Source organism: Streptomyces sp. NPDC004051 (genome assembly GCF_053604275.1).
Genome location: NZ_JBSGHG010000008.1, coordinates 56,255 through 110,749, shown reverse-complemented (window position 1 = coordinate 110,749; position 54,495 = coordinate 56,255). Strand labels below are relative to the sequence as shown.

The 54,495-nt window shown below is 72.4% G+C and carries 57 protein-coding genes, 1 pseudogene and 1 riboswitch (2 of these 59 only partly in view); of the genes and pseudogenes, 18 read left to right on the top strand and 40 right to left on the bottom strand.

The window, feature by feature from the left end; genetic code table 11:
• The 8 genes from ACWEQO_RS11990 to ACWEQO_RS11955 form a co-directional block, all read right to left on the bottom strand.
• A protein-coding gene (locus ACWEQO_RS11990; RefSeq protein ID WP_452981788.1) for a 4Fe-4S dicluster domain-containing protein crosses the window boundary here: on the bottom strand, positions 1-962 show its 5' portion. Its footprint begins 97 nt before the window's first position; the window shows 962 of its 1,059 coding nt (coding positions 1-962); it begins with the start codon at positions 960-962; its stop codon lies off the left edge, out of view.
• A gap of 16 nt (positions 963-978) precedes the next feature.
• On the bottom strand, positions 979-1,668 hold the full coding sequence (locus ACWEQO_RS11985; RefSeq protein WP_452981785.1) for a hypothetical protein: 690 nt from the start codon (positions 1,666-1,668) through the stop codon (positions 979-981).
• Between the two features lie 71 nt (positions 1,669-1,739).
• Complete coding sequence (locus ACWEQO_RS11980) at positions 1,740-2,516, bottom strand: SGNH/GDSL hydrolase family protein (protein WP_361462003.1); 777 nt, start codon at positions 2,514-2,516, stop codon at positions 1,740-1,742.
• Positions 2,517-2,628: 112 nt separating this feature from the next.
• Positions 2,629-3,642 carry a hemolysin family protein gene (locus ACWEQO_RS11975; protein WP_361462006.1) on the bottom strand — a complete coding sequence of 338 codons (1,014 nt, stop codon included), beginning with the start codon at positions 3,640-3,642 and terminating at the stop codon, positions 2,629-2,631.
• Positions 3,639-5,033 carry a hemolysin family protein gene (locus tag ACWEQO_RS11970; RefSeq protein ID WP_361462008.1) on the bottom strand — a complete coding sequence of 465 codons (1,395 nt, stop codon included), beginning with the start codon at positions 5,031-5,033 and terminating at the stop codon, positions 3,639-3,641. The genes ACWEQO_RS11975 and ACWEQO_RS11970 overlap by 4 nt, the downstream gene beginning before the upstream one ends.
• Positions 5,034-5,235: 202 nt before the next feature.
• Positions 5,236-5,685 (bottom strand): GNAT family N-acetyltransferase, encoded by a 450-nt coding sequence (locus ACWEQO_RS11965; protein ID WP_452981780.1) that lies wholly within the window; start codon positions 5,683-5,685, stop codon positions 5,236-5,238.
• A gap of 81 nt (positions 5,686-5,766) precedes the next feature.
• A complete protein-coding gene (locus tag ACWEQO_RS11960) occupies positions 5,767-8,334 on the bottom strand; it encodes an ABC transporter permease (RefSeq protein WP_452981777.1) in 2,568 nt (855 codons plus the stop codon).
• A gap of 4 nt (positions 8,335-8,338) precedes the next feature.
• Positions 8,339-9,211 carry an ABC transporter ATP-binding protein gene (locus ACWEQO_RS11955; protein WP_361462644.1) on the bottom strand — a complete coding sequence of 291 codons (873 nt, stop codon included), beginning with the start codon at positions 9,209-9,211 and terminating at the stop codon, positions 8,339-8,341.
• A 266-nt stretch (positions 9,212-9,477) separates the two neighbouring features.
• Between ACWEQO_RS11955 and ACWEQO_RS11950 the strand changes: the two genes are divergently transcribed.
• Both ACWEQO_RS11950 and ACWEQO_RS11945 read left to right on the top strand, forming a co-directional pair.
• A complete protein-coding gene (locus ACWEQO_RS11950) occupies positions 9,478-9,756 on the top strand; it encodes a toxin-antitoxin system HicB family antitoxin (RefSeq protein WP_361462647.1) in 279 nt (92 codons plus the stop codon).
• Positions 9,757-9,760: 4 nt separating this feature from the next.
• Positions 9,761-10,135 carry a fic family toxin-antitoxin system, toxin component gene (locus ACWEQO_RS11945; protein WP_109380762.1) on the top strand — a complete coding sequence of 125 codons (375 nt, stop codon included), beginning with the start codon at positions 9,761-9,763 and terminating at the stop codon, positions 10,133-10,135.
• Here the strand turns inward: ACWEQO_RS11945 and ACWEQO_RS11940 are convergent, their stop codons facing one another.
• The 4 genes from ACWEQO_RS11940 to bioB form a co-directional block, all read right to left on the bottom strand.
• Entirely contained in the window at positions 10,136-10,840 is a 705-nt protein-coding gene (locus ACWEQO_RS11940) for a class I SAM-dependent methyltransferase (protein ID WP_452981773.1), read from the bottom strand.
• A gap of 132 nt (positions 10,841-10,972) precedes the next feature.
• Complete coding sequence (bioD, locus tag ACWEQO_RS11935; protein ID WP_361462653.1) at positions 10,973-11,704, bottom strand: dethiobiotin synthase; 732 nt, start codon at positions 11,702-11,704, stop codon at positions 10,973-10,975.
• A 1-nt stretch (position 11,705) separates the two neighbouring features.
• Positions 11,706-13,004, bottom strand: coding sequence for an adenosylmethionine--8-amino-7-oxononanoate transaminase (locus ACWEQO_RS11930; RefSeq protein WP_452981768.1), 1,299 nt, complete (start codon positions 13,002-13,004; stop codon positions 11,706-11,708).
• Complete coding sequence (bioB, locus tag ACWEQO_RS11925) at positions 12,997-14,229, bottom strand: biotin synthase BioB (RefSeq protein ID WP_452981765.1); 1,233 nt, start codon at positions 14,227-14,229, stop codon at positions 12,997-12,999. The genes ACWEQO_RS11930 and bioB overlap by 8 nt, the downstream gene beginning before the upstream one ends.
• Positions 14,230-14,527: 298 nt before the next feature.
• Between bioB and ACWEQO_RS11920 the strand changes: the two genes are divergently transcribed.
• Positions 14,528-15,655: an 8-amino-7-oxononanoate synthase gene (locus ACWEQO_RS11920; protein WP_361462661.1), complete on the top strand. Its 1,128-nt coding sequence runs from the start codon at positions 14,528-14,530 to the stop codon at positions 15,653-15,655.
• An 87-nt stretch (positions 15,656-15,742) separates the two neighbouring features.
• Here the strand turns inward: ACWEQO_RS11920 and ACWEQO_RS11915 are convergent, their stop codons facing one another.
• A complete protein-coding gene (locus ACWEQO_RS11915; protein ID WP_361462662.1) occupies positions 15,743-15,967 on the bottom strand; it encodes a DUF397 domain-containing protein in 225 nt (74 codons plus the stop codon).
• A gap of 9 nt (positions 15,968-15,976) precedes the next feature.
• Positions 15,977-16,837 carry a helix-turn-helix domain-containing protein gene (locus ACWEQO_RS11910; protein ID WP_361462665.1) on the bottom strand — a complete coding sequence of 287 codons (861 nt, stop codon included), beginning with the start codon at positions 16,835-16,837 and terminating at the stop codon, positions 15,977-15,979.
• 211 nt (positions 16,838-17,048) lie between these two features.
• On the opposite strand from ACWEQO_RS11910, the gene ACWEQO_RS11905 reads away from it, so the two are divergent.
• On the top strand, positions 17,049-17,507 hold the full coding sequence (locus tag ACWEQO_RS11905) for an ATP-binding protein (protein ID WP_361462668.1): 459 nt from the start codon (positions 17,049-17,051) through the stop codon (positions 17,505-17,507).
• 93 nt (positions 17,508-17,600) lie between these two features.
• On the opposite strand, the gene ACWEQO_RS11900 is transcribed toward ACWEQO_RS11905, so the two are convergent.
• The 3 genes from ACWEQO_RS11900 to ACWEQO_RS11890 all read right to left on the bottom strand — a co-directional run bounded on the left by ACWEQO_RS11900 (position 17,601) and on the right by ACWEQO_RS11890 (position 19,570).
• On the bottom strand, positions 17,601-18,074 hold the full coding sequence (locus ACWEQO_RS11900) for a C40 family peptidase (RefSeq protein WP_361462671.1): 474 nt from the start codon (positions 18,072-18,074) through the stop codon (positions 17,601-17,603).
• 3 nt (positions 18,075-18,077) lie between these two features.
• Positions 18,078-18,208: riboswitch (cyclic di-AMP (ydaO/yuaA leader) on the bottom strand.
• A gap of 410 nt (positions 18,209-18,618) precedes the next feature.
• On the bottom strand, positions 18,619-18,927 hold the full coding sequence (locus ACWEQO_RS11895; RefSeq protein WP_279337248.1) for a hypothetical protein: 309 nt from the start codon (positions 18,925-18,927) through the stop codon (positions 18,619-18,621).
• A 7-nt stretch (positions 18,928-18,934) separates the two neighbouring features.
• Entirely contained in the window at positions 18,935-19,570 is a 636-nt protein-coding gene (locus ACWEQO_RS11890) for an ATP-dependent Clp protease proteolytic subunit (protein WP_452981758.1), read from the bottom strand.
• Between the two features lie 68 nt (positions 19,571-19,638).
• Here ACWEQO_RS11890 and ACWEQO_RS11885 point away from each other — a divergent pair, with 68 nt between their 5' ends.
• Complete coding sequence (locus tag ACWEQO_RS11885) at positions 19,639-19,935, top strand: type II toxin-antitoxin system Phd/YefM family antitoxin (protein ID WP_361462676.1); 297 nt, start codon at positions 19,639-19,641, stop codon at positions 19,933-19,935.
• 84 nt (positions 19,936-20,019) lie between these two features.
• Here ACWEQO_RS11885 and ACWEQO_RS11880 read toward each other — a convergent pair whose 3' ends face one another.
• From ACWEQO_RS11880 to ACWEQO_RS11870, 3 genes are all read right to left on the bottom strand, one after another.
• Positions 20,020-20,745 (bottom strand): lysophospholipid acyltransferase family protein, encoded by a 726-nt coding sequence (locus ACWEQO_RS11880; protein ID WP_452981754.1) that lies wholly within the window; start codon positions 20,743-20,745, stop codon positions 20,020-20,022.
• A gap of 476 nt (positions 20,746-21,221) precedes the next feature.
• Positions 21,222-21,395 (bottom strand): hypothetical protein, encoded by a 174-nt coding sequence (locus ACWEQO_RS11875; protein WP_361462589.1) that lies wholly within the window; start codon positions 21,393-21,395, stop codon positions 21,222-21,224.
• A gap of 629 nt (positions 21,396-22,024) precedes the next feature.
• Complete coding sequence (locus ACWEQO_RS11870) at positions 22,025-23,047, bottom strand: zinc-dependent alcohol dehydrogenase family protein (protein WP_361462586.1); 1,023 nt, start codon at positions 23,045-23,047, stop codon at positions 22,025-22,027.
• Positions 23,048-23,270: 223 nt separating this feature from the next.
• Here ACWEQO_RS11870 and ACWEQO_RS11865 point away from each other — a divergent pair.
• The 3 genes and pseudogenes from ACWEQO_RS11865 to ACWEQO_RS11855 all read left to right on the top strand — a co-directional run.
• Positions 23,271-23,387 (top strand): annotated as a pseudogene (locus tag ACWEQO_RS11865) (IS6 family transposase); the annotation flags it as partial.
• A gap of 260 nt (positions 23,388-23,647) precedes the next feature.
• Positions 23,648-25,057: a cytochrome ubiquinol oxidase subunit I gene (locus tag ACWEQO_RS11860; protein WP_452981750.1), complete on the top strand. Its 1,410-nt coding sequence runs from the start codon at positions 23,648-23,650 to the stop codon at positions 25,055-25,057.
• A gap of 33 nt (positions 25,058-25,090) precedes the next feature.
• Positions 25,091-26,107: a cytochrome d ubiquinol oxidase subunit II gene (locus ACWEQO_RS11855; RefSeq protein WP_452981747.1), complete on the top strand. Its 1,017-nt coding sequence runs from the start codon at positions 25,091-25,093 to the stop codon at positions 26,105-26,107.
• Between the two features lie 10 nt (positions 26,108-26,117).
• Here ACWEQO_RS11855 and ACWEQO_RS11850 read toward each other — a convergent pair whose 3' ends face one another.
• The 5 genes from ACWEQO_RS11850 to ACWEQO_RS11830 all read right to left on the bottom strand — a co-directional run bounded on the left by ACWEQO_RS11850 (position 26,118) and on the right by ACWEQO_RS11830 (position 32,192).
• A complete protein-coding gene (locus ACWEQO_RS11850) occupies positions 26,118-26,597 on the bottom strand; it encodes an HIT family protein (RefSeq protein ID WP_452981744.1) in 480 nt (159 codons plus the stop codon).
• Positions 26,598-26,820: 223 nt separating this feature from the next.
• Complete coding sequence (locus ACWEQO_RS11845; RefSeq protein ID WP_452981945.1) at positions 26,821-29,391, bottom strand: SpoIIE family protein phosphatase; 2,571 nt, start codon at positions 29,389-29,391, stop codon at positions 26,821-26,823.
• Between the two features lie 126 nt (positions 29,392-29,517).
• The gene (rocD, locus tag ACWEQO_RS11840) at positions 29,518-30,744 is read right to left on the bottom strand and encodes an ornithine--oxo-acid transaminase (protein ID WP_452981741.1); all 1,227 of its coding nucleotides are present in this window, start codon (positions 30,742-30,744) and stop codon (positions 29,518-29,520) included.
• A complete protein-coding gene (ddaH, locus tag ACWEQO_RS11835) occupies positions 30,741-31,553 on the bottom strand; it encodes a dimethylargininase (RefSeq protein WP_452981738.1) in 813 nt (270 codons plus the stop codon). Before ddaH ends, rocD begins: the two co-directional genes overlap by 4 nt.
• A gap of 144 nt (positions 31,554-31,697) precedes the next feature.
• Entirely contained in the window at positions 31,698-32,192 is a 495-nt protein-coding gene (locus ACWEQO_RS11830) for an Lrp/AsnC family transcriptional regulator (protein ID WP_452981735.1), read from the bottom strand.
• 74 nt (positions 32,193-32,266) lie between these two features.
• On the opposite strand from ACWEQO_RS11830, the gene ACWEQO_RS11825 reads away from it, so the two are divergent.
• Positions 32,267-32,443: a hypothetical protein gene (locus ACWEQO_RS11825; protein WP_361462573.1), complete on the top strand. Its 177-nt coding sequence runs from the start codon at positions 32,267-32,269 to the stop codon at positions 32,441-32,443.
• A gap of 33 nt (positions 32,444-32,476) precedes the next feature.
• On the opposite strand, the gene ACWEQO_RS11820 is transcribed toward ACWEQO_RS11825, so the two are convergent.
• The 8 genes from ACWEQO_RS11820 to ACWEQO_RS11785 form a co-directional block, all read right to left on the bottom strand.
• Positions 32,477-33,682, bottom strand: coding sequence for a sensor histidine kinase (locus tag ACWEQO_RS11820; RefSeq protein ID WP_452981731.1), 1,206 nt, complete (start codon positions 33,680-33,682; stop codon positions 32,477-32,479).
• On the bottom strand, positions 33,679-35,391 hold the full coding sequence (locus ACWEQO_RS11815) for a sodium/solute symporter (RefSeq protein WP_361462569.1): 1,713 nt from the start codon (positions 35,389-35,391) through the stop codon (positions 33,679-33,681). The genes ACWEQO_RS11820 and ACWEQO_RS11815 overlap by 4 nt, the downstream gene beginning before the upstream one ends.
• Before the next feature lie 25 nt (positions 35,392-35,416).
• Positions 35,417-35,812 carry a hypothetical protein gene (locus ACWEQO_RS11810; RefSeq protein ID WP_361462567.1) on the bottom strand — a complete coding sequence of 132 codons (396 nt, stop codon included), beginning with the start codon at positions 35,810-35,812 and terminating at the stop codon, positions 35,417-35,419.
• A 9-nt stretch (positions 35,813-35,821) separates the two neighbouring features.
• Positions 35,822-36,592 carry a LytR/AlgR family response regulator transcription factor gene (locus ACWEQO_RS11805; protein WP_361462564.1) on the bottom strand — a complete coding sequence of 257 codons (771 nt, stop codon included), beginning with the start codon at positions 36,590-36,592 and terminating at the stop codon, positions 35,822-35,824.
• Between the two features lie 129 nt (positions 36,593-36,721).
• Positions 36,722-37,672 carry a cytochrome c oxidase assembly protein gene (locus ACWEQO_RS11800; protein WP_361462562.1) on the bottom strand — a complete coding sequence of 317 codons (951 nt, stop codon included), beginning with the start codon at positions 37,670-37,672 and terminating at the stop codon, positions 36,722-36,724.
• Positions 37,673-37,828: 156 nt separating this feature from the next.
• A complete protein-coding gene (locus tag ACWEQO_RS11795) occupies positions 37,829-38,854 on the bottom strand; it encodes a 6-phosphofructokinase (RefSeq protein ID WP_361462560.1) in 1,026 nt (341 codons plus the stop codon).
• A 249-nt stretch (positions 38,855-39,103) separates the two neighbouring features.
• Positions 39,104-39,832, bottom strand: a complete 729-nt coding sequence (locus ACWEQO_RS11790) for a type 1 glutamine amidotransferase (protein ID WP_361458855.1) — start codon at positions 39,830-39,832, stop codon at positions 39,104-39,106.
• A 43-nt stretch (positions 39,833-39,875) separates the two neighbouring features.
• Positions 39,876-41,114 carry a Mur ligase family protein gene (locus tag ACWEQO_RS11785; RefSeq protein ID WP_361458853.1) on the bottom strand — a complete coding sequence of 413 codons (1,239 nt, stop codon included), beginning with the start codon at positions 41,112-41,114 and terminating at the stop codon, positions 39,876-39,878.
• A gap of 148 nt (positions 41,115-41,262) precedes the next feature.
• Here ACWEQO_RS11785 and def point away from each other — a divergent pair, with 148 nt between their 5' ends.
• Positions 41,263-41,808 carry a peptide deformylase gene (gene def, locus ACWEQO_RS11780; RefSeq protein ID WP_452981724.1) on the top strand — a complete coding sequence of 182 codons (546 nt, stop codon included), beginning with the start codon at positions 41,263-41,265 and terminating at the stop codon, positions 41,806-41,808.
• A 3-nt stretch (positions 41,809-41,811) separates the two neighbouring features.
• On the opposite strand, the gene ACWEQO_RS11775 is transcribed toward def, so the two are convergent.
• Positions 41,812-42,453, bottom strand: a complete 642-nt coding sequence (locus ACWEQO_RS11775) for a TetR family transcriptional regulator (RefSeq protein WP_361458849.1) — start codon at positions 42,451-42,453, stop codon at positions 41,812-41,814.
• Between the two features lie 182 nt (positions 42,454-42,635).
• On the opposite strand from ACWEQO_RS11775, the gene ACWEQO_RS11770 reads away from it, so the two are divergent.
• Both ACWEQO_RS11770 and ACWEQO_RS11765 read left to right on the top strand, forming a co-directional pair.
• Positions 42,636-43,865 carry an acyl-CoA dehydrogenase family protein gene (locus tag ACWEQO_RS11770; protein WP_452981720.1) on the top strand — a complete coding sequence of 410 codons (1,230 nt, stop codon included), beginning with the start codon at positions 42,636-42,638 and terminating at the stop codon, positions 43,863-43,865.
• A gap of 119 nt (positions 43,866-43,984) precedes the next feature.
• On the top strand, positions 43,985-44,647 hold the full coding sequence (locus ACWEQO_RS11765) for a transcriptional regulator (RefSeq protein ID WP_452981717.1): 663 nt from the start codon (positions 43,985-43,987) through the stop codon (positions 44,645-44,647).
• A gap of 42 nt (positions 44,648-44,689) precedes the next feature.
• Here the strand turns inward: ACWEQO_RS11765 and ACWEQO_RS11760 are convergent, their stop codons facing one another.
• From ACWEQO_RS11760 to ACWEQO_RS11745, 4 genes are all read right to left on the bottom strand, one after another.
• Entirely contained in the window at positions 44,690-44,926 is a 237-nt protein-coding gene (locus tag ACWEQO_RS11760) for a DUF6213 family protein (RefSeq protein ID WP_361458843.1), read from the bottom strand.
• 25 nt (positions 44,927-44,951) lie between these two features.
• Positions 44,952-46,337, bottom strand: a complete 1,386-nt coding sequence (locus tag ACWEQO_RS11755) for an NADP-dependent succinic semialdehyde dehydrogenase (RefSeq protein WP_452981714.1) — start codon at positions 46,335-46,337, stop codon at positions 44,952-44,954.
• A 77-nt stretch (positions 46,338-46,414) separates the two neighbouring features.
• Entirely contained in the window at positions 46,415-46,888 is a 474-nt protein-coding gene (locus tag ACWEQO_RS11750) for an NUDIX domain-containing protein (RefSeq protein ID WP_452981711.1), read from the bottom strand.
• A gap of 122 nt (positions 46,889-47,010) precedes the next feature.
• Positions 47,011-47,997 carry an NAD(P)/FAD-dependent oxidoreductase gene (locus tag ACWEQO_RS11745; protein ID WP_452981708.1) on the bottom strand — a complete coding sequence of 329 codons (987 nt, stop codon included), beginning with the start codon at positions 47,995-47,997 and terminating at the stop codon, positions 47,011-47,013.
• Positions 47,998-48,074: 77 nt separating this feature from the next.
• Here ACWEQO_RS11745 and ACWEQO_RS11740 point away from each other — a divergent pair, with 77 nt between their 5' ends.
• From ACWEQO_RS11740 to ACWEQO_RS11715, 6 genes are all read left to right on the top strand, one after another.
• A complete protein-coding gene (locus ACWEQO_RS11740) occupies positions 48,075-48,647 on the top strand; it encodes a helix-turn-helix domain-containing protein (RefSeq protein ID WP_452981705.1) in 573 nt (190 codons plus the stop codon).
• A 94-nt stretch (positions 48,648-48,741) separates the two neighbouring features.
• Positions 48,742-49,719, top strand: coding sequence for an NADPH:quinone oxidoreductase family protein (locus ACWEQO_RS11735; protein WP_452981702.1), 978 nt, complete (start codon positions 48,742-48,744; stop codon positions 49,717-49,719).
• The gene (locus tag ACWEQO_RS11730; protein ID WP_452981699.1) at positions 49,716-50,897 is read left to right on the top strand and encodes an acyl-CoA dehydrogenase family protein; all 1,182 of its coding nucleotides are present in this window, start codon (positions 49,716-49,718) and stop codon (positions 50,895-50,897) included. Before ACWEQO_RS11735 ends, ACWEQO_RS11730 begins: the two co-directional genes overlap by 4 nt.
• Positions 50,894-52,057, top strand: a complete 1,164-nt coding sequence (locus tag ACWEQO_RS11725) for an acyl-CoA dehydrogenase family protein (RefSeq protein WP_452981696.1) — start codon at positions 50,894-50,896, stop codon at positions 52,055-52,057. Before ACWEQO_RS11730 ends, ACWEQO_RS11725 begins: the two co-directional genes overlap by 4 nt.
• Before the next feature lie 190 nt (positions 52,058-52,247).
• On the top strand, positions 52,248-53,111 hold the full coding sequence (locus ACWEQO_RS11720; protein ID WP_452981693.1) for a phosphatidylinositol-specific phospholipase C/glycerophosphodiester phosphodiesterase family protein: 864 nt from the start codon (positions 52,248-52,250) through the stop codon (positions 53,109-53,111).
• Positions 53,112-53,214: 103 nt separating this feature from the next.
• A complete protein-coding gene (locus tag ACWEQO_RS11715; protein ID WP_361458825.1) occupies positions 53,215-53,409 on the top strand; it encodes a hypothetical protein in 195 nt (64 codons plus the stop codon).
• A gap of 31 nt (positions 53,410-53,440) precedes the next feature.
• On the opposite strand, the gene ACWEQO_RS11710 is transcribed toward ACWEQO_RS11715, so the two are convergent.
• Both ACWEQO_RS11710 and ACWEQO_RS11705 read right to left on the bottom strand, forming a co-directional pair.
• Complete coding sequence (locus tag ACWEQO_RS11710; RefSeq protein WP_361458823.1) at positions 53,441-53,839, bottom strand: luciferase domain-containing protein; 399 nt, start codon at positions 53,837-53,839, stop codon at positions 53,441-53,443.
• Between the two features lie 181 nt (positions 53,840-54,020).
• Positions 54,021-54,495, bottom strand: partial view of an ROK family transcriptional regulator gene (locus tag ACWEQO_RS11705; protein WP_361458821.1) — the end only. It continues 761 nt past the right edge of the window; the window shows 475 of its 1,236 coding nt (coding positions 762-1,236); the start codon falls outside the window, past its right edge; its stop codon occupies positions 54,021-54,023.

Here is a 54,495-nt window from a genome sequence, read left to right as displayed (position 1 = left end):
GTGACGACCGGGTCGGGCGGCAGTCCGTACACCTCCGGCTCGTCCAGCAGCAGGAAGAACGCGCCGTCGCCGCCCACGCCGTCCGCCGGGTCCTCGCCGTACAGGCGGGCATCGGCGACACCGGCCGCGTGCAACCGGGCGACCCGGGCGGCCGCCCGCTCGCGCAGCTCGTCCAGCGGGCCGAACTGGATGGAGTCGGTGGGACAGGACTTGGCGCAGGCCGGTTCCATGCCCACGCCCAGCCGGTCGTAACACAGGGTGCACTTCCAGGCGCGTCCGTCGTCCGGACGCTGGTCGATGACGCCGTACGGGCAGGCGGGCACGCAGTAGCCGCAGCCGTTGCAGATGTCCTCCTGCACCACGACCGTGCCGAACTCGGTCCGGAACAGGGAGCCGGTGGGGCACACGTCCAGGCACGCGGCGTGCGTGCAGTGCTTGCACACGTCGGAAGACATCAACCAGCGCAGCTCGGTGCGCCCGTCGGGCGTGATCGGGGAGATCTCCCCGGCGGGCGCTCCCGCGGGTGCCGGCGCCGGTGCGTCACCCGGTACGGGCGTCGTCGCCCCCGGGTCGGGGGAGGGGGCGGCGGTGCCCAGGCCACGGGCGGCCGCGAAGACGTCGACGTCGTCGTGGCCGACGCCGGGTTCCTGACCGCCCAGCGGCTTGCGCTGCTCGATGAAGGCCACGTGCCGCCAGGTACTGGCCCCCAGCCCCTGGGTGTTGTCGTAGGACATGCCGGTCAGTTCCAGGCCGTCCTCCGGAATCGCGTTCCACTCCTTGCAGGCCACCTCGCACGCCTTGCACCCGATGCACACCGAGGTGTCCGTGAAGAAGCCCATGCGCGGCGGGGTGTCCGAGTACCCGGCGGCTCGCGCCACGTCGGGCTGCGGACCGAAGAGCAGGTTGTCCCGCACCGCGTCCCCGTCCGTTCCCGCCGCCCGCGCGGCGGTGTCGTCCGTCATGTCCCGACCTCCTCGTTCACGTGTCGTCGGCCGCCTCCGCCCCCGGTGTGGCCCGTACCGCCTCGGTGCGCTGCCGGTGGAACCAGCGCCAGGCCTCCGTGCCGTGGGCGCGTGACCGTGGCTCGTCGCGCACGAGGATGCGGGACGCCTCGGCCGCCGGCAGCAGTGTTTTCGCTCCCTGGTAGCCACCCTCCGTAGTTCGCCTTGCTTCGGTGGCCGCACGTCCTTCCATCAGGCGCCGCCGGTCGGCCGCCTGCAACCCCAGACATGCCCGTTTCGTGGCGTGGTAGGCGACAAAGGGCACCACGAACAGGTCGGCGCGGAAGGAGTACGTCAGCATTTCCAGGCGGACGTCGAAGACGCGGACGAGGACGTCCTGCCCGCCCGCCATGAGCAGCACGGCGTACGCCGACACCGCGGCGACGCCGAGTGCGGTGCGGGTGGGCCGGTTGCGCGGACGGTCGCACAGGTGCTGCTCGGGCATGGGGCCGGTGACCCACCGCTCGAAGTACGGACAGCCGTGGAGGGCGAGGAACAACGCCGTGGGCAGCACCGCGCTGGGCAAGAAGACGTCCCGGACGACGATGTGTCCTGCGACGTCCGTCTCCAAGCCGGGCATCAGGCGCGGGGCACCCTCCAGGAAGCCCACGTACCGGTCGGGTCGTTCACGCAGGTCGGCGCCGAGGGAAGACGCGGAGGAAGCCACGAGACGAGCCCCAGGGAACGGCGAGCGCCCCCGGTGCCCCTGCTGCCCTCAGCCCTTCGGCGCACTCGGTGTCACCGGTCGGCGTACGGCAGCAGTTCGGGGCGCTTCGGCGGCAGGCCGTCGCCCGAGGAGCGTCCGGTGAGGCGGCGGCCGATCCACGGGAGCAGGTGCTGTCGTGCGAACCGGGCGTCCGCCGCCCGGCGCGCCGGCCAGCTCGGCGGCAGCGTGGCCTCCGGGGGCAGCTGCCACTCGGGGTCCTCGGGCGGATACCCCAGCGTCTGCCACACCGCCTCGGCGACCCGGCGGTGCCCGTCGGCGGTCAGGTGCAGCCGGTCCACGTCCCACAGCCGCTGGTCGCCGAGCGAGGGCGCCCCGTACAGGTCGACGACCAGGGCGCCGTGCCGCTCGGCGAGCTCGTCGATGCAGGCGAACAGCGCCTCCATACGGGGGCGGAAACGCTCCTGCACGGGCCCCTGGCGGGCCGGGCTGCGCATCAGCACCAGCTGCCCGCAGTGCGGGGCCAGCCGCTCCACCGCCTCGGTCAGCAGATCCCGTACCAGGCCCATGTCGCATTTGGGCCGCAAGGTGTCGTTGAGCCCGCCGACCAGGGTGACCACGTCGGCCCGCATGGCCGCCGCCGCGTCCACCTGCTCCTCGACGATCTGCCGGATCAGCTTGCCGCGCACCGCGAGGTTGGCGTAGCGGAATCCGGGGGTGACGGCCGCCATCCGCGCGGCCAGGACATCGGCCCAGCCCCGGTACGTGCCGTCGGGCAGCAGGTCCGACATGCCCTCGGTGAAGGAGTCGCCGACCGCGACCAGGCTGGTGTGAGTGGGGTTCGTCTGCATGGCGACAGAGATGATATCCCGTGCACATACCCGCCGGTCGGTCGGTGTCTCGTCCCGTTCCGCGCGTCCGGGGCGGGCCGCGCGTCCGGGGCGGACGCGCGGCCCGTTCCCCTCAGGCCCGCTGCCCGAACAGCTCCTGCAGCACGTCCTCCATCGTCACCAGCCCGGCCAGCCGCCCGTCCGCCCCGAGGACGGCCGCCAGATGCGTACGGCTGCCCCGCATGGCGGTGAGGACGTCGTCCATCGTCGTGCTCTCCCGCACCCGCGCGATGGGACGCATGTCCCGCAGCAGGAACGGCATGTCGCGCGGTGAGGCGTCCAGGGCGTCCTTCACGTGCAGATAGCCGACGATCCGCCGCCCCTCGTCCACCACCGGGAAACGGGAGTACCCGGACTGCGCCGACAGCTCCTCCAGACCCTCCGGGGTGACGCCCACGCGCGCGTAGACCACGCTCTCCAGCGGCAGCACCACGTCCCGCACCGGCCGGCGGCCCAGCTCCAGCGCGTCGTTCAGACGCTCCTGCGCGCGGTCGTCGATCAGGCCCGCCTCGCCGGAGTCCTTCACCATCTGCGCCAGCTCCGCGTCCGAGAAGGACGCCACGACCTCGTCGCGCGCCTCCACCCGCAGCAGCCTCAGCAGCGTGTTGGCGAAGGCGTTGATCGTGAAGATCACCGGACGCAGCCCCCGGGACAGCGCCACCAGCGGCGGACCCAGCATCAGCGCACTGCGCACGGGCTCCGCGAGCGCGATGTTCTTCGGCACCATCTCGCCGAGCAGCATGTGCAGATACGTCGCGAGCGCCAGAGCGATCACGAAGGACACCGCGTGACCCGCGCCCGGTGGCACGCCCACCGCGTGGAACACCGGCTCCAGCAGATGAGCGATGGCAGGCTCGGCGACCACGCCGAGGACCAGGGTGCACAGCGTGATGCCGAGCTGCGCCGCCGCCATCAGCGCGGACACGTGCTCGAGGCCCCACAGCACGCTCCTGGCGCGCCGCTCGCCCTGTTCGGCGTACGGCTCGATCTGGCTGCGGCGCACCGAGATCAGCGCGAACTCGGCACCCACGAAGAAGGCGTTGACGACCAGCGTCGCCAGACCGATCAGCAGCTGTACGACCGTCATCGCCGTGCCCCCTTCTCGCGCGCCCTGGCGTCTTTGGCGTCCTTGCCGTCCTTGGCGTCCGCCCTCCCGGCCGGAGGGTGCGGGTCGGCGAGCGGCGCGTGCAGCAGGACGCGCGCCGCTCGGCGGCCGCTCGCGTCCAGGACCTCCATCCGCCAGCCGGCCACCTCGAGGGTGTCGCCTGCGGCGGGGATCCGGCCCAGCTCGGTGGCCACCAGCCCGGCCAGGGTTTCGTACGGCCCGTCCGGCACGCGCAGGCCGACCCGCGCGAGCTGGTCCATGCGCGCGGAGCCGTCGGCCGAGAACAGGGCGTGGCCCTCCTCGTCCGAACCGGTCCGGGCCAGGTCGGGGGTCTCGTGCGGATCGTGCTCGTCGCGGACCTCGCCGACGACCTCCTCGACGATGTCCTCCAGCGTGGCCACGCCCGCCGTACCGCCGTACTCGTCGATCACCACGGCCATGGTGCGTCCCTCGGAGAGCCGGTCCAGCAACCGGTCGACGGTGAGCGACTCCGGGACCAGCAGCGGCTCGCGCATCATCTCCGACACGGGAACCCGGGCCCGGCGCTCGGCCGGCACCGTCAGCACGTCCTTGACGTGCGCGGTCCCGACCACCGAGTCGAGGGTGCCGCGGTACACCGGGAACCGGGACAGCCCGGTCGCCCGGGTCGCGTTCGCCACGTCCTCACAGGTCGCCTGCACCTCCAGCGCGACGACCTGCACGCGGGGGGTCATCACGTTCTCCGCGCTGAGGTCGGCGAGGTTCAGGGTGCGGACGAACAGCTCCGCGGTGTCGGCCTCCAGAGCGCCCAGCTTGGCGGAGTGCCGGGCGAGAGCCGCCAGTTCCTGGGGGCCGCGCGCGGACGCCAGTTCCTCGGCGGGTTCCACACCGAAGCGGCGCACGATGCGGTTGGCCGTGTTGTTGAGGTGCGTGATGAAGGGGCGGAAGGCGGCGCTGAACCAGCGCTGCGCGTTGCCCACGTTCTTGGCGACGGCCAGCGGCGAGGAGATCGCCCAGTTCTTGGGCACCAGTTCGCCGACCACCATCAGGAAGACGGTCGACAGGGCCGTGCCGAGCACCAGGGCCAGGGAGCTCGCCACCGAGGCGGATATGCCGATGTCCCGCAGCGGGCCGGAGATCAGTGCGGCGATCGACGGTTCGGAGAGCATGCCGACCACCAGGTTGGTGACCGTGATGCCGAGCTGCGCCCCGGAGAGCTGGAAGGTCAGGTTCCGTACGGCCTTGAGCGCGCCGACGGCGCCCCGCTCGCCGCGCTCGACCGCCCGTTCCAGCTCCGCCCGCTCGACCGTGGTGAGGGAGAACTCGGCCGCGACGAACGCGCCGCAGGCGAGGGAGAGCAGGATCGCGACCAGGAGAAGGAGCACTTCCGTCATCGGGCCGTCTCCGTCCCGTGGCCGGACGGGAAGTGGTGCACCGCGTGACGTCGCGTACGGCTCTGTCGGGGACCGCGATGTCGCGTACTACTGGGAGGCTCGCCCATGGGCGGACGCACACAACCTTTCATGGATGACCGAGTGACCCTCCTAGCGTAAAGGGTCAGCAAAGGTGTTTTGCGGGGTCACCCGGTGCTCGCCGTCAGGTCCGGCCCCTGCCTCCGCTCGCCCTCCGGAGAGGTTTGACCCAGCGTCGCCAGCGTTCCTCCGGCGCGTATCCGGCGGCGTCCCACGCGTGGTGGGCGGTCTCGTTGCGCTGCAGCACCATCGCGTCCGCGCGGCGCCCGCCGAGCCGCGCGAACCGTTCCTCGGCGGCGGCCAGCAGCGCGGACCCCACGCCCTGCCTGCGGTGGTCCGGATGCACCGCGAGCCGGTACAGATGGCAGCGCCAGCCGTCGAAGCCCGCGATCACGGTGCCGACCGGCTCCGCGCCCTTCTCGGCGAGGAGCAGCGCCTCGGGATCACGCGCGACCAGCCGCTCCACGCCGGCCCGGTCGTCGCTGATGCTCGTGCCTTCGGCGGCGACCTTCCAGAAGGCCAGTACGGTGTCCAGGTCCTCGGGCGTCGCGGCCCGTATGCGCAGCTCGGTCATGTGCCGATCCCAGCACGCGGCGCCGCCCGCGACACGGAATTCCACGATCCGGACGCCCGGTGCGAAAGCCCGACGCGCGTGTCACTCGTGCGCGATCGCCTCCAGGACGTTCATCCGCGACGCGCGGAGGGCGGGCAGCAGTGCCGCGACGACGCCGATCACCGCCGCGCCGACGACGACCGCCACGATCGTGCCCCAGGGGATCGCGAGCGCGGTCATGCCCCGCAGTGCCAGCACCCGGTGCATGCAGACGCCCCACACCAGCCCCAGCCCGAGGCCCAGCACCGCGCCGAACACCGCGATCACCACCGACTCCAGCCGCATCATGCGCCGCAGCTGCCGCCGGGCCAGTCCGATGGCCCGCAGCAGCCCGATCTCCCGGGTGCGCTCCACCACCGACAGCGCCAGGGTGTTGACCACGCCGAGCACCGCGATGATGATCGCCAGTCCCAGGAGGGCGTAGACGAGGTACAGCAGGACCGCGATCTGGTCGTGCACCAGATCCTTGTAGTCGGCCTGGTCACGTGCCTGGACCTGCGGATACGGGGCGAGAGTGGTCTCCAGCCGGTCGCGGAGTTCATCGGCGCCCGTGCCGTCGGCGGCGTTCACGTACAGCGCGGAGTCCTGCCCGCCGGGGACGTACTTCTCGACCGCCGCGATACCGAGGAACAGTCCGCCCTGCACGCCGAAGCCCTCGCCGCTCTCCATGTCGGTGAGGGCGCCCACGGTCAGCTCGGTGCGCTGCCGGCCCGGGAACTCGACGGGGATCGTGCTGCCCCTTCGGACGCCGTGGTCCGCGGCGAATCCGGCGTCCATGGCGATACCGCCGTCGGCCAGTGCCGCCGCCGTGTCGCCGCTCGCGTAGGTGAGCCGGGCGACGTCGTCGATCCGGTGGTCGTACCCGGCGGCGGTCGTCTCGATCCTCTCCCCGTCCGGCAGTCGCACCGCCACCGGCGCGAACCGCTGCCGCACCACGACGCCCACCCCCTCCGTGTCCCGCACCCTGTCGGTGATCTCCTGGGAGAACGGCTGGAAGTTGGCGTTCTGGACGACGAAGTCGGCGCCCAGCGTCCTGTCGATCTGCTCGTCGAAGGAACGGGACATGGAGGTGCCGGCCACCGACATGCCGCCGACCAGGGCCAGCCCCACCATCAGCGCGGCGGCGGTGGCGCCCGTACGGCGGGGATTGCGCAGGGCGTTGCGCTGGCTCATCCTTCCGACCGGCCCGAACAGGGCGGGGAAGGCCCCGCCCAGCACCCGGATCACCGGTCGCACCAGCAACGGACCGGCGACGACGGCCGCGACCAGGGTCAGCACGACGCCCAGCCCCAGCAGGGACGCCGCCGGCCCCGTCTCGGCGGAGACGGCGCAGCCCGCCAGAGCGGCCGCGCCGAGCGCCCCGACGACGGAACCCACCACCGCTCGGGTCCGCAACGGCCGGCCCACCCCGGCGATCTCGGCGTCGGCGAGGGCGGCCATCGGGGACACCTCCGCCGCGCGGCGGGCCGGCAGGTACGCCGCCACGAAGGTGACGCCGAGCCCCACCGCGTACGCCATGACGGGCGTGCCCCACCCGATGACCGTCTCCGCGGTGTCCAGGTTCATGCCGAAGACGCTCATCAGCCGGATCAGCCCGTGGGCGAGCCCGATGCCGGCCGCCATGCCCAGCGTCGAGCCGAACAGGCCGAGCAGCACCGCCTCGGTGAGCACCGACCGGCGCACCTGCCGCCGGTCGGCGCCGATCGCCCGCAGCAGCCCGAGTTCGCGGGTGCGCTGCGCGATCAGCATCGAGAAGGTGTTGACGATCAGGAAGGTGCCGACGAGTACGGAGATCCCGGCGAAGCCGAGCATCACGTACTTGATCACGGAGAGGAAGTCGCCCAGTTCCTCGGTGGCCGTGGCGGCCCGCTCGTCGGCCGTCTCCACCCGGTAGGCACCGGCGCCGAGCGCCTCGGTGACACGGCGGTCGACCTCCTCGGCGGTCACGCCCGGCTCCGTCTCGACGGCGATGCCCGTGGCCCGGTCCGCCGAGCCCAGCAGCTTGACGGCGGCGACCTCGGGGTCGAGGAAGACGAGGGCCGAGCCCGGGTTGGGGGTGGTGAAGGCGGCGATGCCCACGACCTTGACGCGGAAGGTGCCCGGCTGGGCCTGCACCGACAGGGTGTCGCCGATCGCCACGCCCTCGGCGTCGGCGGTGTCCGCGTCCAGCACGGCCTCCCCGGCACCGCGCGGGGCACGGCCGGAGGCCAGCTCCGCGACGCTGTGTTCGTCGGCGTGCCAGGCCACCGCGCGGGTCGGTGCGCCGGCCGTCGGCCCCACCGGCTCGTTGTCGCCGTCGACGACCGTGACGTTCCCGGTCCTGACGACCGGGCGGGCGGACTCGACCCCTTTGATCCCGGCCAGCCGCTCGGCGAGCGAGGCCGGCACCGTCCGGACCTGGCCGGTGGGCACGGCGGCCTCCAGGTCGTCCGGGGGCGAGACGGTCACGTCGGCGGAGGTGGAGGCGAAGAGCCGGTCGAAGGTGCGGGCGACGGTGTCGGAGAAGATCAGGCTGCCCGCGACGAACGCCACGGACAGGACGACGGCCAGCGCGGACAGCAGCAGCCGGCCCTTGTGCGAGAGGAAACTCCTGAGCGTCGCCTTCAGCACGGTCTCAGCCCTTGCCGGGGACCGACTCGTCGGGCCGCACGGCCCCGTCGCCGGTGAGGTCGGGGGCGAGGCCGGGAGCGGTGCCGCCGTCGTCGTTCTGGGCGCGGAGCACGTCGAACCGCTTCATCCGCTCCAGCACCGCCTCCGCCGTGGGCCGCCGCATCTCGTCGACGATCCGGCCGTCCGCCAGGAACAGCACCAGATCGGAGTGGGAGGCGGCGCCCGGGTCGTGCGTGACCATCACCACGGTCTGGTTCAGCCGGTCGACGGACTCGCGCAGAAAACCCAGCACCTCCAGACCGGCGCGCGAGTCGAGGTTGCCGGTCGGCTCGTCCGCGAAGATCAGCTCGGGCCGGGAGGCCAGCGCCCGCGCACAGGCCACGCGCTGCTGCTGGCCGCCGGAGAGCTGGGACGGCCGGTGCTTCAGCCGGTTGCGCAGGCCGAGTGTGTCGATGACCTGGTCCAGCCACCTCTCGTCGGGCTTCTGGCCCGCGATGTCCATCGGGAGGGTGATGTTCTCCAGCGCGTTCAGAGTCGGGATGAGATTGAACGACTGGAACATGAACCCGATCCGGTCCCGGCGCAGGCGGGTCAGCTCACGGTCCTTCAACCCGGTGATCTCGGTGTCGCCGAGCCACACCTGTCCGGCCGAAACGGTGTCGAGTCCGGCCAGGCAGTGCATCAGGGTCGACTTCCCGGACCCCGAGGGGCCCATCACCGCGGTGAACCGGCCGCGCGCGATGGCCACGTCCACCGAGTCCAGGGCGAGCACGGTCGTCTCGCCGGATCCGTACGCCTTGGTCAGGCCGCGCGCGCGGGCCGCGATTCCGTCCGCCGACATGAGGCCGGGGGAGTGCTCCGCAGCAGGTGTGGACAAGGCCGCCTCCTCCGTCTGGAGATGCAGGGGTGCAGGGGTGCAGGGGTGCAGGGGTATGGAGATGTGAATACGCCGACATGTGGGCGGGCGGGGATCCGCACGTGCGGGCAGCGGAACGTGTCGAGGCGCCTGCCGCGTCCGAGGCTAGTGTGACCCGCTGCACACCAAATATCCTCCGCAGGGGCGAAACCGCCCCATATCGCTGTAAGGGGCACGCTCCATCGCGGCACTTGCCGGTGCTAGCACCTCGGCGCTAGCTTCAAGGCATGGCGAAGACCCAGCTGAACGTACGCGTGGACGAGGGCACGGCCCGAGCGGCGCGGGAGCGCGCACTGGCCCGCGGGATGAGCGTCAACCGCTACATCGAGGAACTGGTCCGGCAGGACGCCGGTGAGGTCGGCCACACCTTCGTGGAGGCCGCCGCCGACTTCATGAAGCAGTACGAGAGCGTCTTCGCCGAGGAGTTCGGCGGGGTGTCGCCCGCGCGGGCGACGCCGGGAGCGGGGGAGAAGAACCCCGGGGGCCCGAGCGAAGGTCGCCGCTGATCCCTTGGACGGTCTGCGCATCGACCTCGCCTGGCTGCTGATGCTCGCCGAACAGCAGACTCCGGGGGACCCCCAGGTCACCGACTGGGGAGCCCTCGTCGCCGCCGTCGCCCGCCACGAGGCCGAGATATTCGACGTCCCCGTCTACGGCAGCCCGCAGGCCCGTGCCGCCGCGCTGCTCCAGCTGCTGCTCCACGTGCCCGCGCTGGAACGCTCCAACGCCCTGTTCGCCTCCGCCGTCGCGTACGCCTACCTCGTCGCCAGCGGTCTGAAGGTCGTCACCTCGCCGGAGCAGGTGCGCGATCTGGCCCGGCTGGTCAAGAACGGTGAGGCGTCCGTGGACGACATCGCCGCCGAGCTGCGCCGCTGGAGCGAGTGATCAGCTCCGGTCGGCCGGAGCGTCGGCCGCCCGGTCGGCCGTCGGCCGCCACGCGGTGCCCAGCACGCAGTACGACGTCGGCAGCTTCGGGCCGCTCTCCGGCAGCAGCATCCGCCGGTACGGGCCGAGTACGAACCCCGCCTCCCGCAACGCGCCCACCGGGTCGCGCGCCACATGGCAGCCACCGGCCAGTGGCGGCCACACCGTCCGGTCCAGGGCACGCTGGGTGAGGCGCATGACCCGTCCGCCGCCCCGGCCGTGCTCGAAGAACCGCACCTCGCCGCCCGGCCGCAGCACCCGCCGGAGCTCCGCGAGCGTCCGCGACAGGTCCCGCACACTGCACAGCACCAGGGAGACCACCGCCGCGTCGAACGCCTCGCTCTCGACCGGCAGCGCCTCCGCCGCACCCGGCACGACCTCCACCGGGACGCGGGCGCGCGGGGCGGCCTCCACGGCCAGCCGGCGCAGTACCCGTTCCGGCTCGACGGCGACGACCCCCGAGACGGTGCCCGGGTAGTGCGCGAAGTTGAGGCCGTTGCCGGCGCCGACCTCGATCACCCGGCCCGACAGCCCGTCGAGCAGCCGGTGGCGCACCGCGGCCATGCCCCCGCGGGTCTCCGCGGTGACACTGAGCCGGGCGTAGCAGCGGGCGAACAACGGATGGTGCACGGGATCCCGCGCCACCTTCGCGGAGCCGGCGGACATGGGACACCTCCCTGCCGTGGGGAAACCGGGAAGCCCGGTGACGAGGACCGTGCCCCCGGGACCGGCCTCACCACGATTGTCCCCCGCGAAGCCACCCCGCGTCCCTCGGCGCATCCCCCGAGCGGGGCTCCGCTACGTCCTCCGCCCCCGGCGCGCCTCCCGCACCTGGAACGCCTCCGCGTCCCAGGTGCCGTCCAGCCGGGGCGCCAGCCAGTGCGGTGCCGCGGCCCGGAAACCGGCCGGGGCGAGGGCGCCCGCCCCTTCCGGCACCGCGCCCAGCAGCGGGACCCCCGTCACGTCCGGCAGGTCCTGCAGATTGCAGCGCGAGGCCAGATCGGGCTCGGCGGGCCAGCTGCCGATCACCACACCCGCCGGGGCGAGCCCGCGCGAGCGCAGGTGGCAGGCCGTCAGCTCCGCGACGTTCAGGGTGCCCAGGCCCGCCGGCGCCACCAGCAGCACCGGCGCCGCCAGCAGCGCCGCCGCGTCCGCGAGCGTCCCGCCGGCCGCGTCGAACCGTACGAGCAGTCCGCCGGCTCCCTCCACCAGCACCAGGTCGTGCTCGGTGGCCAGCTTGGCGGCCGCCTCGGCCACGTCGTGCGGATGCACCGGAGCCCGGCCGGCCCGGCGGGCGGCGGTGGCGGGCGCCAACGGGTCCGGGTACCGGGCGATCTCGGTGGCCGTGACGGCACCGGCGAGCCGGGTGATCTCCTCGGCGTCCCCGGGCTCGTCCGGCGCCACACCCGTCTGCGCCGCCTTCAGCACGGCCACCGACCGGCCCGCCGCCAGCGCTGTCGCGGCGAGGGCCGCCGTCACCACCGTCTTGCCGACCTCGGTGCCCGTGCCCGTGATCACCAGTACCGGCATGTCATCCCTCCTGAGCGGCCGCAGCCGCGGCGCACACCGCGCGGGCGATCCGGGCCACGTCCGTGTCACCGGTGACGTACGGCGGCATGGTGTAGATCAGATCGCGGAAGGGCCGCAACCACACGCCCTCGCGCACCGCGGCCCGCGTGGCCGCCTCCATGTCCACGGCGCGATCGAGCTGGACGACGCCGATGGCGCCGAGCACCCGCACGTCCCGGACGCCCGGCAGCTCCGCCGCCGGGCTCAGCCCGTCCCGCAGGCCCGACTCGATGCGCTTGACCTCCGCGCGCCAGTCCTGTCCGAGCAGCAGCTCGATCGAGGCGCAGGCCACGGCCGCCGCCAGCGGGTTGCCCATGAAGGTCGGACCGTGCGCCAGCACCGGCACCTCGCCGCGCGAGATGCCCTCGGCCACCCGCGCGGTGCACAGCGTCGCCGCCATGGTCAGATAACCGCCGGTCAGCGCCTTGCCGACACACATCACATCCGGGGTCACGGCCGCGTGCTCCGCCGCGAACAGCGCGCCGGTGCGCCCGAACCCGGTCGCGATCTCGTCGAAGACCAGCAGCACGTCGTGCGCGTCGCACGCCTCGCGCAGCACCCGCAGGTACGCGGGGGAGTGGAAGCGCATCCCGCCCGCGCCCTGCACCACCGGCTCCACGATCACCGCGGCCAGTTCCCCGGAGTGCCGCTCGATCAGCTCCCGCAGGTGGTCGGCGTACGCCTCCTCGTACTCGGCGGGCGGGGCTTCGGCGAACACCTGCTCCGGCAGGACCCCGGTCCACAGTTCGTGCATCCCGCCCTCGGGATCGCAGACCGACATCGGCTGCCAGGTGTCCCCGTGGTAGCCGCCCCGCCAGGTCAGCAGCCGCCGCTTCTCGGGCCGTCCGAGCGAACGCCAGTACTGCAGGCACATCTTGACGGCGACCTCGACGGAGACCGAACCGGAGTCGGCGAGGAAGACGTGCTCCAGCCCGTCGGGCGACATGTCGACGAGGAGCTTCGCCAGCCGGACGGCGGGTTCGTGGGTGAGCCCGCCGAACATCACATGGCTCATCCGCCCGAGCTGGTCGGTCGCGGCCTCGTTCAGCACCGGGTGGTTGTAGCCGTGGATCGCCGACCACCAGGACGCCATCCCGTCGACCAGCTCGCCCGAGCCGTCGGCGAGCCGGAGCCGCACCCCGCTCGCCGACTCCACGACCAGCGGCTCCCCGCGTCCCGGCATGGGCCCGTACGGATGCCAGACGTGCCGCCGGTCCAGCTCGAGCAACTCGGGCACCCCGGGCACGGACCGCTCAGGCATTGGGGGCGAGATCCGTTCCGGCGCCCCGGCGGCGGACCGCGACGAGATCGGGACGCGGCCCGTCGGTCCGGCCGGTGCCCTCCGCGGCGCTCCCGGCGCCCGCGGGCGCCTCCGTCTCCGCCTCCGCGCACCCGCCGGAGGACGACGTCCCCGCGCAGGCTCCGGCACCCGCGGGCGCCGTACCGCAGACCCCGCCGCCGTCGTGCGACCCGCACCCGCCCGTCCGGTGCTCGGGCAGGGTCACCTGGTCGGTGCCCTCCACCTCGAACCCGGCGTCCGCGATCATCTCCAGGTCGGCCCGCCCCGCCTGGCCCTCGCTGGTGAGGTAGTCGCCCAGGAAGATCGAGTTGGCCAGGTGCAGCGCGAGCGGCTGCATCGTGCGCAGGTGCACCTCCCGGCCGCCCGCGATCCGCACCTCGACGTCCGGGCACACGAACCGCACCATCGCCAGGATCCTGAGGCACCGCTGCGGGGTGAGGTTCCACTCCTCGGCGAGCGGCGTGCCCTCGAACGGGATCAGGAAGTTCACCGGCACCGAGTCGGGGTCCAGCTCGCGCAGCGCGAACACCACGTCGACCAGATCCGCGTCGCTCTCACCCATACCGGCGATCAGCCCGGAACAGGCGGACAGGCCGGCCGCGTGCGCCTTGTGCACGGTGTCCACCCGATCGGCGTACGTGTGCGTCGTGGTGATGTCCCCGTAGGTGGCCTCGGAGGTGTTCAGGTTGTGGTTGTAGGCGTCCGCCCCCGCCGCGCGCAGCCGCTCCGCCTGGCCGTCGGAGAGCAGACCGAGACAGGCGCACACCTCGACGCCCTCGTTGCCCTCCTTGATCGCCTTGATGGTGTCGGAGACCCGGTCCACGTCCCGGTCGGTGGGGCCCCGGCCGCTGGCCACCAGGCACACCCGCTTGGCGCCGCCCGCCAGTCCGGCCGCGGCCGCCTCCGACGCCTGCTCCGGCTTGAGCCAGGTGTACTTGAGGATGTCGGCCTTGGAACCGAGCCGCTGGGAACAGTAGGAGCAGTCCTCCGGGCACAGGCCCGACTTGAGGTTGACCAGGTAGTTGAGTTTCACCCGTCGGCCGAACCAGTGCCGCCGCACCTTCCCGGCCGCGGCCACCACGTCGAGCAGGTCGTCATCGGACGTCCCGAGGACGGCCAGCGCTTCCTCACGGGTCGGCGTCTCGCGCCGCAGCCCCTTGTCCACCAGCGTGTTCAGCAGGTCCATCGGTCTCCTAGCGAGGGAACCACCGGCTTCGGCCGGTGGGGAATTGCTTCCTGAGTCGGTGGTGGATTCCGTTTGTCCCGCAAGGGATCGGTTCGGGCCGGACCGCAAGCCTCGGGGCGGAACCCCCCTTCTCAGGTGGGGAGCGGAGCCACAAGAGTCGATCCTGTCCCACGGAGGGTCTCGGGCCAAGGAGAGTCTCCACAAATCCACACGCACTGACGTGTGGATATTGCCACACCATGGGCGGTTGCCTCGGGGGCTAGGGTCTGCGCAGTGCCTACAAAGCCCCGGAGGACCCATGGCGTTCGGCTGGATCGGCGAACAGGCGGAGCTGCGGCGCCGGGCCGGACTCGTCCGGACCCTGCGCCCGCGGGCCGCCGACGCACCGCTGCTCGACCTGGCGAGCAACGACTACCTGGGCCTGGCCCGCCATCCGGAGGTCACCGAGGGCGCGGCACGGGCCGCGCGGACCTGGGGCGGCGGTGCCACCGGGTCCCGGCTGGTCACCGGCACCACCGAACTGCACACCGCGCTGGAGCGCGAACTGGCGGACTTCTGCGGCTTCGAGGCGGCCCTCGTCCTCTCCTCCGGCTACGCGGCCAACCTGGCCGCCGTCACCGCGCTGGCCCCGCACGGCTCGCTGATCGTGTCCGACGCGGGCAACCACGCCTCGCTGATCGACGGCTGCCGGCTGGCCCGCGGCGGGACGCGGGTCGCGGCGCACGCCGACCCGGACGCCGTGCGCAAGGCGCTGGACGGGCACGAGGGGCCGGCCGTCGCGGTGTCCGACACGGTCTTCTCGGTCGACGGGGACGCCGCCCCGCTCACCGCGCTGGCCGCGGCCTGCCGGGAACACGGCGCGGGACTGGTGCTCGACGACGCCCACGGCCTCGGGGTGCTCGGCGACGGCGGACGCGGCGCCCCGCACGCGGCCGGACTCGCCGGCGCCGACGACGTCGTCGCGACGGTCACGCTCTCCAAGTCGCTCGGCAGCCAGGGCGGTGCGGTGCTCGGCCCGGCACGGGTCGTCGACCACCTCGTCAACGTGGCCCGGACGTTCATCTTCGACACGGGCCTCGCCCCCGCGGCCGCCGGTGCCGCGCTGTCGGCGCTCCGGCTGCTGCGCCGGGAACCCGAGCGTGCCGCACGGGCGGGCGAGGTCGCGCGCGAACTGCACGGACGGCTGACGGCCGCGGGCCTTCACGCGGTGCGCCCCGACGCCGCGGTCGTCTCCGTGCGGGCCCCGTCCCCGGAGCAGGCCGTGCGATGGGCGGCCGACTGCCGGGCGGCCGGCCTGTCCGTGGGCTGCTTCCGTCCTCCTTCCGTGCCCGACGGCATCTCACGGCTCAGACTGACCGCCCGCGCGGACCTGTCCGGGGCCGAGATCGAACGCGCTGTACAGGTGGTCGGCGAGACACGGCCATGAGTCGGCGGGGCACGGCCGTGGGTCGCTCGGCGACGGACGGTTCGGCCGGGAACGCCGGACGGGTGGCCGGGCCGGCGGCGCCGCCGGTCAGCGGACCGCGGCCACGAACCTCGTCCAGCTCCCGGGGGAGATGAGCAGCGCGGGCCCGGACGGGTCCTTGGAATCGCGTACGGCGAGCAGCCCGGCACCCGGGCCGGTGACCGGCCGGGCCGTCTCGACGCAGTTGTTCGCGCCCGTGCTGTAGCTGCTGCGCAGCCACCGCACACCGTGCAGGTCGGTGCTGGAGGGAAGGGTCCGAGGCGGTACGGGCATCGTGCCTCCTTACGCGCCGGCAGCTGTCCCGGCGATGAAATCCAACGAGTCCTCGGGCGAAAGGGCGTGGATCGAAAGGGCGTTGAAAGCCTCCGAGTACACCCGGAGGTCTTCTTTCCGCTCGAGATAGAGGCTACTCGTCAAGTGGTCGAGAACCACAACATCCAGATCGGAAGTGCGCGAAAATGAGAAGATTACGAAAGGGCCGGTGACGCCGATGTGCGCCCCCGCCGTGAACGGCAGGATCTGGAGCCGCACATGGGGAAGGCGTGCCGCCTCCACGAGCCGGTTCAGCTGCCGGGTCATCACGCCGGGGCCGCCGACCTCCCGGCGCAGCACCGCCTCGTCCAGGACGGCGGCCAGCTCCAGGGGCGGCTCCGCCCGCAGTACGTCCTGCCGGGCCAGCCGCACTTCCACCAGCGCGTCCAGCCGCTCCTTCGAGGCGCCCTCCAGCGCGGCCTCGGTCACCGCCCGTGCGTACTCGGGTGTCTGCAGCAGCCCGGGGACCACCGTGGTCTCCAGGGTGCGCATCGCGCCGGCCTGGGACTCCAGGCTGATGAAGTCCCGGTAGGTGGGCGGCAGCACCCCCCGGTACGCGTGCCACCAGTGGTGCCGTCCGTCGCTGTCGTCGGACCCCGCCAGCACCAGCAGCAACTCCCGCAACTGACGGTCCGCCAGGCCGTAGGCGTCGAGCAGTAATCGCACATCGGCCGGTTTCACCCCGCTCGTGCCCGTCTCGATCCGGCTCACCTTCGACTGGTGCCAGCCCACCAGGCGGGCCGCCTCACCGCTGGTGAAACCCGCCGAGGTGCGCAGCGAGCGCAGTTCGGCGCCCAGTTTCCGGCGGCGTACCGCGGGACCGTGCTGCATCGTTCCCCCTTACTCCCTATGAGCCGCCCATATACGGTCCCTCGTCGCATAGTTCACCGATTCGAGCGACAGATATATGCATATCTTGGCCGTATCGTCGCCCGCACCCTGTGGGGATGGCAGTCTGGCGACGAAGCACCAGTGCGGGACCGTACTCGAATCAGCCGCTCCGTGCCGGACCGTGGACCCGTGGGAAAGGGACGACGTCGCCATGGCAGACCATCTGGAAGCATCCATCACTCTGCCGAGCGATCCGGCCTCGGTCTCCGCCGCGCGCGCCCATGTGATGGACACGCTGGCGGAGTGGGGCATGCCGGCGGACACGGACGTGTCCGACACCGTGCGGCTGATCGTGTCCGAACTGGCCACCAACGCCGTGCAGCACACCCTCGGGCAGTCACCCACGTTCACGGTGGACATCGCCCTCGACCGCGACGAGCGGTTGCGCATCGGGGTCACCGACAGCCACCCGAGGTTCCCCAAGCGGCTCCCCGCCGCGGTCCAGCAGGACAACGGCCGGGGGCTGGTCATCATCCGCTGGCTGACCGCGGAGCGCGGCGGCAGGATGAGGGTCCGCCCCACCAGGGAGGGCGGCAAGACCGTCTCCGTCGTGCTCCCGTGGACCGTCCCGGCCGAACAGGTCACGGCGGCGGGACGGCAGGAGCCGTAGGGGCCCCGGGGGAACAGCGCGCCCCGGCAGCGTCGGTGACCGTCCGACGGAGTGGCGGGGGCGGCGACAGGGGGGTGCCGCCGCCCCCGCGGATCACTTGACCCGGCCGTACCAGACGCTGCGGGTCCAGATCTTCTGCAGACGTACCACGTCCCCGGTCTTCGGGGCGTGCCAGATCTTGTTCTGCCCCGCGTAGATGCCGACGTGGTAGACGTTCTGGCCCGAGTGGAAGAACACCAGGTCGCCCGCCTTGCGGTTGGAGGCCGAGACCTTGCGTGTCTTGTTGTACTGCTGGGCGGCGGTACGCGGCAGTTGCTTGCCCGCCTTCTTGAACGAGTAGAGGGTCAGGCCGGAGCAGTCGAAGCGCGACGGCCCGGTGGCGCCCCACCGGTAGGGCGAGCCCTTCTTGGACGCCGCGACCTGGAGGGCCTTGGTGGCCGTGCTCGCGGCCGCCGCCTCCGAGGCGGCACCGGGAACCACGAGTGAGCCGCCCACGGCGGCGAGGGTGAGGGCCGAGGCCGTGCCGGCCCGGGCCATGAGAGACGGGACACGATTGAGCGCGGACATGCGCAACCCTTCGTCAGCCGCCTGTGAAGGATGACCTGTCGGATTCGGGCTGGCGAAGTTGCCCGGCCGCACATGTGCGGCTTCACCCCAAGGGCTGCTCGGAACGGGAACCCCCGCTCCGGCGACCCGTCGTGCTCGGGTCCTCCACTCCTGCCGATCCACTCCTGTCGACCGGTCATCCGGGCGGCGGCAGGACTCGGCGTCCGCCCGGATCGCCCCGCCGCGGCGGCGGGGGCTTGTCGTCAGTGAGCGATCTTGGCAATGGTCGGCCCGAAATCCCACCGGAGCCGGGGGTTTGTGTTGTTACTCACCACTCATCCGTTCGGGTGGACAGTGCTGCGTCCGGGCTTCCGTCCAGAGCACCGAGGAGCCCCGGACCAGCATCGGAACGCTCAATTCCGAAAGGAGGCGGGCGCGGTGCGCAACCTTGGAGGCCCGAAAAGAAGTCGTGCATCTACGCCGCTTGGGGGTAAGCCTTTTGGTCCGTTTCAACTTCGGTGCGGACATGTCACCGGCGCGCGCCCCGACCGGGCCGGTAGGGGCGTCAACTGCCGGAGCCCGGCGGCAGGATGACGCGGGCCGTGCGTCGCTCGCCGTCCAGCACCCGCAACGCGCGGGCCAGGGTGGCGGTGTGCAGTTCGGTCTCGCCGCGCCTGTGCATCAGGGCCAGCGCGTCGCGCAGGGCGACGGCCTTGCCGACCAGGGCCTGCGCGGCACGCAGCCCCCGGTAGGTGTCGCCGTCGCGGGCCGGATTGATCCGGCCGAGCAGGTCGACGGCCTCGAGGTAACGGTCGATCAGCTCGGCCTCGGCGCGGGTCAGCGCGGGCAGCGGCGGCAGCTCGGGTGGCAGCATCGACGACTCACCTCGTGCCGGGAGCGGACTGGAGGCCCTCGCGGCGGGTCACGATCCGGTCCGCGAGGCCGTAGTCCACCGCCGCCCGGGCGTCGAGGACCGTGTCCCGCTCGATGTCCGACCGCGCCTGCTCCGGGGTGCGACGGGTGTGCCGGACCAGCATCTCCTCGAGCCGGGCCCGCACACGTGTCAGCTCCTCGGCCCGAACGGCCAGGTCGCCCGCCCGGCCCTCCACCGGCTCCGTCAGCACGGGCTGACGCAGTACCAGCCGCGCCCCGGGCAGTACGTACCGCTTGCCCGGTGTCCCGGCGGCCAGCAGCAGCGCGGCCGTCCCGGCCGCCTGCCCCAGGCAGACCGTCTCCACCTCGCAGGCGACGTAGCGCAGGGTGTCGTGGATCGCCGACATGGCGTGGAAGGAGCCGCCGGGCGAGTTGAGGTAGAGGGAGATGTCCCGGTCGGGGTCCCGGTGCTCCAGGTACATGAGCTGGGCGATCACGTCGTTCGCGGAGGCCTCGTCGATCGGTGTCCCGAGGAGGACGATCCGCTCCTCCAGGAGCTTCGAGTACGGATCCGTGCTCCGGCGCCCGGACACCGTGTGTTCGGTGAACTCGGGCAGGACGTGGCGGGCGGACGGTCGGGTCATGCGGGCCCCTCCTCACGACGGTTGTCTGTAAGAAATGTACAGGACGTACGTGACGTTATGATGGGGGTATGGCCTACGAGATTCCGGTGACGCAAGCCAGGGCTGAGCTCGCCGACCTGATCAACCGCGTGGTGTACGGCGGTGAGCGTGTCGTCGTGACCCGGCACGGAAAGCCTCTCGTCGCCCTCGTCTCCGCCGATGACCTGCGACGACTCGAGGAACTCCAGGAGCTCGACGCGCGACGGGAGCCCGCCGGGGACCAGGTGGTCAGCACGGTTTCCGGCATCCGCGAGGCGGCGTCCGCTCCGCGCGAACAGCAGCGCTTCGGCATCGCCGCGGAACACCGCGGGACGGCCACCTCGTAAGGCGCCGAGAGGGCCCCGAACGCACGATCGTGTGCCCCCGCCGCTGCGGCGGGGGCACACGATCGTGCGTTCGGGTGGGGCCGGTCAGCTCAGCGGCATCCGCGGGAGCCGGCGCTTCTCCGCCGCCTTGCGCTCGGCGTCCTCCGCCTTGGCGACGGCCGCGTACTGGTCGACGTACTCCTGCTCGGACAGGCTCAGGATGGTGTACATGATCTCGTCGGTGACGGCGCGCAGTATCGCCTTCTCGCCCTCCAGGCCGGCGTAGCGCGAGAAGTCGAGGGGCCTGCCGAAGCGGATCACCACCGGACGGATGCGGGGGACGACCTTCCCGGGCGGCTGCGCCTCGAAGGTGCCGATCATCGCGCAGGGGATCACCGGGACGCCGGCCTTGAGGGCCATCACCGCGACCCCGACCTTGCCCTTGTAGAGACGCCCGTCGTGCGACCGGGTGCCCTCCGGGTAGATGCCGAGCAGTTCCCCCTCGCCCAGCACTTTGAGGCCCTCCCGGATCGCGGCCTGCCCGGCGTCCTTGCCGGAGCGGTCGACCGGGATCTGCCCCGCGCTGCGGAAGAAGAACGCCGTCAGCCGGCCCTTGACGCCGGGGCCGGTGAAGTACTCGGCCTTGGCGAGGAAGGTGATGCGCCGTTTGAGTATCGCGGGCATCAGGAAGTGGTCCGAGAAGGACAGGTGGTTGCCGGCGACGATGGCGGCCCCGGACGACGGCACATGCTCCAGGCCCTCTATTCGAGGCCGGAAGACCAGTCGCAGCAGCGGACCCAGCAGCACGTACTTGAGAAAGTAGTAGAACACGGCTCGTTCCTCGCTTCACCAGGTCCGCTTCGGATCGGGGTTCTCGCAGGTCGAGTCTATGATCCAGGGTGTCGGCCCACGCGCATCCGCAGTCATCTGCCACCGCGTTCGACCGGGCCCGGGTCGACCCTTCGTCGACTTTACTGACATCTCGTCAGTCATGAGGCGCCGACGGCGTCTGCAGTGGCGCGCACGACAGGTCGATCTCGTGTCGAAGTTCTGATGGCCGCGCGTCCGCCGTGAAGACGTCCAGCCAGTGCTCCGACCGGACTTCCGCAGATGGCGGCGTCGCCACCAGGCACGTCTCCGGCGCTGTCATGGCGTGTGGTGCGGGCACCCGTTGGCCGGCCCCGGGCCGTCCCACCTGCGCCGAGCCCCGCTGTACCCCCCACCGCAGGGCCGTTGACCGGGACGAATACAGAAGCCCGACCGAGTGCTGGGCGTGCTTCTGCTCGCAGTCGCCACCGGCGTGCCGGTCACCGCAGGAGCTGTTCTCCCGATGGCTCGGCCGGTCGCACTCCGCGGGTCTCCTTGTGGTACTGGCGACACTCGCCGGTGAAGACGGCGGCGAGCTCGGCTTCGAGGACCGGTGCGACGAGCTCGGCGGCGGGCACCCCGTTCACGCCGGCGGGCTCGCGGTGGACCTGCATCGCGAGCCCTTCCATCACCGCGGTGAGGCGTACGGCCGCGGGCCACGGGCCCAGGTCCGCCTCGTCCTCGCCGTCCGCTCCGCCCGAGCCCGCCGCTCACACCCGCGGCAATCTCAAGCAGAGGCCCTCTGACGCGCCGTTCGGTCCCATGATCCTGCGAAGGGCGCTCGATCCGCATGGTCGCCGGTCAGGCGCCTTCGCCCGTCTTCGCCGTGTGCCGTCGTGCCGGCCGTCGCACCGGTGCACAACGACACATCCGAACGTCCTCGAACAGGACGTCGCCGGTGAGCGGGTCGGCCGGGGCCTTGACGGTGGCCTGCTGTGCAACGGATTCCACGATCCCTCTCAGACGGTCGGGGCTGCCGGGCCGGTGGGCGACGCTTGCCCGGTCGGCCGTTCATGGACCACCCGGTCGCGGTGGTACCGAGGGGTTCCTGACCGGCCGCAGTCGAGAAGGGATGAGCGGGGGTGGGCTGTTTCAAGTGCCTTGTCCACCGTTGACGGCCAGGGGAGGTTCCGGTGCTGAAGGCGGCCTCTTCGGAGGAGAGCCACAGCAGGGGAGGCGATTTCCTCGGGCTTGCCCAGGAGGCCGGCGGGGAGGGGTGCGGGCAAGCGGACCGGCAGCGGGGTCACACGTGCAGCAGGGTCTTGATGGCGCGGCGTTCGTCCATGGCGCGGTAGGCCTCGGCGGCCTGGTCGAGGGGGAGGGCGAGGTCGAAGACCTTGCCGGGATCGATCCGGCGGTTCCAGACCAGGCCGATCAGCTCGGGCAGGTACTGCCGCACCGGGGCCGGGCCACCGTGCAGGTGCACGTGGGAGAAGAACAACTCCTGACCGTCCAGTGTCACGTCGTGGGAGACGCCCACGTAGCCGACGTGCCCGCCGGGACGGGTGGAACCGATGGCCTGCTCCATCGACTGCTGGGTGCCGACCGCCTCGATGACCGAGTGCGCGCCCAGCCCGCCGGTCAGCTCCTTGATCCTCGCCACGCCGTCGTCGCCGCGTTCGGTGACGATGTCGGTGGCGCCGTACTCCAGGGCGAGCTCCTGGCGCGGCGCGTGGCGGCTCATGGCGATGATCCGCTCCGCGCCGAGCTGCCGGGCGGCCAGTACCGCGAGCAGGCCGACCGCGCCGTCGCCGACGACCGCGACCGTCTTGCCGGGACCGGCCTGGGCGGCCACCGCACCGAACCAGCCGGTGCCTAGCACGTCGGAGGCGGCCAGGAGGCCGGGGACCAGGTCGTCGTCGGGGATCTCGGGTGTGGCGACCAGGGTGCCGTCGGCGAGCGGGACGCGCAGCCGCTCCGCCTGGGCGCCGAGCGCGCCCATGGGCTCGCGGTGGACGCAGGAGGACTGGTAGCCGGCCCGGCAGATCTCGCAGGTGTTGTCGGAGGCGAAGAACGAGCCGACCACGAACTGGCCGGGCCTGATGTTCGTCACCTCGCCGCCGACCTCCTCCACGACGCCCACGTACTCGTGGCCCATCGGGGCCGGGCCCCGGACGGGCTCGATCCCCCGGTAGGGCCACAGGTCCGACCCGCACACACAGGTCGCCGACAGACGGATCACCGCGTCCGTCGGCGAGACGATCCCCGGGTCCTCGCGCTGCTCCACCCGGACATCCCCGGGGGCGCGCATCACGACACCGCGCATAGCTGCTGCTCCTTACGTGCTGTGATCGGCCGCGGGGCGGACCCAGGGGCCCGGTCATGGAAGGCCGAGTGCCGCGACAGAGAGCGCAGGACGCCGTCGGCGGCCCCGCGGTCATCGCTTTCACCTGCCCGGGCGACCGGTGCCCAGGGCCACGGTCTCCTCCCGCCCCGCCGTGGGGGCGGCCAGGAGGAGATCCGCACCATCCAGGTGACCGGCTTCCCACTCCCCGGGAGCGGCCCAGCGGTCCCTCGCAGCCTTCAGCGGCATCCTCTCCCACTTCCGGCCGCGACGACACCTGATGACCGCCGACGAACACCGCCTCCAGACGACCACCCGCTTCACCCCTGGAGCCGGAGCGGGCCGTGCTGTCGCGGGAGGCTCTCTTCGCCGAGGCCGCACATGTCTCGGCCGAGCGTGCCGCGGGGCGGATCGCCGCCGAGACGATCAGTCCGTACCCTTTTGGCCTGGCCGACCGGTGACGGCCTGCCCGGTCTTCTCGCCGAGGCCCCTCACCACGCCCCGACCTGCCTTTCGCACCGTCGGTTCACTGTTTCGCCGGATACCGGTTTCGACCGTCCGATCTGGGTACTGACGGGTTCCATGACCCACACTCTGCTCACCGGCCCGTGGGTGCTCATCGGATACGCGGCCGACCGGGTGTCGGAGGGCGATCTGGCGGCGGCGCGGGCGCAGATGGGTTTCTCCCTCGCCTGGCACATCGTCCTGGCCTGCCTGGGTGTCGGGCTCCCGGCGCTGACGCTGCTCGCCGAGTGGTACGGCATCCGCACCGGCAACCCGGCGTACCGCTTGCTGGCCCGCCGGTGGGCGCGTGCCATGGGGGTGCTGTTCGCCGTGGGCGCCGTGTCCGGCACGATCCTCAGCTTCGAGATGGGACTGCTGTGGCCCGGCCTGATGGGAAGGTTCGGTCAGGTGATCGGGCTGCCCTTCGCGCTGGAGGGCATCGCCTTCTTCGTGGAGGCGATCTTCCTGGGCATCTACCTGTACGCGTGGGACCGGCTGCCACCCCGCCGCCATCTGCTGACCGGCCTCCCCATCGTGATCGCGGGCACCGCGTCGGCGTTCTTCGTCGTGTGCGCGAACGCCTGGATGAACCAGCCGCGCGGTTTCACCCTGCGCGAGGGCAAGGTGGTCGACGTCGATCCGTGGGCGGCGATGCTCAACCCGGCCAGCCCGCCGCAGACCGTGCACATGATCCTGGCCGCCTTCATGGTCGCGTCGTTCCTGACCGCCTCCGTGTACGCCGTGGCCATGCTGCGCGGGCGCCGCGACACCTACCACCGGGCGGGGTTCTTCATCCCCTTCACGCTGGGCGCGATCGTGACACCGTTCCAGATCGTCGTGGGCGACTGGGCGGCACGCTTCCTGGCCGACTACCAGCCGACCAAGCTCGCGGCCGCCGAAGGCGTCTACCGCACCGGTTCGCACGTACCGCTGACGATCGGCGGCGTCGCGGGTGACAACGGGCTGAAGTACGGCCTGGAGATCCCCAACGGGCTGTCGCTGCTGATCGGTTACCGTCCCGACACTGTCGTCAAGGGCCTCGACCGTGTGCCGCCCGCCCAGCATCCGCCGGTCACCGGTGTGCACTGGGCGTTCGACCTGATGGTCGCCGCCGGCTTCTTCCTGCTCGCCCTCGGCGTGTGGCTGCTGTGGGCGTGGTGGCGCCGTCGCCGCACCGGCGGCGAGCTGTCCACCCCCCGCCTCTTCCTGGCGCTGGCCGCGGTCGGCGGCCCGGCCGCGGTGGTGGCCCTCGAATGCGGCTGGACCGTCACGGAGCTGGGCCGTCAGCCTTGGATCGTGTGGGGCCTGATGAGCGTGCGCGACGCCGTCAACCCCGCTCCCGGCCTGATGACCGGACTGTGGCTGGTGCTTGTGGTGTACGCCGCCATGACCGTCGCGACCGTCTACGTCCTGCGCCGCCTCGCCCGGGGCACCCCGGTGCCGCGCGCACCGCAGGAGGAGGATGTCACCGGGTATCCCGTCGTGTGACTCTCCCGCAGCCCGTTGTACGACCCCCTGGAGGTGACTGTGCTCGCGGATGCGGCGCTCGCCGTGATGTGGGTGGGCCTGACCTGCTACGCCCTGTTCGGAGGGGCCGACTTCGGCGCCGGAGTCTGGGACCTGCTGGCCGGCGGCGCCGAGCGCGGCCGGGCCCGGCGCGGGCTCATCGAGCACAGCATCGGGCCGGTCTGGGAGGCCAACCACGTGTGGCTGATCTTCGTGGTCGTGATGCTGTGGTCGGCCTTCTCGCCGGTGTTCGCCGCGGTGATGTCCACCCTGTACATCCCGCTCACCCTCGCCGCGTTGGGCATCATCGCCCGGGGCGCCGCCTTCGCCTTCCGCAAGGCGAGCACCGAACTGTGGCAGCAGCGGCTGTTCGGCGCGTGCTTCGCGCTGTCGTCGCTGCTGACGCCGTTCTTCCTCGGCACGGTGGCGGGCGGTGTCGCCTCCGGCCGCGTTCCGCCGGGGCTCGCCGAAGGCGACGTGGTCACCAGCTGGCTCAATCCGACGTCGCTGCTGGGCGGGCTGCTGGCCGTGGCGGCCTGTGCGCACCTGGCGGCGGTGTACCTGTGCGCCGACGCGCACCGGGAGGGACGACCGGAGCTCGCCGCGGCCTTCACCCGCGACGCGGTGGTCAGCGGCCTGGTGTCGGGCGTCGTGGCCCTCGCGGGCATCGCGGTGCTGAACGCGGACGCCCCCGAGTTGTTCCACGGACTGACCCACCGGGCACTGCCACTGGTGATCATCAGCGCGGTGGCCGGTCTGACCGGCCTCGGCCTGCTGGTCCGGCAGCGCTTCGTGGCCGCCCGCGCAGCCGCGGCCCTGGCGGTCGCCGCCATCCTGTGGGCGTGGGGCGCAGCCCAGTACCCGGCCCTGCTGGTCGGCAGCACGACGGTGACCGAGGCCGCGGCGAGCGCCTCCGTGCTGTCGGCGGTCCTCGGGGCGCTGGGCGTGGGAGCGGTGGTGCTCGTCCCGTCGCTGTGGCTGCTGTACGCCACCTTCCAGCGAGGGGCCGCCGACCAGCACTCGTCGCGGTGAACCGGAGCGCCTACCCGCCCGGCACGTCCCGGGGAGTTCCACGGCGGTCTCCGCCGCGGTTCAGGCGCGCCCTGATCAGGGCGGCGTCGTGGTCGAGGGCGGCACGGGACCGCTCCTGCCACCTGACCTCCAAGCGGAACCGGTCGTCCGCGGTGCGGGGGAAGACGTGCACGTGGAGGTGGAAGACCGTCTGATCGGCGGCCTCCCCGTCGGCGAGGAACACGTTCACTCCCTCGCACGGCAGCCCCGAGCTCCGCAGGGCCCGCGCCAGCAGGTGGACGACGCGGAACAGATGGGCCATCAGGGCCTCATCGATGTCCTCCAGACCTGCCGCGTGCGTCTTGGGGACGACGAGGAGGTCTCCGGGCGCAGCCGGGTGGATGTCCATGAAGGACAGGACCAGCTCGTCCTCGTACACGCGGCTGGCCGGCACCCGGCCGGAGACGATGCCGCAGAAGGCACAGGCCGGATCCCCGGCGGACAGTCCCATGGAGACAGCATGCGACAGCGGCGGCTTCGACGAGGGCGTCGTGCCCGACGGCGACACGGCGCCGCTCCGGGGCGATCGCCGTCCGTGCCGTGACCACCACCTCGACGCCGGAACGACGTGGGTTTTTCGTGATGCGGGTGGATCGGGCGCGGTGGGGGAGAGTTCCGGGAGGAATGCGTGCCGGAGACGCCCTTCCGGTGGAGGCGGCGCCCTGACCGGAGCGTCATTCCGAAGGGAAGAGCATCTCGAGAGGGAGCTCGTCCGGCCCGGTCAGCGACTGCTCGGCCCAGATGACCTTCCCGTCGGGAACGAAACGGGTGCCCCACCGCTGGGCGAGCTGCGAGACCAGCAGCAGCCCGCGTCCGCCCTCGTCCATGGCGCGGGGATGACGCAGGTGCGGGGTGGTGGCGCCGCCGTCGAACACCTCGCAGACCAGCGCGTGCTCCCGGAGCAGCCGGAGGCGGACGGGGCCGACGGCGTGCCGGATGGCGTTGGTGACCAGTTCGCTGACGATCAGCTCCGTGGTGAAGACCAGCTCGTCCAGCCCCCAGTGGGCGAGCTGCCGGGTGGCCGTCCTGCGGGCCTCGGCCACCACGGCCGGATCCGACGGCAGGTCCCAGACTGCCACCTGGTCGGAGTCCAGGAGCCGGGCACGGGCCATAAGCAGTGCCACGTCGTCGTACGGGCGGACCGGCACCAGGGCGTCCACCACGGCCCGGCACCGCGTTTCCAGCGAGGGCTCGACCCCCTGCAGCGCCTGTCGCAGCCGGTCCTGGCCGCCCGCGGTCGAACCGGTCTCCGTGTCGGTCAGCAGACCGTCGGTGTACAGGGCGAGGATGCTGCCCTCGGTCAGGGACAGTTCCCTCGCCTCGAACGGCGGGCCGCCCACGCCGAGCAGGGGCCCCGACCGCAGATCGACGAAGCCGACCGTGCCGTCGAGCGCCACCAGGGCGGGCGGGGGATGGCCCGCGGAGGCCATCGCGCACCGGCCGTCCACCGGGTCGTAGACGACGTACAGGCAGCCGGAGCCCACGGCCTGGCCGTAGTTCCCCTCCGGCTCGTCCGGATCGGTGCCCTCCTCCCGCGCCGACCGCGACACCAGGTCGTCGAGGTGCGCGAGCACCTCCGCGGGCGGCAGGTCCTGCGCGGCCAGGGTCCGTACGGCGGTACGCAGCCGGCCCATCGCCGCGGCGGCGGCGATGCCGTGCCCGGGGACCTCCCCGACGACGAGGGCGACGCGGGCACCCGAGAGCGGGATCATGTCGTACCAGTCGCCGCCCAGACCGGTCAGTTCGTCGGACGGCCGGTAACAGGCCGACGCCTCGACGGCGTCCAGCTCCACCAGCCGACGGGGCAGCAGGCTGCGCTGCAGTACGAGCGCCGCGTCGCGCTCCCTGGCGTAGCGCCGGGCGTTGTCCACGCAGACGGCGGCGCGGGAGACGAGGTCCTCGGCCAGGGCCAGGTCCTCCTCGCTGAAGAGCTCCGGGCGGCGCCGGAAGAAACCGGTGACGCCCAGGGTGATGCCCCGGGCGCGGATCGGCACGACCATCGCGCTCTGCAGACCGAGCTCGAGGAAGGTGGCCTTCCGGCCGTCCGGCGCGCCGTCGATCCACTCCGTGGCGAGCGGGTCGAGCTGCTCCTGACGCCAGGACAGGCCCGTGGCCAGACAGTGGACCGGCGGTGAACCGGCCAGGAAGTTCGTCACCGAGTCCGTCTCCCGGACCTTCCGCGGCAGGTCCTCGTAGAGCGACCGGTGGCCCGCGCGGCGCAGCGGCACCCTGTCCGTCTCCGTGAGGGGTCCGGGCGGCAGCTCGGCGCCCCGCACCACCGTCTCCAGCAGGTCCACGACCGCGAGGTCCGCGAGTTCCGGGACGGCGACGTCCGCCAGCTCCTGGGCGGTGCGCATGACGTCCAGCGTGCGGCCGATGCGTTCGCCGGCCCGGTCGAGCAGGGCGAGCCGCTGCCGGGCACGGTGGCGCTCGGTGATGTCCACGACGCTGTAGTAGACGCCCATCGGGCGGCCCCGCTCGTCGTCGAGCCGGGTGAACGACAGCATGTGCGCCGTCTCGCGCAGCGGCGCCGAACGGACCTGGCCGACGTACTCGTGGCCGACCACCGGCTCGCCGGTCTCCAGCACGTGGCGCATCTGAGCCTCGACGGACTCGGCGTCCAGGCCGGGCTGGACGTCGGCGAACCGCAGGCCCAGCCGCTGCCGGGCCGGGCCGCCGCCGAACTGCTCCAGGGCGGGGTTCGACCACACGTACCGCAGTTCCGTGTCCACGATCGCGAGCCCGATCGACGCTCCGGTGACCATCTGCTCGAGCACCGCGGGGCTCAGGTCCCAGCCGGCGGAGCGGCTCATGTCCCGGCCGACGGGACCGGCCAGCTCCGACAGCAGCGCCAGCAGGGACGAGCGGCCCCGCGGTTCCACGGTCCGCATGAGCCGGACCATGACGGGGACCGGCCGCCCGTCCCGGTGCCGGGCCGTCATCGGGCCCGCCCAGCCCTCGTCCGCCCGGCAGCGCCCGACCAGGTCCGGAACCCGCTCGGCGTCCTCGGCGGTGAGCAGCTCGGCCAGCTTCCTGCCCACCGCCTCGACCGCCGGATACCCCAGCAGCCGCTCGGCCGGACCGGTCCAGTTCGTCACGACGCCCTGCGGATCGAGCAGCAGGGGAGCGGCGTCGGCGACGTCGAACCCCTGCCGGGCAACGTCCGGCTCCTCGTGTCCGTGCTCGTGTCCGCCCACGGCCGACCTCTCTGTCGCTGAGAGTGGTCTACCACCTCTTGTTCCCATCTTCACCCGGGAACCGGGCAGGGGGCTTCCCGGACGCCGGCCGGAGACCCCTGTTCCCCGCCCTCCGGACGGCTGCCACGCAGGTCAGGCGGGCGGGAACGGGTTGGCGGCCGGGGCCCCGGCGGGTCAGCCGCCCTGGCCCAGCACCTTCCCCAGCGTCTCCAGGGCCTCCTGGAGCTCCTCGCCCCGGACGGTGAGCGGCGGGGCCAGCCGGATGGTGGACCCGTGGGTGTCCTTGACCAGGATCCCCTCCCGCATCAGCCGCTCGCTCACCTCCCGGCCGGTGCCCAGCACGGGGTCCACGTCGACGCCCGCCCACAGTCCGCGCGAGCGGAAGCCGACGACGCCCCTGCCGACCAGGGCTTGCAACCCGCCGCGCAGCACCACGCCCAGTTCCGCCGCCCGGCGCTGGAACTCGCCCGTCTCCAGCAGCTCCACCACCGCCGTGCCGACGGCCGCGGCCAGCGGATTGCCGCCGAAGGTCGACCCGTGCTCCCCGGGGTGCAGCACCCCGAGCACCTCCCGCCGGGCCACCACGGCCGACACCGGGACGATGCCGCCGCCCAGCGCCTTGCCGAGCAGCACCATGTCCGGGACGACCGACTCGTGGTCCACGGCCAGCGTGCGGCCCGTGCGTCCCAGTCCCGACTGGATCTCGTCCGCGACGAACAGGCACCCCGCGCGGCGCGTCAGCTCCCGCACGCCCGCCAGATAGCCGTCGTCGGGGATGTTCACTCCTGCCTCGCCCTGGATCGGCTCGATCAGCACCGCGGCCGTCGTCTCGTCGACCGCCGCCTCCAAGGCCGGCAGGTCGTTGTACGGCACGATCCGGAAGCCGGGCGTGAAGGGCCCGAAACCGGCGCGTGCGGTCTCGTCCGTGGAGAAACCGACGATGGTCGTCGTCCGGCCGTGGAAGTTGTCCGCCGCGACCACGATCGTCGCCCGGTCGGCCGGGACGCCCTTCACGTCGTAGGCCCACTTGCGGGCCACCTTCACCGCGCTCTCGACCGCCTCCGCGCCGGTGTTCATGGGCAGCACCATGTCGAGCCCGGTCAGCGCCGCCAGCCGCTCCGCGAATTCGGCGAGCCGGTCGTTGTGGAAGGCGCGCGAGGTGAGCGTGAGCCGGTCCAGCTGACGGTGCGCCGCCTCGATCAGCGCGGGATGCCGGTGGCCGAAGTTGAGCGCCGAGTAGCCGGCCAGCATGTCGAGGTAGCGGCGGCCCTCCACGTCCTCCACCCACACGCCCCGGGCGCTCGCGACGACCACGGGCAGCGGATGGTAGTTGTGTGCGAGGACCGACTCCTCCGCACCGATCAGCTCGGCGGACGAACGGGTACGGACGGCAGAGGTCATGAGCGGATCTCCTGGGTGCAGCACTTGATCCCGCCGCCTGCCTTGTGGAACTCGGACAGGCCGACGGGGACGGGGACGTAGCCGCGGTCGGCGAGCCGGGCGGCGAGGCTTGTGGCTTCGGGGGAGATGAACACGTGGCGCCCGTCGGAGACGGAGTTCAGGCCGAACGCCGTCGCGTCCTCGCGGGTCGCGGTCACCGCGTCCGGATACAGCCGGGCCAGCACCTCGCGGCTCCCCGGTGAGAACGCCTCCGGGTAGTACGCGATGTTCTCCTCGTCCAGGGTGAACAGGGCCGTGTCCAGGTGGTAGAAGTACGGATCCACCAGCGTCAGGCTGATCACGGGCACGCCGAAGAACTCCTGTGCCTCCCGATGCGCCTCACGGGTGGTGCGGAACCCGGTGCCGGCGAGGATCCAGCGCCCGGCGGGAACCAGGTCGCCCTCGCCCTCGCACACCGACTCGGGACGGTGGACGTCGAAGCCCTCCGCCTTGAACCAGCTCTCGTACGGCACGGACTCGGGGCGCCGCTCGGGTGCCAGGAACAGGGAGCCGAGGACGCGGCCCCCGACGACGACCGCCGCGTTCGCGGCGAACACCATGTCGGGCAGTCCGGGCACGGGCCGCACGGTCTCCACGGTGTGACCGTGCGCGCGGTAGACGTCGACCAGCGTCCGCCACTGCCGCTGGGCCAGGAGGAGGTCGACGGGACGATCGGGACGCATCCAGGGGTTGATCGCGTACCGCACGGCGAAGTGCACGGGGTCGCAGACGAGATAGCGCCGTGGGGACGGCACACGGGGAACGGTCACAGAGGGGTTCCTCCGCTTCCACGCGGTGTCATCAGGGGTGAGTCCACGGTAGGAAGCGACCGGGGCGCGCGACAAGGAAGGAGAGTTGCGTGTTCACGCAGGAATACTGCGTGTTCCCGCTGCCCGACGCACGTCCGCTGCGTGTTACCCCGGTTCCCGGGGGGCCGGCTGGCTCGCCCCCGCCTCCGGACTCTCCGGGATCAGATGGGACAGCACCATCACACTGATCGTCTTCCGGATGAACGGCTCCGCACGGATCCGCTCCAGCACCTCCTCGAAGTGGTCCACGTCCCGCGCCCGCAGATGCAGCAGGGCGTCCGCGCCACCGGTCACCGTCATCGCCGCGGCGATCTCCGGGTGGTTGCGCACCACCTCCGCCAGCCGCCGGGGCGGCGCCGCCCCCTCGCAGTACACCTCGACGTACGCCTCCGTGCGCCACCCCAGCGCCGACGGCCGCACCGTCGCGGTGAAACCGGTGATCACCCCCGTCTCGCGGAGCCGGTCCACCCGGCGCTTGACCGCCGTGGACGACAGTCCGACGGCCGTGCCGATCTCGGCGAAGGACGACCGGGCGTTCGCCATCAGAGCGGTGACGATCTTGCGGTCGAGCTCGTCGAACGGTGCGGGACTGCTGCTCATACCGGCACCGTAACGGCAGAACCGGGGCACCATGGAGGGAAACCGAACACCAGGACCATGAGGAGGGTGTCGCGATGCCCGGTTCCCACAACGGTTCGAACTCGACGAAGACCATGGGAGTGCTCACCGTCGGCGGCCTCGTGGCCGTGACGGCCTACACGGTGGCGCTCGGCAGCAACGGATGGCTGTGGTTCGGCTGGGTCGTCCTGGGACTGATCACCCTCGGAATGGTGGCCACGCGCAGCGCCTGAGCCGCCCGTGGCGTTCGGCGCTCCCCTTGGCGCTCACCTCGGCGTGAGCCGCCCCGCCAGGTGCACGCCCGGCTGGTACTTCGGCAGCCGGACGGTGACCCTCATGCCCGCGCCCACCGCGGTCTCGATGACGAGGCCGTGGTCGTCGCCGTAGACCTGGCGGAGCCGGTCGTCGACGTTGGACAGCCCGATGCCGCCCGTGTGGTCGACCTCACGGGCGAGGACGCGCCGCAGCAGGTCGGGGTCCATGCCGGCGCCGTCGTCCTCGATCACCACGAGGGCCTCGGCGCCGGCGTCCTGTGCGGTGATCTGGATGTGGCACTTGTCGGCCTTGCCCTCGAGGCCGTGCTTGACGGCGTTCTCGACGAGCGGCTGCAGACAGAGGAAGGGCAGCGCGACCGGCAGCACCTCGGGGGCGATCTGCAGGGTGACGGAGAGGCGGTCGCCGAAGCGGGCGCGGACCAGTGCCAGATAGTGGTCGATGGCGTGGAGTTCGTCGGCGAGGGTGGTGAAGTCGCCGTGCCGGCGGAACGAGTAACGGGTGAAGTCGGCGAACTCCAGGAGCAGTTCGCGGGCGCGCTCGGGGTCGGTGCGGACGAACGAGGCGATCACGGCGAGCGAGTTGAAGATGAAGTGCGGGGAGATCTGGGCCCGCAGCGCCCTGAGTTCGGCCTCGATGAGGCGGGTGCGGGACCGGTCGAGGTCGGCCAGTTCGAGCTGGACGGAGACCCAGCGGGCCACCTCCCCGGCCGCCCGGACCAGGACCGCGGACTCGCGGGGCGCGCAGGCGACGAGCGCGCCGTGCACCCGGTCGTCGACGGTGAGCGGGGCGACGACGGCCCAGCGCACCGAGCAGTCGGGGGTGTCGCAGCTGAGCGGGAACGCCTCACCGCGGCCGGAGTCGAGGGGCCCGGCCAGCCGTTCCATGATCTCAGTGCGGTGATGGGCGCCGGCGCCGTCCCAGACGAGGACCTGTTCGCGGTCGGTGAGGCACAGGGCGTCGGTGCCGAGCAGCGAGCGCAGTTTGCGGGCGGATCTGCCGGCGGTCTCCTCGGTCAGGCCCGCCCGGAGCGGGGGCGTGGCCAGGGAGGCGGTGTGCAGGGTCGCGAAGGTGGCGTGCTCGACGGGCGTGCCGAGCCCGGCGAGGCTGGCGGGCCGGGCGGTGCGCCGGCCGAGCCAGAAGCCCGCGGCCAGCAGGGGCAGCACGGCGACGCACAGCCCCGCCAGGAATCCGCTCACGTGGACACCTCCGTCCGCAGCTCCTCCGGCAGGTGGAACCGGGCGAGCACCGCCGCCGTGCCGGGCGGCACCCGGCCGGGGGTGGCCAGGGAGACCAGGACCATGGTGAGGAAGCCCAGCGGCACCGACCACAGGGCGGGCCAGGCGAGCAGCGCGTGCAGCGCGCCCCGCCCCGGGAAGCCGGCCATGGTCGCGGCGACGGCGAGGAAGGCGGAGCCGCCTCCGACCAGCATGCCGGCCGCCGCTCCGGGCGGGGTGAGCCGGCGCCACCAGATGCCGAGGACGAGCAGCGGGCAGAACGAGGACGCCGACACGGCGAAGGCGAGCCCGACCGCGTCGGCCACCGGCAGCCCGCCGACCAGGATGCTCGCTCCGAGCGGGACGGCCATGGCGAGCAGCGTGCCGAGCCGGAAGTGCCGCACGCCGCGTGAGGGCAGGACGTCCTGGGTGATCACGCCGGCCACGGCCATGGTCAGCCCGGACGCCGTGGACAGGAACGCGGCGAAGGCGCCCCCGGCGACCAGCGCGCCGAGCAGGTCGCCGCCCGTTCCTCCGATCATGCGGCCGGGCAGCAGGAGCACGGCGGCGTCCGCGCTGCCGGTGAGGGTGAGGTCGGGGGCGTACAGCCGGCCGAGGGCTCCGTAGACCGGGGGCAGCAGGTAGAAGGCGCCGATCAGGCCGAGGACGGCGACGGTGGTGCGCCGGGCGGCGACGCCGTGCGGGCTGGTGTAGTAGCGGACCACCACGTGCGGCAGGCCCATGGTGCCGAGGAAGGTGGCGAGGATCAGCCCGTACGTGGCGTACAGCGGGCGTTCCTCACGGGACTCGGCCCGTGAGGGCGACAGGGCGTCGTCGGCGCCCCGTCCGGCGGCCGGGACCTCGGTTCCCTCGGCGAAGGTCAGCCGGGTGCCGCCGTCGATGCGGTGGGTGCCGGCGGGCAGGCGGAGCTCGGTGCCCGCGTGCTCACGGCCGTCGACGGTGCCGTCGACGGTCACGGTCAGCGGCTCGGCGAGCCGCAGGTCGAGGGTGGCGTCGATGCGGACGACACGCTGTTCGCGGAAGGCGGCGGGTTCGTCGAAGGCATGGCTGGGCGCCCCGTCGCTCTGCCAGGCGAGGACCAGGAACAGCGCGGGCACGAACAGGGCGGTGAGCTTGAGCCAGTACTGGAAGGCCTGCACGAAGGTGATGCTGCGCATGCCGCCGGCGGCGACGATGACGGTGACCACGACGGCGACGATCACCCCGCCGAGCCAGCCGGGGGCGCCGGTGAGCACGGTCAGGGTGAGTCCCGCGCCCTGGAGCTGGGGCAGCAGGTAGAGCCAGCCGACGCCGACGACGAAGGCGCCCGCGAGCCGCCGCACCGCCTGCGAGGCGAGGCGGGCCTCGGCGAAGTCGGGCAGCGTGTAGGCGCCGGAGCGGCGCAGCGGGGCGGCGACGAACAGCAGCAGGACCAGGTAGCCGGCGGTGTAGCCGACCGGGTACCAGAGCATGTCCGGGCCCTGGACCAGGACGAGGCCCGCGATGCCCAGGAAGGAGGCGGCGGAGAGGTACTCGCCGCTGATGGCGGCGGCGTTCAGCCGGGGGCCCACGGTACGGGAGGCGACGTAGAAGTCGGAGGTGGTGCGGGAGATGCGCAGGCCGAAGGCGCCGACGAGGACGGTCGCCAGCACGACGAGCGCGACGGCGGGGACGGCGTAACTGGAGTTCACGGTACCGGCGTTCCGTTCCCCGCCCTCAGCGGTCCTCGACGAGCCGCACGAAGTCGCGTTCGTTGCGTTCGGCGCGGCGCACGTACCAGCGGGCGAGCAGGACCAGCGGGGGGTACAGCCCGAAGCCGAGGACCGCCCACTCCAGCCGCCGGGCGTCCGGGGCCGCGGCGAAGACCAGCGGGAGCGGGCCGACGAGCAGCATGAGGACCGCGAACACGATGAGACCGGTGCGCAGCTGGATGCGCATCAGGGAGCGGACGTAGGTGTGGCCGAGGGTGGTCTGCTCGTCGATCTCGATCCGCGGGCGGTAGTAGCCGAAGGCATGGGGGTACCGCCCGCGCGAGCGGAGCCGAGCGTGGGGGAGGGCGCGGCGGGGCGGGCCGGTGACGACCACGCGGCGCTCGGTCGGGTCCTGGGGCACGCCGTCCCCCTAGCCCGTGGTCCGGCGCATCAGCAGGTCCCGCAGTTCACGGGTGTGCCGCCGGCTGACCTGGAGCTCCTCCGAGCCGATCAGGACGCTCACGGTCCCCGCGTCGAGCCGGAGCTCCCCGATGTGGCGCAGGGCCACCAGGTGGCGGCGGTGGATCCGGACGAAGCCGCGCGAGCGCCAGCGTTCCTCCAGGGTGGACAGCGGTATCCGCACGAGGTGGCTGCCGCGGTCGGTGTGCAGCCGGGCGTAGTCGCCCTGGGCCTCCACGTGCGTGATGTCCTCGACGGCGACGAAGCGGGTCACCCCGCCGAGCTCGACGGCTATGTGGTCCGGGTCGGGCTCGTGCACGGGGATGCGCGGGGTGCTGCCGTGCTGGGCCGCGGCGCGCGGTTCGGCGACGCGGCGGACCGCTTCGGCCAGCCGCTCCTTGCGGACGGGCTTGAGGACGTAGTCGACGGCCTTGAGGTCGAACGCCTGGACGGCGAAGTCCTCGTGGGCGGTGACGAACACGACGAGCGGCGGGCGGGCGAACCCGCCGAGCAGCCGGGCGAGGTCGAGTCCGTCGAGGCCGGGCATCTGGATGTCGAGGAAGACGACGTCGATGGCCTCGGGGCCGTCGGGTCCGGACTCCAGGGCGCGGTTGATGCGGCGCAGCGCCTCGGTCGCGTCACCGGCGCCCTCGGCGCTGCCGATGCGGGGGTCCGCGTTCAGCAGGTAGAGCAGTTCCTCCAGCGAGGGGCGTTCGTCGTCGACGGCCAGAGCGCGCAGCATGAAGGTGGAGTCTAGGCGGGAAACCCACGTCTGGACATGTGCCGGACGTGGGCGTTCCCGCAAGATCCGGTGGGGGGAAGCGGGGAATCGGGGGAAGCGGTGGAAGGGGAGAGGGGGACCGGGGAGGGCTCAGTTCCCGCGTGCGTGCAGGGAGGCCAGGTAGGCGTTGTACGCCTGCAGCTCCTTGTCGCCGTCCCGGTCCGCAGCGCGGTCGGTGCGCTTGGCGTGCCGCTTCTCCGAGGCGTACCACTGGAAGAGCAGCGCTATCAGCACCAGCACGGACGGGACCTCGCTGAACGCCCAGGCGATGCCGCCGGCCGCGTTCTGGTCGGCGAGCGCGTCGATGCCGAGCGAGGCCGGCGGGTTCGCGAACGTGCTGACCATCGGCGTGGACGCCATCATCACCGCGATGCCGAAGAACGCGTGGAAGGGCATGCCCGCGAACAGCTCCAGCATCCGCATCAGGTAGCCCGGCCGGTGCGGGCCCGGGTCCACGCCCATGATCGGCCAGAAGAAGACCAGGCCGACGGCGAGGAAGTGCACCATCATCGCGATGTGCCCCACCTGGGAGCCCATCAGGAAGTCGAACAGCGGGGTGAAGTACAGCCCGTACAGGCTCGCGATGAACATCGGGATGGTGAACATCGGGTGGGTGACGACCCGGATGTAGCGGCTGTGCAGCAGCATCAGCAGCAGCTCGCGCGGCCCCTTGCGCCCGCGTCCCGCCGGTGGCAGCGCGCGCAGCGCGAGCGTGATCGGGGCGCCGAGCAGGATCAGGATGGGCGACACCATGCTGATCATCATGTGCTGCACCATGTGCACGCTGAAGATGACCATGCCGTACTCGTTCAGCCCGGTGCACATCATGAGCAGGATGCTCAGCACACCGAGGGCGAACGAGACGGTCCGCCCCACCGGCCACTTGTCGCCGCGCCGCGTCAGGCGCACCACCGCCCAGCCGTACAACGCCAGCGCCAGCAGGCAGGAGACGAGGAAGAACGGCTCGGTCGACCATGCGAGCCCTCGGGCCAGCGTGAACGGAGGCAGGTCCATGGTCATGCCGTGCCCGCTGTGATCCATCAGGCGGCTCCTGATTCGTGGGGGTTGTGCGCTGTCTGTCCGCACCAGAGTAGAACCGTCCCCCGCCGCGACTGCGACCGGGGGCGGTTCCGCGCACGGGTGCCGCGGGAGATCATGAGCCCGGGACGACCCGGACCCCGCGGGAGGCCGCGGGCGCTACAGGACGAACTCCGCCTCCACGTAGCGGTCCTCGGGCACCGTCTTCAGCGTCTCGACGGCCTCCGCCAGCGACACCGTCACGATGTCCGTTCCGCGCAGCGCCGTCATCATCCCGAACTCCCCGCGGTGCACCGCCTCCACCGCGTGCCAGCCGAAGCGGGTGGCCAGCACCCTGTCGTACGCCGTCGGCGTCCCGCCGCGCTGGGTGTGCCCGAGGATCACCGGACGCGCCTCCTTGCCGAGCCGCGACTCCAGTTCCACGGCGAGCTGCCGCGCGATCCCGGCGAACCGCTCATGGCCGTAGACGTCCTTGCCGCCCTCGTCGAAGGCCATGGTCCCGGCCTTCGGCTTGGCGCCCTCCGCGGCGACCACGATGGCGAACCGCTTGCCCGCCGAGAACCGCGCGCCGACCGTCGCGGTCAGCTCCTCGATGTCGAAGGGCCGCTCGGGCACCACGATCGCGTGGGCGCCGGCCGCCATGCCGGAGTGCAGGGCGATCCAGCCGGTGTGCCGGCCCATGACCTCCACGATGAGCACCCGCTGGTGGGACTCGGCGGTCGTCTTCAGCCGGTCCAGCGCCTCGGTCGCCACCCCGACGGCCGTGTCGAAGCCGAAGGTGACGTCCGTGACGGCGATGTCGTTGTCGATGGTCTTCGGGACGCCCACTATCGGCAGGCCGTGGTCCGACAGCAGCCGGGCCGCCTTCAGCGTGCCCTCACCGCCGATCGGGATGATCGCGTCGAGGCCGAGGTCCCGGACATGGCCCCTGGCCCGCTCCACACCGTCCCGCAGATGCTCGGGACGCACCCGGGAGGAGCCGAGGATGGTGCCGCCGCGGGCGAGGATGCCGCCCACCGCGTCGAGGTCGAGCTTGAGGTAGTCGCACTCCAGGAGGCCCTTCCAGCCGTCCCGGAAACCGATGACCTCGTCACCGTGGTCGACGACCGCGCGGTGCACCACGGACCGGATGACGGCGTTCAGACCGGGGCAGTCTCCGCCGGACGTGAGGACACCAATACGCATAGCCCGAAACAACCTTCTCGCCGTGGGCCGGGACCGGACCGCGTCGTCCGGCTCGATCCCCGCCACCCTAGCGGCATCCGGGGGTGGGTCCGCAGCGCACGTCCGCCTACTGGACGAGCCCGCTCACCTGTGCGGACCAGCCGTCAGACGGGCCGGTGACACCCCCGTGAACGCCTCGGCCCGCGCGCCGGTGTCCACGGGTTCGTGGACACCGGCGCGCGGGCCGGGGCGGACGTCGTGGCGCGGGTCCTACGCGGGCTGCTGCGCGGCCGCGATGCGCTCGTTGCGCAGTGCCTCGTACCAGTGGTCGTCGGTCGGCGGCAGCGCGTTGACGTCGAGCGCCAGCTTCAGCAGCAGGTCCGCGAGCTGCGGGTTGCGGGCCAGCACCGGGCCGTGCATGTACGTGCCGAACACGGTGTCGTTGTAGGCGCCTTCGGTGCCGTCCCCCGTGCCGTTGCCGTTGCCGAAGCGCACCTGGGCGAGCGGGCGGGCCGTCGGGCCGAGGTGGGTGACGCCCTGGTGGTTCTCGAAGCCGGTCAGCGGCGGCAGGCCGAGCCGCGCGTCGATGTCCCCCAGCACGTCGCCGACGCACCGGGCGCCCTCGCCGCGCACCGAGACGACGTCGAGCAGGCCGAGACCGGGCTCGCGCTGGCCGAGGTCGTTGATGAACTCGTGGCCGAGGATCTGGTAGCCGGCGCAGACCGAGAACACGATCGCGCCGTTCTCCACCGCCCGGTGCAGTCCGCCGTCCCGGCGCAGGCGCTCGGCCGCGAGCCGCTGCGGACGGTCCTCACCGCCGCCGATCAGGTAGATGTCGCCGGAGGTCGGGATCGGCTGGTCGCTGCGCACGTCGAGCCGGGCCACGTCGAGGCCGCGCTGCCGGGCCCGGCGCTCCACGACGAGCACGTTGCCCTGGTCGCCGTAGGTGCTGAGCAGGTCGGGGTAGATCCACACGATCCGCAGACCGTTGTCGCTCATGAAGTCACTGTCCTTGTGAGTACGTCGCGATACGTCGCCCGCGTCAGTTGCCGACGCGGCGGCGCAGGTCCTGGAACGCGGTGTAGTTGGCGATGACCTCGATCCGGCCCGGCGGGCACTGCTGCAGCGCCTGGTCGAGGTCGTCGCAGACCTGGAACTGCTGGTTCGCGACCTCGAGCCGTACCGCGAGGTCCAGCTTCCGGTCGCCGAGGACGACGATCGGATGACCGGTCAGCCGGGTGTAGTCGACGTCCCACAGCCAGGAGGTGTCGGTGCCGTCGGCGGAGCGGGCGTTCACCGAGAGGATCACCGGGGCGGGCGGCGGGTCGATGAGGGAGAACGTCTCCAGCCAGCCCGCGGGGTTCTTGGCGAGCAGCAGCCGCAGGTCACGGCCCTGGTACTGGACGACGTCGTAGCGGCCGGCCACGGCCTGCACCTGGTACATGCGCTCCAGGGCGACCTGCGGCGGCACCCCGAACACGGCGGCGACGGCGGCGGAGCTCGCGGCGTTGGCCTTGTTGGCGCGGCCCGGCAGCTGGAGGTGGATCGGCCAGGCGGAACCGTGCGGGTCGAGGACGTGGTCGTCGGAGAGCGCCCAGGACGGGGTGGGGCGGCGGAAGCCGCACTCGCCGCAGAACCAGTCGTCGTCGGGGCGCTGCATCACACCGCCGCAGGACGGGCACGACCAGGCGTCGTCCTTCCACATCTGGCCCGCGGCGACCCAGATCACATTGGGGGAGGAGGAGGCCGCCCACACCACCAGCGGGTCGTCGCAGTTGGCGACGAGGACGGCCTTGGAACCGGCCAGGCCCTCGCGCCAGTTCTCCGCGAGCATCCGGGTCTCGCCGGCCCGGTCGAGCTGGTCGCGGGAGAGGTTGAGCAGGGCGATGCACTTGGGGTCGGTGTCCCGGGCGACGCCGGCGAGGTACTTCTCGTCGACCTCGATGACACCGAACTTCGCCTCCGAGCCGCCCGCGAGCGCCGAGGTGATGCCGGCGGGCATGTTGGCGCCGAGGGCGTTGGACACGACCGGTCCCGCGGCGCGCAGGGCCTCCGCGATGAGCCGGGTGGTGGTGGTCTTGCCGTTGGTCGCGGAGACCAGGATGCAGTCCAGGTTCTGTGCGAGCCGGGCGAGGAGATCGGGGTCGAGCTTGAGCGCCACCCGGCCGCCGATCACCGAACCACTGCCGCGTCCCGCGGCGCGTGATGCCGCTGCGACCGCCTTGCCCGCGGTCACGGCCAGCTTGGCCCGCGGCGAGAGCGGGTCCGAGTTGCCTGCCATCAGTTCTCGATCCTCCTTGCGTACGCGCCGCGCCTGTGGCTGGCGGCCACGTGGTGTGGGCCTCAGCCTATCGAGGTCCATTCGCACTCCAGAACCATGGCACCACCGATGAGACGGGCGTTGTTGAGAGGACCGTACTCTGAGCACCATGCGACACGGTTCCATCCCGGGCGTCCGCGGACGCGTCCGGCCCCTCACCCTGCTCGGCGACCCGGTGCTGCACGCACCCTGCGCGGAGGTCACCGACTTCGGTCCGGAACTGGCCCGCCTCGTGGAGGACTTGTTCGCGACGATGTACGCCGCGCAGGGGGTGGGCCTGGCCGCCAACCAGATCGGTGTGCCGCTGCGGGTGTTCGTGTACGACTGCCCGGACGACGAGGACGTCCGTCACCTGGGCCATGTGGTCAACCCACGGCTGGTCGAGACGGACGGTGTGGTGGTGCGCGGACCGGAGGGCTGTCTGTCCCTGCCCGGCCTGGAGGCGGGGACGGAACGTCACGACCACGCGGTCGTCGAGGGCCGCACGGTGACCGGGGAACCGGTCACCGTGCACGGCACCGGGTTCTTCGCCCGGTGCCTGCAGCACGAGTGCGACCACCTGGAGGGCCGCGTCTACGCCGACCGGCTGACGGGCCTGCGCCGGCGCAGGCTCGCCCGCCAGGTGCGGCGGGCCTCCTGGAGCGGGCGCGGCTGAGGATCAGAAGCCGGGGCCGCCGACCCGGTCGTCGGCCGCTGCCAGCCGGCCCCACAGCAGATCGGCCAGGCTGCGCACCAATTCGGCCCGGGAGCAGGGGCGTTCGCCGAGCCACCAGTCGCCGGCCGCGTGCATCATGCCGACGATACCGTGCCCCCAGACGCGGGCCAGCTGCTGGCTGCCCGGTCCGAGGTCCAGCCGCTCCTCGATGACCTGGGCCAGTTCCTCGCCCATGCGTCGCAGCAACGGCGCCGAGTGCTTGCCGACGTCGAAGCCCTGGTCGCCCGGTGAGCCCTCGGCCGGGTGCATCAGGAACCGGTACACCTGGGGGCGCAGCTCGATGGCCGCGAGGTAGGTGTCGAGGGTGTTCTCGACCCGCTCGCGCCGGTCCGCAGGGGCGTCCAGTGCCTCCCGCAGCGAGGCCAGGAGGGCGTCGGTGTGCCGCTGGGCCAGGGCGGCGTACAGTCCTCCCTTGTCACCGAAGTGCCGGTAGAGGATCGGTTTGGTGATCCCGGCCTCGGCCGCGATCGCGTTCATGGAGGCATGGGGGCCCTCGCGGAGCACCACCCGGTCGGCGGCCTCCAGCAGCTCGCGCCGGCGGCGGTCGGCGGACCGCTGCTGATCGGTCCGCTGTGTGGTGTCCATGATCTCTCCCCACCCGTGCTGATTCGGTGACGCCTGCGCAAACTAACACTGACGGCGTGCCGGGTATCGGACGGGATCGGGCGGGATCGGAGGGCTCCGGGGGAGTTGACTTTCCCTACCGGCCGGTAACAGACTGCTTGTTACCGCAAGTAACATGCACGTGCGCCGCCGCTGGAGGGGACATGGCCGAGTTCACCATGGAACTCAACGAGGAACAGAAGGAAGTCCGTGACTGGCTCCACGGCTTCGCAGCCGATGTGATCCGCCCCGCGGCCGCCGAGTGGGACGAGCGCGAGGAGACACCCTGGCCGGTGATCCAGGAGGCCGCCAAGGTCGGCATCTACTCCCTCGACTTCTACGCCCAGCAGTACTTCGACCCCACCGGCCTCGGCATCCCCACCGCCCTGGAGGAGCTCTTCTGGGGCGACGCCGGCATCGCCCTGTCGATCGTCGGCACCGGCCTCGCCGCCGTCGGCGTCCTCGCCAACGGCACCGAGGAGCAGATCGGCACCTGGATCCCGCAGATGTACGGCGACGCCGACGACGTCAAGCTCGCCGCCTTCTGCTCCTCCGAGCCCGACGCCGGCTCCGACGTGGCCGCCATGCGCACCCGCGCGGTGTACGACGAGGCCAAGGACGAGTGGGTGATCAACGGCACCAAGACCTGGGCGACCAACGGCGGCATCGCCAACGTGCACGTCGTCGTCGCGGTCGTCGACCCGGAACTCGGCTCCAAGGGGCACGCCTCGTTCATCATCCCGCCGGACACCCCCGGCTGCTCCCAGGGGCAGAAGTTCCAGAAGCACGGCATCCGGGCCTCGCACACCGCCGAGGTGGTCCTGGACGACGTGCGCGTCCCCGGCTCCTGCCTGCTCGGCGGCAAGGAGAAGCTCGACGAGCGCCTCGCCCGTGCCCGGGAGCGCGTGGGGCACGAAGGGGCGGAGAGGGTGAAGAACGCCGCGATGGCCACCTTCGAGGCGTCCCGCCCGGCGGTCGGCGCCATGGCGGTGGGCACCGCCCGCGCCGCCTACGAGGTCGCCCTGGAGTACGCGCAGACCCGCGAGCAGTTCGGCCGCCCGATCATCGACAACCAGGGCGTCGCCTTCCAGCTGGCCGACATGCGCACCCGGATCGACGCCGCCCGCCTCCTGGTGTGGCGTGCCTCCTGGATGGCGGTCAACGGCAAGCCGTTCACGGCGGCCGAGGGATCGATGTCGAAGCTGTACGCCAGTGAGACGGCCAAGAAGGTCACGGCCCAGGCGATACAGATCCTCGGCGGCAACGGCTACACGCGCGAGTATCCGGTGGAGCGGATGCACCGGGACGCCGCGATCTACACCATCTTCGAGGGCACGAGCGAGATCCAGCGCCTGGTCATCGCCCGCACCCTGTCGGGCATGCCCATCCGCTGAGTCCCGGCGCCGGGCCGTCACCCCGCCGGGGCACGCCGGGTTCCGCGGCCCCGGCTCCTGGGGGACGATCGTGGAGGAGCCGGCCGCACGACCGGCCGACCGACGCGACGGAGGCCGCGATGACGCGCACGGCCGGGGAACTGCTGGAGACGATCACGCGGGAACTGGCCCCGGACCCGCGGTCCAACCCTCTCGTACCGCTGATCGCCCGTGGTGAGGCCGACCGGGACACCCTGGCCGCGCTCGCCCTCGAGCAGCAGCGGGTGATTCCCGCGGACCGCCGGGCGTTCCGGCATCTGGCGGACCGGTCCGCGGACCAGCCGTGGGCCGCCGCGTACTTCACCGCCCTCGCCGAGGGCGAGGAACTGGCGGCGCCGCGGCTGGACGCCTTCGCCGCGGCGTGCGGCGTGGGCGGCGACCGGGCGGGGTCGTACGACCCCCTGCCGGGCTGCCAGGCGTATCCCGCCTACATCGCCTGGCTGGCCCTCAACGCCGCGCCCGCCGACGCCGTCCTCGCGGTGACCGCCAACTTCTCGGCGTGGGGCGGCTACTGCGCCACCATCGCCGAGGCGCTGCGCACCCACTACGGCTTCACCGACGAGGCCTGCGCGTTCTTCGACTCCTTCGCCGAACCGGCCCCGGTCCTGGACCGGACGGCCACGGAAGCGGTCCAGGCCGCCCTGGACGCGGGCCGCCTCGACGAGGACCGTGCCCGGGAGTACGGTCATCTGCTGCAGAGCTACGAGGCGTTGTTCTGGAGGACGCTGCTGCGGCCCGTCTGACCCCGCTCGACGGGGATCGACGGCCTCACACCGCCGTACCGCTCAGGGCGCGCTCCCACTGCTGTGGGCGATGCAGGCCACGTCGATCCGGTCGGCCAGCTTCGCCAGCTCGATCGTGAGCGCGGCCACCGTGTCCTCGTCGAGCCGGTCCTCCCCGGCCTCCACGAGCCGCAGCCACCGCCCGCCCACCGTGCGCAGCAATTTGCTCACGTCCGCCGCGGAGACCTGCAGGGTACCGCGGTCGTCGACGATCAGAGGCAGAGTCACTTCGCGGTTCACAGTCGGGATCGTAGTCGTGGGAACGTCACGCACCGTGCCAAACCGTGGTGATGTTGCAGAACTCGCGGATTCCGTGCCCGGACAGCTCACGCCCGTACCCGGACCGCTTGACCCCGCCGAACGGGAACGCCGGATGGGACGCTGTCATCCCGTTCACGAAGACGCTGCCCGCCTCCAGATCCCGGACGAACCGGTCGACCTCGGCCTCGTCACGCGTCCAGACGTTCGAACTCAGGCCGAACGGCGAGTCGTTGGCGATCAACACCGCCTCGTCCAGGTCCGCCGCCCGGTACAGCGTGGCGACCGGGCCGAAGGCCTCCTCCCGGTGGACGCGCATCTCCCGGGTGATCCCGGTCAGAACGGTCGGCGGGTAGTACCAGCCGGGCCCGTCGGGCCGCTCACCACCGCACAGCACGCCGGCCCCGGCGCGTACGGCGTCGTCGACCAGTTCCTCCAGGTCGGTGCGGCCCTGCTCACTGGAGAGGGGGCCGACATCCGTCTCCTCGTCCATCGGGTCGCCGGTCCGCAGGGCCCGCATGCCCGCGGTGAAGCGTTCGGCGAAGGCGTCGTGGACGTCCGTGTGCACGATGAAGCGTTTGGCGGCGATGCAGGACTGCCCGGTGTTCTGCACCCGCGCGGTGACCGCGACCTCGGCGGCCCGGTCCAGGTCCGCGGAGGGCATGACGACGAACGGGTCGCTGCCGCCCAGTTCCAGCACCGTCTTCTTGATCATCTCCCCGGCGGTGGAGGCGACCGCCCGCCCCGCGGGTTCGCTGCCCGTGAGGGTGGCCGCCTTGACCCGCTCGTCCCGCAGGATCTCGTCGACCGCGGCGGACCCGACGAGCAGCGTCTGGAAGCAGCCCTCGGTGAAGCCCGCCCGGTGGAACAGGTCCTCCAGGTACAGAGCCGTCTGCGGCACGTTCGAGGCGTGCTTGAGCAGGCCCACGTTGCCGGCCATCAGGGTGGGCGCCGCGAACCGTACGACCTGCCACAGCGGGAAGTTCCACGGCATCACGGCGAGCACCGGGCCGAGCGGCCGGTAGCGCACCAGGACCCGGGAGGCGCCGGAGTCCTTCACGTCGGAGGCGTCGGGTTCCTCGTCGGCGAGGAGTTCCGCCGCGTGATCGGCGTACCAGCGCATCGCCTTGGCGCACTTGGCGGCCTCGGCCCGGGCCTGCCTGACCGGCTTGCCCATCTCGGTGGTCATCACCCGGGCGATGTCCTGCCGGTCCTCGTCGAGGAGGTCGGCGGCCCGGTGCACCAGGCGGGCACGCTCCTCGAAGGACGTCGTCCGGTACGTGCGGAACGTGGCCTCCGCGAGCTGGAGCCGGCGCTCGATCTCCTCCTCACCCATGGCCTGGTACGTCTTGAGCGTCTCGCCGTTCGCCGGATTCACCGTTGCGATGGGCATGGCTGGCCTCCCTCGGGACGGGCTGTGCTTCTCGACCTTCCCGCGCCGCGGTGGGCGTCGCAACGCGGAAGGGCTCCTCAGAGCTCTCGGAGCGAGTGCTCCGCCAGGCGGTCGAGAAACTCCGTCTGCGCCGTGACGACCACCTCCCGGGCCCGGTCCAGGGCGAGCCACTCCACCCGGTCCAGCTCGGGGAACTCCCGGATCCGGCCCGACCTCGGCGGCCACTCCATCTCGAACGTGCCGGGCACGACCGTCGCCGGGTCGAGGTCGGCCTCGACCGCCCAGACCGTGACGGCCTTGCCGCCGGACTGCCGGACCTCACCGAGCGGTACGGCCTCCCCGTCCGGGGGCGGCAGCCCCAGCTCCTCCCGGAACTCGCGGCGGGCCGCGTCCCAGGCCGGCTCGCCGGGGCCGTACTCGCCCTTCGGCACGGTCCAGGCGCCGGCCTCCCGGCGGGCGAAGAACGGGCCGCCCATGTGACCGAGCAGCACCTCGAGCCCGTGACCGGTGCGCCGGAAGACCAGCAGACCGGCGCTCCGGGTCCCCTTCACGGCCGTGCCCCGGGGTGTGCGGAGAGCAGCGCCCGAACCGTGTCCGCCCCCTGAAGGCGCTTGTCCTCGCGGGAGCGGACCACGCGGGTGAGGCGGAGGGCGGGGCCCATGCGGCCATGGTGCTACGGAAGCGGGCGCCCCACACCCCGGCCGCTCGGTGCCCGTCCGGTCACCGCGGCGTCCAGATCGGTCATCAGCAGATCCCCGACGATCGCGGCCGCCGCGCGGTAGCCGCCGCTCGCCGCGTGCACCACCTGCTCGGAGAAGCCGATCGCGTTGCCCGCCGCCCAGACCCCGGGCACCGAGGTCAGACCGGTCGGGTCGACGACCGGGTACGCGCCGAACGGGGTCTCGTCCAGTTCGGCGCCCAGCCGCTCCAGCAGGCTCGTCCGCGGCACCGGGCGCGGCCCGACGAAGAGCACGGAGCGGGCGTGGACGGAACCGTCGGCCAGCCGCACCCCGGTGAGCCGGTCGTCCTCGACCACCAGTTCCGCGACCTCGCCGGGCACCACGTCCACCCCGGCGGCGGCCAGCCGGCGCAGGTCCTGGTCGGACAGCTCCGCCTCGGCGACCCGGTGCAGGAAGAAGGTGACGTCCTTCGACCACCGGGACACCAGCAGCGCCTGGTGCACGCTCATCGCGCTCGACGCGAGCACGCCGAACGGCTCGTCGCGCACCTCCCAGCCGTGGCAGAACGGGCAGTGCAGCACGTCCCGCCCGAACCGCTCGGCGACCCCGGGGACCGCGGGCAGCTCGTCCTCCAGCCCGGTCGCGACGACCAGCCGTCGGGCGCGCACGGTGGGTCCCGCCTCCAGCACGACGGTGAAGTGCTCCTCCTCCTCGGTGACGTCCGTGACCCGGTCCCGGCGGAGCCCCACGCCGTAGCGGGCGATCTCCTCCCGGCCGAGCGCCAGGAAATCGGCCGGTGGGATCCCGTCCCGGGACAGATAGCCCTGCATGTGGGCCGAGGGCGCGTTGCGCGGCTCACCCGCGTCGACGACCAGCGTCCGCAGCCGCGCCCGGCCCAGCACCAGCGCGGCGGACAGCCCCGCCGCCCCGCCGCCCACCACGACCACGTCGTGGTGGGTGTCCTCGTAGGTCTCGTCCATCGTGACCACCTCCACGACGACGGTCGCCCAGTGGCTGCCGGATTGACAAACGGCTTTGCCGATCCTGCAATGTCGGTATGACCACGGATGACGTTCTCGCGGATGTGGGCCCCCGGCTGCGGCGGATCAGGAAGGAGCGGGAGGTGACGCTCGCCGCGCTGTCCGAGGCGACCGGCATCTCCGTGAGCACCCTCTCCCGGCTGGAGTCCGGACTGCGCAGACCCAGCCTGGAGCTGCTGCTGCCGATCGCCCAGGCCCACCAGGTGCCGCTGGACGAACTGGTCGGCGCGCCGCCGGTCGGCGATCCGCGCGTCCGCTCCAAGCCGATCCGGCGCCACGGCCGCACCCACTGGCCGCTCACCCGCCAGCCCGGCGGGCTCCAGGCGTACAAGGTGCTCGAACCGCAGCGCAGGCTCGAGCCGGAACCCCGCACCCACGAGGGCTACGAGTGGCTGTACGTGCTGTCCGGCAGGCTGCGGGTGGTGCTCGGCGAGCACGACGTGGTGATGACGGCGGGGGAGGCGGCGGAGTTCGACACGCGGGTGCCGCACTGGTTCGGGTCGACGGGGGAGGGGCCGGTGGAGTTCCTCAGCCTGTTCGGCCCGCAGGGGGAGCGGATGCACGTACGGGCACGCCCCAAGCGGCCGTGACGCACGCGACGGTTCCCTGTCGGCAAGCGACCGCTTAGTATGCGGGGGACCCGGTCAGGCGAACACGACGTTCACAGTCCCGTGGAGGCTCCGCATGCAGGCATGGCAAGTGCACGAGATCGGTGAGCCGGGCGAGGTCATGCGCCTCGCGGAGGTGGCGCGGCCGGCCCCCGGCGACGGCCAGGTCCTGCTGAAGGTGCGCGCCGCGAACATCAACTTCCCGGACGCGCTGATGTGCCGGGGCCAGTACCAGGTCAGACCGCCGCTGCCGTTCACCCCGGGCCTGGAGATCTGCGGTGAGACCGAGGACGGACGCCGGGTGATCGCCAACCCCGTGCTGCCGTACGGCGGGTTCGCCGAGTACGCCGTCGCGGACGCCGCCGCGCTGCGGGACGCCCCGGACGCGCTGGACGACGCCGAGGCCGCAGCCCTGCACATCGGCTACCAGACCGGCTGGTTCGGGCTGCACCGCAGGGCCGGCCTGGAGGCCGGCGAGACCCTGCTCGTGCACGCCGCGGCGGGCGGTGTCGGCAGCGCGGCCGTGCAGCTGGGCAAGGCCGCGGGCGCCACCGTCATCGGCGTGGTCGGCGGCGCCGCGAAGGCGGCCGTCGCCCGGGAACTGGGCTGTGACGTGGTGATCGACCGGCGTGAGCAGGACGTCATCGCCGCGGTGAAGGAGGTCACCGGCGGCAGGGGCGCCGACGTGATCTACGACCCGGTCGGCGGTCAGGCCTACGCCCAGTCCGCCAAGGTGGTCGCCTTCGAGGGCCGCATCGTGATCGTCGGCTTCGCCAGTGGCACGATCCCCAGCCCGGCGCTGAACCACGCCCTGGTGAAGAACTACTCGGTCCTCGGCCTGCACTGGGGCCTGTACAACACCAAGAACCCCGAGCTGGTCCGGCACTGCCACGAACAGCTCACCGACCTGGCCGCACGCGGTGCCGTCAAGCCGCTGGTGAGCGAGCGCGTGCCGCTCGCCGGCGCCGCCGAGGCCGTGCAGCGGGTCGCGGACGGTGTCACCACCGGACGCGTCGCCGTGCTGCCCGTACCGCAGAACGGAGCAGCGGCATGACCGACGCCACCGAACTGAGGGGCCGCATCCGGGAGTTGCTGGCCGCACAGCCTCCCGCCGGCACCGACCGCCTCGACTTCCTGCGCGCCCGCTTCGACGCGGGCCTCGCCTGGGTGCACTACCCCGAGGGGCTCGGCGGACTCGGCGCCCCCCGCTCCCTCCAGGCCGTGGTGGACGCCGAGCTGGAGGCGGCCGGGGCGCCCGACAACGACCCGCGGCGCATCGGCATCGGCCTGGGCATGGCGGCGCCGACGATCCTGCAGTACGGCACGGAGGAGCAGAAGCGGCGCTTCCTCCGCCCGCTGTGGACCGGCGAGGAGGTCTGGTGCCAGCTGTTCAGCGAGCCGGGCGCCGGATCCGACCTGGCCGCCCTCGGCACCCGGGCGGTCCGTGAGGGCGAGGACTGGGTGATCGACGGGCAGAAGGTGTGGACCTCCAGCGCGCATCTGGCCCGCTGGGCCATCCTCATCGCCCGCACCGATCCGGAGGCGCCCAAGCACCGGGGCATCACCTACTTCGTCTGCGACATGACCGACCCCGGCGTCGAGGTGCGGCCACTGCGCCAGATCACCGGCGAGGCCGAGTTCAACGAGGTCTTCCTCACCGGCGTCCGCATCCCCGACTCGCACCGCCTCGGTGAGGTCGGCGACGGCTGGCGGGTCGCGCAGACCACGCTCAACAACGAACGCGTCGCCATCGGCGGCACGCGGCTGCCCCGCGAGGGCGGCATGATCGGCCCGGTCGCGAGGACCTGGCGCGAGCACCCCGAACTGCGCACCCACGACCTGCACCAGCGCCTGCTGGAGCTCTGGGTGGAGGCCGAGGTCGCCCGGCTCACCGGCGAACGCCTCCGTCAGCGGCTCGCGGCCGGCCAGCCCGGTCCCGAGGGCGCCGGGATGAAGCTGGGCTTCGCCCGCCTCAACCAGCAGATCAGCGGTCTGGAAGTGGAACTCCTGGGTGCGGACGGCCTGTTGTACGACGACTGGACCATGCGCCGCCCCGAACTGGTCGACTTCACCGGCCGCGACGCCGGCTACCGCTACCTCCGCTCCAAGGGCAACAGCATCGAGGGCGGGACGAGCGAGGTCCTGCTGAACATCGTCGCCGAACGCGTCCTGGGGCTGCCGTCCGAGCCGCGTACCGACAAGGACGTCGCGTGGAAGGACCTTGCTCGATGAACACGACGAACACCACGGACACCACGGACACCGCGGACACGAGCAGCACGACGAACGTGACGCCCCTGGCGGACCCGCAGCCCGACCTGCTCCACTCGGAGGAGGAAGAGGCGCTGCGCGCCGCCGTCCGGGACCTGCTCACCGACCACTGCGACGCGGCCGGGGTGATCTCCCGCATCGAGTCGGACACCCCGCACGACCTGGCCCTGTGGAAGTCGCTCGCCGACGGTATGGGCCTGGCCGGCCTGCTGGTGCCCGAGGACCGCGGCGGTCAGGGCGCCACGCACCGGGAGGCCGCCGTCGTACTGGAGGAGCTGGGGCGGGCCGTCGCCCCCGTGCCCTACCTGAGCAGCGCCGTCGTGGCCACCGAGGCGCTGCTGGCCTGTGCGGACGGGGAGGACGTCCTGGCCTCCCTGGCGTCCGCGCGCCGGATCGGCGTCCTCGCCGTCGGGCTGCACACCGCGCCCGGCGCCTCCTTCGCCACCGCACGGGCGGTGGACGGCGCGCTGCACGGCGAGTTGACCGGCATCGCCGACGCCGCCGTGGCCGACGTGCTGCTCGTACCGGCGGACGACGGCGGGCTGTACGCAGTCGAGGCGGACGCGGCCACCGTCACCATCACCGGGCAGACGTCCCTGGACCTCACCCGTCCCCTCGCCACGGTCGTCCTCGACGGCGCCCGGGGACGCCGGCTGGGCGACGCCGAACCCGCCGTGCGACGGGCGCTGCGAGCCGGCGCCGGACTGCTGGCCTCGGAACAACTCGGTCTCGCCGAATGGGCGTTGACGGAGACCGTCCGCTACCTGAAGGACCGCAGGCAGTTCAACCGGCCCGTCGGCGGCTTCCAGGCGCTCAAGCACCGGCTCGCCCAGCTGTGGCTGGAGGTGGTCAACCTCCGCGCTGCGGCCCGCAACGCCGCCGCCGCCCTGTCCACCGGCCGGGATGCCGATGTGGCTGTCGCCGTCGCGCAGGCCTACGCGGGACAGGTCGCCGTCCACGCCGCCGAGGAGGCGCTGCAACTGCACGCCGGCATCGGTATGACCTGGGAGCATCCGGTCCACCTGTACCTGAAGCGGGCCAAGGCCGACTCCATCGCCTACGGCACGGCGGGCGCCCATCGCGCGGCACTGGCCGAACTGGTCGACCTCCCGGCGCCCTGAGGAACCGTCACAGGTCCGGCCCTGCTCGAAGGAGCCCGCCCCGCACGGGGCGGGCTCCTTCGCGTACCCGGCCCCGGTGAGGTGAACGCGCGGCGGCGGATCGGCCAACTCCCCGCACAGCACTGCTCTTCGGGCGAGTGCCGCCCCCATACTCCAGTGGTCCCGTACGGCACCTCCAGGGAGGCAGAGCATGGCCCTCACCACCCGTCGCAGAGCCCTCAGCACCCTCGGCGCCGCCTTCGCGGGCTCGGTGGCGCTGCCCGCCGCCGAGGCGACGGCCGCTGAACAGAGCCACCACCCGCGTCCGTTGCGGCGCGCCCACGCCCACAACGACTACGAACACCCGCGTCCCCTCCTCGACGCACTCGACCACCGGTTCGGCAGCGTCGAGGCCGACATCTTCCTCGTGGGCGGCCGGCTCCTGGTCGCCCACGACCCCGAGGACCTCGACCCGTCCCGCACTCTCGAGTCCCTCTACCTCGACCCGCTCACCGCCCGGGTGCGGGCCCGGCGCGGCTCGGTGTACCGGGGGTACCGGGAGCCGTTCCAACTCCTCGTCGACATCAAGACCGAGGGCGCGTCCACCTACCTCGAACTCGACCGCCGCCTGCGCCGGTACCGGCACCTGTTCACCACCTGTGTCGACGGCCGAGTGCTGCCCGGGCCGGTCACCGCCGTCGTCTCCGGAGACCGCGCGGCCCGCGCGCCCATGGAGGCCCAGCGGGTGCGGCACGCCTTCTACGACGGCAGGCTGACCGACCTCGGCGGGCCGGCCCGGTCCTCTCTCGTCCCGCTGATCAGCGACAACTGGACGCTGCACTTCACCTGGCGGGGTGTCGGCGCCTTCCCCGCCGCCGAGCGCCGGAAACTGAGGGACATCGTGGGCACCGCGCACGCGCGCGGGCAGCGCGTGCGCTTCTGGGCCACCCCGGACCAGCCGGGCCCCGCCCGGGACGCCCTGTGGGGCGAACTGGCCGCCGCCGACGTCGACCACCTCAACACCGACGACCTGGCGGGACTGGAGTCCTTCCTCGACGCGTACCGCCCGCGGTAGACACCACACGTTCGGAGGACGGGTCAGCCGCCCGGACGAACCCTCCGCTACGCCACACTTGCGGCCGAACGCCGCGAAGCGGACGTGGCGGAGGAGGTTGACGATGGCCGTTTCCATCTCTGTGGTGCTGCTGCTCGCGGTCCTGGCGGTGATCTTCCTGCGCAACGGCGGACTGAAGCTCTCCCACGCTCTGGTCTGTCTGCTGCTCGGGTTCTGTCTGGCCAGTACGAGCATCGCCCCCACCATCCACAGCGGTCTGACCGCGACGGCGGACATCGTCAGCGGTCTGCGGCCGTAAGCCCCGGGGCCCACCGGACGACCCGGCTTCCTCAGCGTTCGGTCACCGCGTCGCGCGGCAGCACCGTGACCCGGTGGAAATTGCACCCGGCGGTCGCCGGTGGGCAGGAGGGGGGCGGTGGAGCCTGGTGGGCCTTGAGCGCGACGCTCACCAGGCTCAGCAGCAGGTCGACGTCGGTGGCGCAGTCCAGATGCACCGTCACCCAACTCGACCCCGGGGTCAGCTGGATCGCGGTCGAGGCGTTCAGGTCGTAGTGGAAGCGCTGGATGGCGCGGCGGGTCAGATGGAGGTCGACGTCCCGTTCGGAGTGGAAGTGGACGATCTCTTCGCGAGCGGAGCGGAGGGCCTGTCCGGTACCGCAAGCTGCCTTGCAGGCGGTGAGGTCGGGCCAGGTCCGAAGTAGCTCCATGGCTCGCTGCGCCGGTTTCATGGCCTCATAGTGACCTGCTCATCGTGCGGCAACCAGTAGTTGGGCGTTTCGTAATCGATCGGTGAGGCGGCGCGCCCCTCACGATGATCACATCGTGACAGCGGGCCACTCCGTGACCGCTCACGGTACTCCCGTCCTCGTGCGGGGCAAGGCCCGGGACCGGCGCCCGGGGCAGGCGGGCTCAGACCCTCCCGGCGACCGCGGCCGGGTCGTCCAGGACCCCCCGGACCACCGAGTGCGCCGCGCCCAGCAGGGGACCCTCGGGGCCCAGGGCCGACACCGAGACGGGGCAGGCCGGGCCCGCCGTGCGCCGGGCCAGTTCGGAGCGGAGCGAGGGCAGCAGCCAGGGCGCGAGCCCGGACAGCGCGCCGCCCAGCACGACACTCTCCGGGTCCAGGAGGTTGACCGCCCCGGTCAGTGCGATGCCGAGCGCCGTTCCCGCGTCGTGCAGGGCGCGCCGTACGGCGGGGTCGCCCTGTTCGGCGCGGCCGGCGAGCAGGCCCACGCGGTCCTCGCCCGGTTCCACGCCGGCGGCGCGCAGCACCGCCCTCTCACCGGCGTACTGCTCCAGGCAGCCGCGTCCGCCGCAGCCGCACTCCGGGCCGTCGGGCCGTACCGGCACGTGTCCCAGCTCGCCCGCGAAGCCCCGGGTTCCG

Excerpts from the sequence above, each read along its gene's own strand:
- ACWEQO_RS11980 (WP_361462003.1), bottom strand. The coding sequence starts at position 2,516 with ATGCAGACGAACCCCACTCACACCAGCCTGGTCGCGGTCGGCGACTCC.
- ACWEQO_RS11975 (WP_361462006.1), bottom strand. The coding sequence starts at position 3,642 with ATGACGGTCGTACAGCTGCTGATCGGTCTGGCGACGCTGGTCGTCAAC.
- ACWEQO_RS11970 (WP_361462008.1), bottom strand. The coding sequence starts at position 5,033 with ATGACGGAAGTGCTCCTTCTCCTGGTCGCGATCCTGCTCTCCCTCGCC.
- ACWEQO_RS11965 (WP_452981780.1), bottom strand. The coding sequence starts at position 5,685 with ATGACCGAGCTGCGCATACGGGCCGCGACGCCCGAGGACCTGGACACC.
- ACWEQO_RS11950 (WP_361462647.1), top strand. The coding sequence starts at position 9,478 with ATGGCGAAGACCCAGCTGAACGTACGCGTGGACGAGGGCACGGCCCGA.
- ACWEQO_RS11940 (WP_452981773.1), bottom strand. The coding sequence starts at position 10,840 with ATGTCCGCCGGCTCCGCGAAGGTGGCGCGGGATCCCGTGCACCATCCG.
- bioD (WP_361462653.1), bottom strand. The coding sequence starts at position 11,704 with ATGCCGGTACTGGTGATCACGGGCACGGGCACCGAGGTCGGCAAGACG.
- ACWEQO_RS11930 (WP_452981768.1), bottom strand. The coding sequence starts at position 13,004 with ATGCCTGAGCGGTCCGTGCCCGGGGTGCCCGAGTTGCTCGAGCTGGAC.
- bioB (WP_452981765.1), bottom strand. The coding sequence starts at position 14,229 with ATGGACCTGCTGAACACGCTGGTGGACAAGGGGCTGCGGCGCGAGACG.
- ACWEQO_RS11920 (WP_361462661.1), top strand. The coding sequence starts at position 14,528 with ATGGCGTTCGGCTGGATCGGCGAACAGGCGGAGCTGCGGCGCCGGGCC.
- ACWEQO_RS11915 (WP_361462662.1), bottom strand. The coding sequence starts at position 15,967 with ATGCCCGTACCGCCTCGGACCCTTCCCTCCAGCACCGACCTGCACGGT.
- ACWEQO_RS11910 (WP_361462665.1), bottom strand. The coding sequence starts at position 16,837 with ATGCAGCACGGTCCCGCGGTACGCCGCCGGAAACTGGGCGCCGAACTG.
- ACWEQO_RS11905 (WP_361462668.1), top strand. The coding sequence starts at position 17,049 with ATGGCAGACCATCTGGAAGCATCCATCACTCTGCCGAGCGATCCGGCC.
- ACWEQO_RS11900 (WP_361462671.1), bottom strand. The coding sequence starts at position 18,074 with ATGTCCGCGCTCAATCGTGTCCCGTCTCTCATGGCCCGGGCCGGCACG.
- ACWEQO_RS11895 (WP_279337248.1), bottom strand. The coding sequence starts at position 18,927 with ATGCTGCCACCCGAGCTGCCGCCGCTGCCCGCGCTGACCCGCGCCGAG.
- ACWEQO_RS11890 (WP_452981758.1), bottom strand. The coding sequence starts at position 19,570 with ATGACCCGACCGTCCGCCCGCCACGTCCTGCCCGAGTTCACCGAACAC.
- ACWEQO_RS11885 (WP_361462676.1), top strand. The coding sequence starts at position 19,639 with ATGGCCTACGAGATTCCGGTGACGCAAGCCAGGGCTGAGCTCGCCGAC.
- ACWEQO_RS11875 (WP_361462589.1), bottom strand. The coding sequence starts at position 21,395 with ATGCAGGTCCACCGCGAGCCCGCCGGCGTGAACGGGGTGCCCGCCGCC.
- ACWEQO_RS11870 (WP_361462586.1), bottom strand. The coding sequence starts at position 23,047 with ATGCGCGGTGTCGTGATGCGCGCCCCCGGGGATGTCCGGGTGGAGCAG.
- ACWEQO_RS11860 (WP_452981750.1), top strand. The coding sequence starts at position 23,648 with ATGACCCACACTCTGCTCACCGGCCCGTGGGTGCTCATCGGATACGCG.
- ACWEQO_RS11850 (WP_452981744.1), bottom strand. The coding sequence starts at position 26,597 with ATGGGACTGTCCGCCGGGGATCCGGCCTGTGCCTTCTGCGGCATCGTC.
- ACWEQO_RS11845 (WP_452981945.1), bottom strand. The coding sequence starts at position 29,391 with ATGGGAACAAGAGGTGGTAGACCACTCTCAGCGACAGAGAGGTCGGCC.
- rocD (WP_452981741.1), bottom strand. The coding sequence starts at position 30,744 with ATGACCTCTGCCGTCCGTACCCGTTCGTCCGCCGAGCTGATCGGTGCG.
- ACWEQO_RS11830 (WP_452981735.1), bottom strand. The coding sequence starts at position 32,192 with ATGAGCAGCAGTCCCGCACCGTTCGACGAGCTCGACCGCAAGATCGTC.
- ACWEQO_RS11825 (WP_361462573.1), top strand. The coding sequence starts at position 32,267 with ATGCCCGGTTCCCACAACGGTTCGAACTCGACGAAGACCATGGGAGTG.
- ACWEQO_RS11805 (WP_361462564.1), bottom strand. The coding sequence starts at position 36,592 with ATGCTGCGCGCTCTGGCCGTCGACGACGAACGCCCCTCGCTGGAGGAA.
- ACWEQO_RS11800 (WP_361462562.1), bottom strand. The coding sequence starts at position 37,672 with ATGGATCACAGCGGGCACGGCATGACCATGGACCTGCCTCCGTTCACG.
- ACWEQO_RS11795 (WP_361462560.1), bottom strand. The coding sequence starts at position 38,854 with ATGCGTATTGGTGTCCTCACGTCCGGCGGAGACTGCCCCGGTCTGAAC.
- ACWEQO_RS11790 (WP_361458855.1), bottom strand. The coding sequence starts at position 39,832 with ATGAGCGACAACGGTCTGCGGATCGTGTGGATCTACCCCGACCTGCTC.
- ACWEQO_RS11785 (WP_361458853.1), bottom strand. The coding sequence starts at position 41,114 with ATGGCAGGCAACTCGGACCCGCTCTCGCCGCGGGCCAAGCTGGCCGTG.
- def (WP_452981724.1), top strand. The coding sequence starts at position 41,263 with ATGCGACACGGTTCCATCCCGGGCGTCCGCGGACGCGTCCGGCCCCTC.
- ACWEQO_RS11775 (WP_361458849.1), bottom strand. The coding sequence starts at position 42,453 with ATGGACACCACACAGCGGACCGATCAGCAGCGGTCCGCCGACCGCCGC.
- ACWEQO_RS11770 (WP_452981720.1), top strand. The coding sequence starts at position 42,636 with ATGGCCGAGTTCACCATGGAACTCAACGAGGAACAGAAGGAAGTCCGT.
- ACWEQO_RS11765 (WP_452981717.1), top strand. The coding sequence starts at position 43,985 with ATGACGCGCACGGCCGGGGAACTGCTGGAGACGATCACGCGGGAACTG.
- ACWEQO_RS11755 (WP_452981714.1), bottom strand. The coding sequence starts at position 46,337 with ATGCCCATCGCAACGGTGAATCCGGCGAACGGCGAGACGCTCAAGACG.
- ACWEQO_RS11745 (WP_452981708.1), bottom strand. The coding sequence starts at position 47,997 with ATGGACGAGACCTACGAGGACACCCACCACGACGTGGTCGTGGTGGGC.
- ACWEQO_RS11740 (WP_452981705.1), top strand. The coding sequence starts at position 48,075 with ATGACCACGGATGACGTTCTCGCGGATGTGGGCCCCCGGCTGCGGCGG.
- ACWEQO_RS11735 (WP_452981702.1), top strand. The coding sequence starts at position 48,742 with ATGCAGGCATGGCAAGTGCACGAGATCGGTGAGCCGGGCGAGGTCATG.
- ACWEQO_RS11730 (WP_452981699.1), top strand. The coding sequence starts at position 49,716 with ATGACCGACGCCACCGAACTGAGGGGCCGCATCCGGGAGTTGCTGGCC.
- ACWEQO_RS11725 (WP_452981696.1), top strand. The coding sequence starts at position 50,894 with ATGAACACGACGAACACCACGGACACCACGGACACCGCGGACACGAGC.
- ACWEQO_RS11720 (WP_452981693.1), top strand. The coding sequence starts at position 52,248 with ATGGCCCTCACCACCCGTCGCAGAGCCCTCAGCACCCTCGGCGCCGCC.
- ACWEQO_RS11715 (WP_361458825.1), top strand. The coding sequence starts at position 53,215 with ATGGCCGTTTCCATCTCTGTGGTGCTGCTGCTCGCGGTCCTGGCGGTG.
- ACWEQO_RS11710 (WP_361458823.1), bottom strand. The coding sequence starts at position 53,839 with ATGAAACCGGCGCAGCGAGCCATGGAGCTACTTCGGACCTGGCCCGAC.